The sequence below is a fragment of the Methanomassiliicoccales archaeon genome (assembly GCA_013415695.1).
Classification (GTDB): Archaea; Thermoplasmatota; Thermoplasmata; order Methanomassiliicoccales; family JAAEEP01; genus JAAEEP01.
Window position 1 is genome coordinate 1 of the sequence record JAAEEP010000008.1, and the last position, 57,671, is coordinate 57,671.

46 protein-coding genes (1 of these 46 running past the window's edge) are annotated in these 57,671 nt (G+C 50.3%); 14 read left to right on the top strand and 32 right to left on the bottom strand.

Annotated elements, in window-relative coordinates:
- From GKC03_05140 to GKC03_05160, 5 genes are all read right to left on the bottom strand, one after another.
- Positions 1–3,215, bottom strand: a 3,215-nt coding sequence (locus tag GKC03_05140; GenBank protein ID NYT11923.1) for a hypothetical protein, incomplete at its 3' end; no start/stop codon positions are given.
- 425 nt (positions 3,216–3,640) lie between these two features.
- Positions 3,641–5,518 (bottom strand): hypothetical protein, encoded by a 1,878-nt coding sequence (locus GKC03_05145; GenBank protein ID NYT11924.1) that lies wholly within the window; start codon positions 5,516–5,518, stop codon positions 3,641–3,643.
- Positions 5,519–5,760: 242 nt separating this feature from the next.
- Positions 5,761–6,393, bottom strand: a complete 633-nt coding sequence (locus tag GKC03_05150) for an O-methyltransferase (GenBank protein ID NYT11925.1) — start codon at positions 6,391–6,393, stop codon at positions 5,761–5,763.
- Positions 6,394–6,456: 63 nt separating this feature from the next.
- Positions 6,457–7,185, bottom strand: a complete 729-nt coding sequence (locus GKC03_05155; GenBank protein NYT11926.1) for an SDR family oxidoreductase — start codon at positions 7,183–7,185, stop codon at positions 6,457–6,459.
- Between the two features lie 9 nt (positions 7,186–7,194).
- A complete protein-coding gene (locus tag GKC03_05160) occupies positions 7,195–7,674 on the bottom strand; it encodes a DUF3795 domain-containing protein (protein ID NYT11927.1) in 480 nt (159 codons plus the stop codon).
- A 195-nt stretch (positions 7,675–7,869) separates the two neighbouring features.
- Here GKC03_05160 and GKC03_05165 point away from each other — a divergent pair, with 195 nt between their 5' ends.
- Genes GKC03_05165 through GKC03_05175 form a run of 3 tightly spaced genes read left to right on the top strand, consistent with a single transcriptional unit; the run spans position 7,870 to position 12,046 of the window.
- Positions 7,870–8,334 carry an Lrp/AsnC family transcriptional regulator gene (locus GKC03_05165; protein NYT11928.1) on the top strand — a complete coding sequence of 155 codons (465 nt, stop codon included), beginning with the start codon at positions 7,870–7,872 and terminating at the stop codon, positions 8,332–8,334.
- 55 nt (positions 8,335–8,389) lie between these two features.
- Positions 8,390–10,243: a DUF4445 domain-containing protein gene (locus GKC03_05170; protein NYT11929.1), complete on the top strand. Its 1,854-nt coding sequence runs from the start codon at positions 8,390–8,392 to the stop codon at positions 10,241–10,243.
- Positions 10,244–10,270: 27 nt separating this feature from the next.
- Positions 10,271–12,046, top strand: a complete 1,776-nt coding sequence (locus GKC03_05175) for an aldehyde ferredoxin oxidoreductase family protein (protein ID NYT11930.1) — start codon at positions 10,271–10,273, stop codon at positions 12,044–12,046.
- Between the two features lie 179 nt (positions 12,047–12,225).
- On the opposite strand, the gene GKC03_05180 is transcribed toward GKC03_05175, so the two are convergent.
- The 9 genes from GKC03_05180 to GKC03_05220 form a co-directional block, all read right to left on the bottom strand.
- Positions 12,226–13,566 (bottom strand): aminotransferase class III-fold pyridoxal phosphate-dependent enzyme, encoded by a 1,341-nt coding sequence (locus GKC03_05180; protein ID NYT11931.1) that lies wholly within the window; start codon positions 13,564–13,566, stop codon positions 12,226–12,228.
- A gap of 133 nt (positions 13,567–13,699) precedes the next feature.
- Positions 13,700–15,316, bottom strand: coding sequence for an amidohydrolase (locus GKC03_05185; protein NYT11932.1), 1,617 nt, complete (start codon positions 15,314–15,316; stop codon positions 13,700–13,702).
- Positions 15,317–15,326: 10 nt separating this feature from the next.
- A complete protein-coding gene (locus tag GKC03_05190) occupies positions 15,327–16,376 on the bottom strand; it encodes a hypothetical protein (protein NYT11933.1) in 1,050 nt (349 codons plus the stop codon).
- Positions 16,377–16,393: 17 nt separating this feature from the next.
- Positions 16,394–17,059 (bottom strand): cobalamin-binding protein, encoded by a 666-nt coding sequence (locus tag GKC03_05195; protein NYT11934.1) that lies wholly within the window; start codon positions 17,057–17,059, stop codon positions 16,394–16,396.
- Between the two features lie 89 nt (positions 17,060–17,148).
- Positions 17,149–18,204: a hypothetical protein gene (locus tag GKC03_05200; GenBank protein NYT11935.1), complete on the bottom strand. Its 1,056-nt coding sequence runs from the start codon at positions 18,202–18,204 to the stop codon at positions 17,149–17,151.
- Positions 18,205–18,341: 137 nt separating this feature from the next.
- Positions 18,342–19,031, bottom strand: coding sequence for an acetyl-CoA synthetase (locus GKC03_05205; protein NYT11936.1), 690 nt, complete (start codon positions 19,029–19,031; stop codon positions 18,342–18,344).
- On the bottom strand, positions 19,031–20,446 hold the full coding sequence (locus tag GKC03_05210) for an acyl-CoA synthetase (NDP forming) (GenBank protein NYT11937.1): 1,416 nt from the start codon (positions 20,444–20,446) through the stop codon (positions 19,031–19,033). The genes GKC03_05205 and GKC03_05210 overlap by 1 nt, the downstream gene beginning before the upstream one ends.
- Positions 20,447–20,465: 19 nt before the next feature.
- Positions 20,466–21,308, bottom strand: coding sequence for a hypothetical protein (locus GKC03_05215; GenBank protein NYT11938.1), 843 nt, complete (start codon positions 21,306–21,308; stop codon positions 20,466–20,468).
- Positions 21,301–22,230 (bottom strand): CoA transferase subunit A, encoded by a 930-nt coding sequence (locus GKC03_05220; GenBank protein ID NYT11939.1) that lies wholly within the window; start codon positions 22,228–22,230, stop codon positions 21,301–21,303. Before GKC03_05220 ends, GKC03_05215 begins: the two co-directional genes overlap by 8 nt.
- A 408-nt stretch (positions 22,231–22,638) precedes the next feature.
- Between GKC03_05220 and GKC03_05225 the strand changes: the two genes are divergently transcribed.
- The 4 genes from GKC03_05225 to GKC03_05240 are packed head-to-tail and all read left to right on the top strand — an operon-like array spanning position 22,639 to position 29,545.
- Complete coding sequence (locus GKC03_05225) at positions 22,639–26,175, top strand: FAD-dependent oxidoreductase (protein ID NYT11940.1); 3,537 nt, start codon at positions 22,639–22,641, stop codon at positions 26,173–26,175.
- Positions 26,175–27,314: a 4Fe-4S dicluster domain-containing protein gene (locus GKC03_05230; protein NYT11941.1), complete on the top strand. Its 1,140-nt coding sequence runs from the start codon at positions 26,175–26,177 to the stop codon at positions 27,312–27,314. Before GKC03_05225 ends, GKC03_05230 begins: the two co-directional genes overlap by 1 nt.
- Positions 27,311–27,991, top strand: a complete 681-nt coding sequence (locus GKC03_05235) for a hypothetical protein (protein NYT11942.1) — start codon at positions 27,311–27,313, stop codon at positions 27,989–27,991. The genes GKC03_05230 and GKC03_05235 overlap by 4 nt, the downstream gene beginning before the upstream one ends.
- The gene (locus GKC03_05240) at positions 27,992–29,545 is read left to right on the top strand and encodes an FMN-binding glutamate synthase family protein (protein NYT11943.1); all 1,554 of its coding nucleotides are present in this window, start codon (positions 27,992–27,994) and stop codon (positions 29,543–29,545) included. It begins immediately after the preceding gene.
- Positions 29,546–29,568: 23 nt separating this feature from the next.
- Here the strand turns inward: GKC03_05240 and GKC03_05245 are convergent, their stop codons facing one another.
- From GKC03_05245 to GKC03_05255, 3 genes are all read right to left on the bottom strand, one after another.
- A complete protein-coding gene (locus GKC03_05245) occupies positions 29,569–29,970 on the bottom strand; it encodes a hypothetical protein (protein NYT11944.1) in 402 nt (133 codons plus the stop codon).
- 129 nt (positions 29,971–30,099) lie between these two features.
- Positions 30,100–32,016: a S9 family peptidase gene (locus GKC03_05250; protein NYT11945.1), complete on the bottom strand. Its 1,917-nt coding sequence runs from the start codon at positions 32,014–32,016 to the stop codon at positions 30,100–30,102.
- Between the two features lie 56 nt (positions 32,017–32,072).
- Positions 32,073–32,786 (bottom strand): hypothetical protein, encoded by a 714-nt coding sequence (locus GKC03_05255; GenBank protein ID NYT11946.1) that lies wholly within the window; start codon positions 32,784–32,786, stop codon positions 32,073–32,075.
- Between the two features lie 195 nt (positions 32,787–32,981).
- On the opposite strand from GKC03_05255, the gene GKC03_05260 reads away from it, so the two are divergent.
- Positions 32,982–34,070, top strand: coding sequence for a hypothetical protein (locus GKC03_05260; GenBank protein ID NYT11947.1), 1,089 nt, complete (start codon positions 32,982–32,984; stop codon positions 34,068–34,070).
- Positions 34,071–34,095: 25 nt separating this feature from the next.
- On the opposite strand, the gene GKC03_05265 is transcribed toward GKC03_05260, so the two are convergent.
- From GKC03_05265 to GKC03_05285, 5 genes are all read right to left on the bottom strand, one after another.
- Entirely contained in the window at positions 34,096–35,214 is a 1,119-nt protein-coding gene (locus tag GKC03_05265; protein ID NYT11948.1) for an SPFH/Band 7/PHB domain protein, read from the bottom strand.
- A 39-nt stretch (positions 35,215–35,253) separates the two neighbouring features.
- On the bottom strand, positions 35,254–35,721 hold the full coding sequence (locus tag GKC03_05270) for an NfeD family protein (GenBank protein NYT11949.1): 468 nt from the start codon (positions 35,719–35,721) through the stop codon (positions 35,254–35,256).
- A 110-nt stretch (positions 35,722–35,831) separates the two neighbouring features.
- Positions 35,832–36,563: a SagB/ThcOx family dehydrogenase gene (locus GKC03_05275; GenBank protein NYT11950.1), complete on the bottom strand. Its 732-nt coding sequence runs from the start codon at positions 36,561–36,563 to the stop codon at positions 35,832–35,834.
- A gap of 129 nt (positions 36,564–36,692) precedes the next feature.
- Complete coding sequence (locus tag GKC03_05280; protein ID NYT11951.1) at positions 36,693–37,205, bottom strand: ferritin; 513 nt, start codon at positions 37,203–37,205, stop codon at positions 36,693–36,695.
- A gap of 358 nt (positions 37,206–37,563) precedes the next feature.
- Positions 37,564–38,094: a GrpB family protein gene (locus GKC03_05285; protein NYT11952.1), complete on the bottom strand. Its 531-nt coding sequence runs from the start codon at positions 38,092–38,094 to the stop codon at positions 37,564–37,566.
- Positions 38,095–38,178: 84 nt separating this feature from the next.
- Between GKC03_05285 and GKC03_05290 the strand changes: the two genes are divergently transcribed.
- Positions 38,179–39,144: a radical SAM protein gene (locus tag GKC03_05290; protein ID NYT11953.1), complete on the top strand. Its 966-nt coding sequence runs from the start codon at positions 38,179–38,181 to the stop codon at positions 39,142–39,144.
- Here GKC03_05290 and GKC03_05295 read toward each other — a convergent pair.
- The 8 genes from GKC03_05295 to GKC03_05330 all read right to left on the bottom strand — a co-directional run bounded on the left by GKC03_05295 (position 39,104) and on the right by GKC03_05330 (position 48,059).
- Positions 39,104–40,087 carry a prenyltransferase gene (locus GKC03_05295; GenBank protein ID NYT11954.1) on the bottom strand — a complete coding sequence of 328 codons (984 nt, stop codon included), beginning with the start codon at positions 40,085–40,087 and terminating at the stop codon, positions 39,104–39,106. The two genes, GKC03_05290 and GKC03_05295, sit on opposite strands and share 41 nt — an antisense overlap.
- Before the next feature lie 77 nt (positions 40,088–40,164).
- The gene (locus GKC03_05300; protein ID NYT11955.1) at positions 40,165–41,157 is read right to left on the bottom strand and encodes an NAD-dependent epimerase/dehydratase family protein; all 993 of its coding nucleotides are present in this window, start codon (positions 41,155–41,157) and stop codon (positions 40,165–40,167) included.
- A gap of 5 nt (positions 41,158–41,162) precedes the next feature.
- Positions 41,163–42,614, bottom strand: coding sequence for a hypothetical protein (locus GKC03_05305; GenBank protein NYT11956.1), 1,452 nt, complete (start codon positions 42,612–42,614; stop codon positions 41,163–41,165).
- A 5-nt stretch (positions 42,615–42,619) separates the two neighbouring features.
- Positions 42,620–43,879: a phenylacetate--CoA ligase gene (locus tag GKC03_05310; GenBank protein NYT11957.1), complete on the bottom strand. Its 1,260-nt coding sequence runs from the start codon at positions 43,877–43,879 to the stop codon at positions 42,620–42,622.
- 106 nt (positions 43,880–43,985) lie between these two features.
- Entirely contained in the window at positions 43,986–44,726 is a 741-nt protein-coding gene (locus GKC03_05315) for a hypothetical protein (GenBank protein NYT11958.1), read from the bottom strand.
- Between the two features lie 74 nt (positions 44,727–44,800).
- Positions 44,801–46,147: a deoxyribodipyrimidine photo-lyase gene (locus tag GKC03_05320; protein ID NYT11959.1), complete on the bottom strand. Its 1,347-nt coding sequence runs from the start codon at positions 46,145–46,147 to the stop codon at positions 44,801–44,803.
- A 99-nt stretch (positions 46,148–46,246) separates the two neighbouring features.
- On the bottom strand, positions 46,247–47,191 hold the full coding sequence (locus GKC03_05325) for a mechanosensitive ion channel (GenBank protein ID NYT11960.1): 945 nt from the start codon (positions 47,189–47,191) through the stop codon (positions 46,247–46,249).
- A gap of 61 nt (positions 47,192–47,252) precedes the next feature.
- The gene (locus tag GKC03_05330) at positions 47,253–48,059 is read right to left on the bottom strand and encodes a site-specific DNA-methyltransferase (protein ID NYT11961.1); all 807 of its coding nucleotides are present in this window, start codon (positions 48,057–48,059) and stop codon (positions 47,253–47,255) included.
- Positions 48,060–48,256: 197 nt separating this feature from the next.
- Here GKC03_05330 and GKC03_05335 point away from each other — a divergent pair, with 197 nt between their 5' ends.
- The 5 genes from GKC03_05335 (at position 48,257) to GKC03_05355 (ending at position 55,893) form a co-directional block, all read left to right on the top strand.
- Positions 48,257–50,347, top strand: a complete 2,091-nt coding sequence (locus GKC03_05335; protein NYT11962.1) for a CoA-binding protein — start codon at positions 48,257–48,259, stop codon at positions 50,345–50,347.
- Positions 50,348–50,641: 294 nt separating this feature from the next.
- Entirely contained in the window at positions 50,642–52,258 is a 1,617-nt protein-coding gene (locus tag GKC03_05340; GenBank protein NYT11963.1) for an FMN-binding glutamate synthase family protein, read from the top strand.
- Between the two features lie 6 nt (positions 52,259–52,264).
- Positions 52,265–52,561: a hypothetical protein gene (locus GKC03_05345; protein ID NYT11964.1), complete on the top strand. Its 297-nt coding sequence runs from the start codon at positions 52,265–52,267 to the stop codon at positions 52,559–52,561.
- Positions 52,562–52,961: 400 nt separating this feature from the next.
- A complete protein-coding gene (locus GKC03_05350) occupies positions 52,962–55,031 on the top strand; it encodes a thioredoxin domain-containing protein (protein NYT11965.1) in 2,070 nt (689 codons plus the stop codon).
- Positions 55,032–55,152: 121 nt separating this feature from the next.
- Positions 55,153–55,893 (top strand): hypothetical protein, encoded by a 741-nt coding sequence (locus tag GKC03_05355; protein NYT11966.1) that lies wholly within the window; start codon positions 55,153–55,155, stop codon positions 55,891–55,893.
- A gap of 247 nt (positions 55,894–56,140) precedes the next feature.
- Here the strand turns inward: GKC03_05355 and GKC03_05360 are convergent, their stop codons facing one another.
- Together GKC03_05360 and GKC03_05365 are read right to left on the bottom strand one after the other, a co-directional pair.
- Entirely contained in the window at positions 56,141–56,725 is a 585-nt protein-coding gene (locus tag GKC03_05360; GenBank protein NYT11967.1) for a DUF4443 domain-containing protein, read from the bottom strand.
- Between the two features lie 3 nt (positions 56,726–56,728).
- A protein-coding gene (locus tag GKC03_05365; protein NYT11968.1) for a methionine adenosyltransferase crosses the window boundary here: on the bottom strand, positions 56,729–57,671 show its 3' portion. The gene runs 254 nt beyond the window's last position; 943 of the gene's 1,197 nt are visible here — the last part of the coding sequence; its start codon lies off the right edge, out of view; the stop codon is at positions 56,729–56,731.

The following is a 57,671-nucleotide window of genomic DNA, read 5'->3' on the forward strand; positions in this document are numbered from 1 at the left end:
GGTATCTTGTAGTCCACTTTAATTGACCACTCCTCGCAGGGCATCAGGCACCAGATCCAGGTGTCGAGTCCAAGCATGGGGTCCACAACATGTATGTTGCACAGAGGGCTAAGGGCGATGTTCTTCACCGTTATTGTGTAGGTGATCATATCACCGGGGTTAGCCTCCTCGGGACCAGTCTTGGTGACTTCCATGCAGTTGAGTATACACTCCTTGACTTCGACACAGTGATCGTCGGTAGCGTTGACCTCTAGGCCAACATACCATCCATATGCCGTAGCCTCGTTGCAGATGAAGCCTTCTCCGATGTCAGCGATGGTTGAGAATGTGAATTCCCAGCTCTCACCGGGCATCAACTCGCCCATGTACTCGAAGGTCTCTCCGAAGAACGGATCAACAACTGTCACGTTGGACAGAGGCAGCTCTCCAATGTTGGTGACCTTGAAGGTCCACACTATGGAAGAGCCGTTAGAAACTACTTCAGGACCGCCCTTCTCCAGGGCGATGTTGATTCGAGGTGGTTCCCCTGGTTTCACATCGACCGTGTGATCGTCGGTGACGTTCAGCTTGGCGCCACAGCAGCCATCGGCCTCAATGTAGGCTACATTGGTGATGGGTTCCAATACATCGGCTATGCTAGTCTTTGTAAAGTTCCACCACATGCCGGGCTCGAGTATTCCACCGTTGTCAGTGAACACCTCGGCGACTATGCCAAGGTATGGGTCAATCAGGGTGACATTGGACAGTGGATCGGATCCTATGTTCTGGACTGCGAATGTCCATTCGATTGGATCGCCAATGAGGACATCCACAGGGCCGCCCTTCTCCAAGGAGATAGCGGGTGCGCAGATCTTCACCGTGTGGCTATCAGACACATTGAGTGTTGAGCCGCATGGTCCGTCAGCTGTAACATATGCATCGTTGGTTACCATTCCGGCAGCTTCAGCGGTGGTAGTGTACTCCATTTCGAACGATTCACCAGGCTCAAGAGTGCCTACTGACTCGGACCAACCGAAGGTCTCGTCGACCAGCATTACGTTGGTAAGAGTCTCGGTGCCATCATTTGTGACATTGAAGGTCCAAACGATGTCGTCGCCCACGAACACGCAGTCAGGACCGCCCTTCACGAGGCTGATGCTTGGGTAGTCGCAAATAGTCACGGTGTGACTGCTTGAGACGTTCAGCTCAGCTCCACACGGGGCAGTGGCTGTGACATACGCTTCGTTAGTGATGACTCCCTTGGCTCCAGCTGTGGTTGTCAAGGTCAGCTCAACTGACATGCCGGGCTCGAGAGTGCCGATTGAAGCACCTCCACCGAAGGTCACTTCGACCAGCATGACGTTGGTCAGTGTGACCGGGCCATCATTTGTGACATTGAATGTCCAAACGATGTCGTCGCCCACGAACACGCAGTCGGGTCCGCCCTTCACCAGGCTGATGCTTGGCATTGGGTAGACTATCACGGTGTGGGAGGCATTGGCCTCGGCAGTTGAACCACAGGGTCCTTCGCCTGTCACGTAAGCGGTGTTGACGATTTCACCTGGTTCGATGGCGGTCATGGCTACCTCGAAGTAGATCGTGGCGCCAGGTGCCAGCGTACCAAGATTCTCGTTCACACCAATCGTGGCATCGACCAGAGTGACATTCTCTAGAGCGCTGATTCCAGTGTTCTCAATGGTGAAATTCCATGTGATCAATTCGCCCACGAACACGCAGTCGGGACCGGTCTTCACGAGGCTGATGCTTGGTGGTTCGTAAACCATCACTGAGGCACTTGCGCTCTCATTCAATTGAGCTCCGCAGGGTGCGTCAGCGGTGACGTACGCAGTGTTGATGACCTCTCCAACTGAAACGGCTGATTCCGAGTAGCTGAAGTTGGCCCAAGCACCAGGCGCGAGAGTACCTATGGCCTCGGTAACGCCCAGGTGTGCATCGACCATCTCGACATTGCTGAGGGTTCCATCACCAGTGTTCTGGATATGGATCTCCCATGTGATCGTGTCTCCGACAAGAACACAGTCGGGACCGGTCTTCTCGATGCTTATTCCAGGTGTACCGTATACCATCACCATGTGGTCATCGGTCTCGTTGACCTGAATTCCACAGATGGTGTCACCAGTAACCCATGCAACGTTCGTAAGCTCACCCATGCTCTCCGCTGTGGAGGCAAGTGTTAGATTCCACCAGTCTCCAGGGTTAAGGGTGCCGCCATACAGGATCTCGGCACCAATCAACGGATCGAATAAGGTGACATCGGTCAGGGGTTCCTCACCAGTGTTCTTGATGTTGAAAGACCATGTGATCTCATCACCTACAAACGCGCAGTTTGGACCTCCCTTCTCAATTGAGATAGCGGGATTGCACGGTGTGCAAACGGGGACGGTCGTGGAGTCGTTCTCGCACTGGCAGCCGTCGCACCGGGTCATGTTCGCGAGGTTGATGACGTCGAAGCACTGGTTGGGCTCAGCAGCAACATTCTTGATTGTGATGTCGTACTGAACCGTGCCGTTCTCGGTGAACTCCCATGGACCGCCAGGACCAGCCATTAGCTGGAAGCCGGGTGGCATCATGACGAAATCAGTGATTATCGCCTTGCAGGGAGCTGGGCCAATCATTTCAGGCTCCGCGGGCAGCGAGAAATCAGCTGCGGGGGAGGGTCCGAATGGTGTGCCCATGTAACCAATATGATTGGTTATGGTTACGTTCGCCCGATTCTTGTATGAGGCATCCGCTACAGGAATGAAGTTCTGGCTGTACGAGTAGATGTATGATTCTCCGGCTTGCAGAATTGGCTTTACGGAAACGTCAACATTGAAGGAGGTAAGTACCTGATAAGGTCCACCTCCAGTCTGGTACAGTATGTAGTCGGTTATGGTCAGATTTTCCGTGGGTGCTTCTCCACAGTTCTTGACCGTAATGTATCCTCTGACGCCGTACGACACGACGTCTCCTGGCTTAATCTCCTTAGATACATCGATCTGATAGGAGATATTTCCCTCTTGACCACGTTTGAGTTCCAAGTTCTCAGTCAATGCTGTCTTATCCATGTCGTAACAGATTTCCAGCATCTGTTCACTGAAACCTTGAGCAGTCTTGGAGGCAGTGAGGGATGTTCCTGCCTCTCCGTCAGTTGCTAGGGTGGCCGTTTGGCCAAACTCTTGGGCGCCCACGACAGCGATGCTGATCATGGCAACCGCCACAAGAGTAACAAGCAAGGCCACGAGCCTTGCATTCGCTCTTTTATCTATTGCGTATCCCCCCAGTAATTTGGTGATTGATATTTAGAGGGATAGTAATATATATCTTCCGATGAACGATAACGCAAATATTCATTCTTTTCTAATATGACATTTGTTCCAGACAGAATCTGCATCAAGTAAATGATTTGTATATGTAACTAATTTAGACTCGATGTTCATCTTTCATAAGATAATGTAGCCATTATTATTTATAATAGTATCATATATAATAAAATACAAATAGATTTCTGATTACTTAGCTAGGTTCATATCAAATATAAGTAAGCTGCAAAGTCTTTCAGAAAGGATCAGCCATCAATTCTCAAGAAATCGATGATTTTGACCGTTGACCTGTGCCTGTAGGTCCGGAGAAAAAGGTCCTATTGTACTGAGGTCCGGCATCAAGGGAAGATCCAAGAGATTATTAGATAGGTGAGCAGGAATGCGAACGGGAATGTCCAAACCAAGAATCGATCGATCTTCAGTGATAGCTCTGACCTCTTCTTCTCTTCCAGACGATTTAGGTAGAAGTTATAGGCAACAACTATCGCAGTCCAGATGAAAGTGCTGATGAGTATCTTGTCCATCGTTGTGAGGTAACCCAACTTCGGCAGATCATCACCAATGGTGAAACTGAAAGCTATGAAAAGAAGAAGGTTGCCTGTGGCAACTGCGATCCTTCGACCGTAGTCCCTTATGGACCAAGTGACCCACGTAAGGCCAAGAATTATGATGATGGGGACCAAGATCCGTATGGCGTAGTAGCTTATGTGTCTCTCTGCCACAAATCCAAATGAGAACATCGAGCTGAATTTGTTGAACTCCACTGTGGTGACTTCCGTATTATGGCTGGTGATGAACCACTCCTCTTCTCCCAGCTGGTCACCCACCGAGTTCTTATCATCCCAAGCGACGTAGTGATACACTTCCTCGCTGTACAGACATAGGATGCGAATATAGAATCGCTGGGTGTCGAACGGGAAGTTGCGGAAGTCGAAGTCAGGTGCTTGAAGAGTTGTCCAGAACCGCTCGACATATGATGCGGTGCCGTTGGACTCGACCAGAATGATTAGGTTCTGGGTCCATCGATTTCCCTGCTGGTTGAATATTGTAAATTCTGGCCAAAGCTCACCGTAAGCATTAACGAAATCGTCAACGCTACGGAATATTCTATTAGAGCCCTGATAAAGGTCTGGATTGAAGGCCAGGCGGGGATCGTTCCACTGCATCCATAAATTGGCCACAATGGCATAGTTCTCAGCTGTCTGGTCCACCGAGGTGATCTGATCAAGCTCAATCCCAACTTTTACCGGGATGGAGGCGACTATGACATTCCTTCCGCCCAGGGTTGCGTTGCCGGTCAGCACATCGGGTTGGTTTAAGCCCACCAGGAGGCGGAAATCGATAGAAATGTTGTCGTCTTCTATGACTTCCGAAACCTCGATTCTATAGTTGCAGCAATCACCATCGAACGTGTAGGCAAGGGTGGCATTCGATCTGTCCTGGGATTCATTGGCAGTCCTAAGCGACTTGCCTCCGAAATCGTATAGAGTCACCCAAGGAACATCATGATCACTCGTAGTCTCGATGAAAATGTAGAGTACATCGTCCTTGAAAATCTCAGCCAGTGTGTAACTCTTCGATCCGTTCGTGGAGTCGAGACTTCCTGTAAACTCCTGAACCCCTACACGTCCCGTGGATTCCTCCGGATTCAAGACTGCGATGATGTCCCCTGTTGGTACTCCTGTTCCATTCAGAATTTCGGGAGAATTCAATCCCACCAGGAGCGAATAGAACCCGAAAGTGCCGGTCAATGGGGCTCCAATCGCGACCAGCTTATAATCTCCATCCTCACTGATATTCCATTCGAAAGTGGCTGCGTAGCCCCAACCGCTATCGTCGTCCCATGCCGGAAACAGCTGGTTCGCCGTCTCGGTGATGGCCATGTGGTAGTCTTGGCCGTTCTCTATCGCCTCAGCGATCCTTTCCTTGAATAGTATCAAGATGTCTGTTAAATTGGCGCTCGAATTGGTGAGCACAATGAACGGATCAAGGTCACCTGAAGTTCCATTCATGTAGACGTAAAGAGTGTCATTACTGTCGAGAGAGGGGAGAATGTAGGAATCGAAACCATAAGGCTCTATTCCGCCCTCCAAGAGCTGGATGCTCTTGGTATGATCCTGACCTACTGAAGAGGGGATGATTTGAAGAACCAGGAGTATGGCAAACACAGCTATGATTCCCTTGGTGGTAATTGAAGAGTCAACGGATCGTTTCATTTTCCTCCTTATGTTACCAACATGTCCTTTAGAAGGCACTTGAATCTTTCATGTATGCTGTTCAGTTCCCCAAATTCACTGTTCTATCAACATTGAAGTGATCGAGTCCAATTGTTACAGTCGTTCTCCTAGCCTTGATAGAAGCTTATTATTCTTTGTGCTTAAGTTTCTATTTAACCTGATGGATATTTAACAACTTTGGCAGGACCCGCCTTTGCACTGGCAACATCGGAGACGAGGCTTCATTTCTTTCTCGCGATCATTATTCCGTCCCTTACCGTAAGAAGGACATTCTCCACTCTCGCATCTTTGGCAACGATCCGGTTGAGCTTGTCAGTAGCTCTGGCTGTTTCATCCTCACGGCGAACTACCGCCCCACCTCTGAGTGCATTATCCACGATGATTAACCCGCCGTTTTGCAGACGCTCCATCGCCATTTCATAGTATGCTGGATAGTTCTCCTTATCAGCGTCAATAAACACGAGATCAAATGGTCCTTCTAGCTCGCGAAGAATGTCCAAGGCATTTCCCAATAATGGTCTTATCTTCTTGCCGTATTCTACCATTGAGAAGTATCTTCTGGCGATTGACAAGTGCCCCTCGTTATTGTCAAGGGTCAAGAGGATCCCATCATCGGGCAGGGCAGAAGCCATCATCAGGGCTGAATATCCAGTGAACGTTCCGAGCTCCAGGATCCGTCTAGCTCCACTAATTGCCACGAGCATTCGGAGGAATGTGCCTTCAACTCTTCCCACCTGCATCCCAGGATTTGAAGTATCCCTATAGGTCTCCTCACGAAGCATTTCGAACACGGGTTCGACTTCCTGGGTCACCTCATTCACGTATCTTTCGATGTCTTTGTCTAATAGCGCCATCAACTCACACCCTTATATTGGACAAATAGAAATCTGACCATGATTAAATCTAGTTAATCTCACTCAAGAAACGAGTTGGATGAAACGAGAAGCGATACCTGGAAAAGTACGAATCAGGTTTGCCTGCACCCGGGTCCTAAAATCCGCATATACATCATGTGCGGTGGATTCAATTTTCTTTGCGAGTTTCAATCCTACTTTCTCAGGATCGGCCATTAGGCCTTGGCGCATTCCAGAATCATGGGTAAGAGCTGTTCGGGTCAGCGGCAAATAAAACATGTTCACCACTATCCCAGTTCCTCCCATCTCTTCTCTCAGGGTTGATGTGAACGCGGCAAGAGCTGCTTTGCTTGATACATAGGCTCCCATGTTCTTATGACCAGAGAAAGCAAGGAGAGAACCCATGTTGTGTACGATCCCGCCCTTCCCCTCCAACATATAAGGGAGAACGGCCCTGATCACATTCACCGCTCCCTTGAAATTTACATCGATCTCATCTTCGATGTTCATGTCGCGGCTAATTAGATCCGCATAGTGGACCACGGCAGCACCATTGACCAATATGTCAATGTGACCCCAGGTATCAACGATCATCCGAACGGCTTCCCCGATCTGATTCTCGCTCCTGACATCGCAATTAATGAACAATATATCATCTCCAAATGATCGGATCCATTCAACCTCCTCAATATCAAGGATTGCGACCTTGTACCCAGAGGCAAGAAGGGATCGGGCCATGGCTCCGCAGATCCCGCCACTTCCTCCAGTGATCGCTACGATCTTGTTTTCCATACTCACTCCTTAAACTGTTTTCTTCTCTATCACATACCAATCGTGCTTGCCCTCAATGAACTCCCCAATCCTCATCCTCTTCAATCTCCGAAGGTTGATGATATGTGCCTCTCCATGATTTCTCCAGAGGAAATCAAGCTTCTCGCAGCTCTCGAAATGACCGCATTCCCAGCAACCTCGAATGTCCTTCATCTGACAGCACTTGCGAATCTTGCATTGAGGAGAACCTCCACCTTCTCGGCAACCTTTCTTGCACCGGAGCTTGACCATGTCTTCTAGGACTTCGTAACAAGTTTCGTAGTCCGAAAAAACTCTCAAGAAGCCGCTTTCGGCGAGGACCTTGGCGGTCAGATCGAATCTCGACTGCCTAAACTCCTTCCTGAGGTCCCTTGCCAGATCCGTTATTACGTCGCTGTGGAAGAAGCAACCCCCGCAATGAAGGTCACCGTAAGCCACCGATGCACCTTCACTGCTAAAAGATTCATTCATCATTAAAACTCATTAGGTGGGAACGCTTATCCTACTATCGGTACAGAGAAGCACCTCGATGAACGAATGCTCCGATCGTCAATCACATCCAGACGGAGTTTGGAAGAAAATCCGTTTCGATGTTCGCCGTTCCGACATTCGTCGTTGGGAAAAGCTAATAGGCTTGGAATAACAATCGATGATTCAGGTGGTCTCATGACATCAAGAGAGAAACTAGACAAGAAGGACAAGGAACTTCTTCTAATATTATCAAACAACCCTGATTGGACCTATGAACAGATCGCCAAACAGCTTGGGATGACCAGTAGATCAGTTGGATATCGCATAGAGAGGCTAAGGGAGATGAGGGTGCTCCAGAAGGCCAACCTCATCTACTACGACCGGTTGGGAGATCTCATCTATGCCGCAATGGTCAAATTCTCCACCGGAACATCACATGATGACCAGGAAAAGGCATTGGGCTTCTTGAAGAACCACGAAGCCACCATCCAGGTCTTCACTGCGATAGGGGCCTTCAGCGCTATTATTCTATTTCATGCTGAGAGTCCAAAGGACGCGGAAAGGGTGGCGAGAGAGCTCGCCATTAAAAGGGATTGCTTCTGCGTTTATGAGATAGCGCAGATTACCGATATATATAGCATATACCGCCACTACTGGTGATTCCATAGAACGAGTGAAGGTCAGATTTCAACCCTCTGGAAGAACTGCTGATATCTTGAAAGGAGAAGAGGACCTGCTGGAAATTTCCAGAAGGGCAGGGATCGAACTCGATTCGGTTTGCGGGGGAAAGGGGACCTGCGGTCGCTGCCGCGTAATAATAAAGGGACTGGACAGTCCATTGACCGATGATGAGGAAAAACACCTTTCCAAGGCTGACATCTCAATGGGCATGAGACTTGCCTGCCGGGTGATTCCCCAGGAGGACCTCATCGTAGAGGTACCTACAGAATTCATCAGGGAAAGATCGGTAATCCTTGAGGAGTCCATTGCAGAGAGCAAGGTAGACCCTTGCGTGAGATCGGTCGTCCTGAGTGTGGCAAAGGCATCTCTGGAAAATCAGGTGGGAGATCTAGAAAGGATCATAGCCTCGTTTCCAGAACATGAGGAGAAGCCCTCTATTATTTCCATCGAATTATTGCGATCAATTCCCTCATTATTGAAAGCTGGAGAACCGATGAATGCTGTGACAAGAGGCAAAGAGATCCTGGACTTGAAACGCGAGGGTGACCGCGTCCTGGGTGTTGCGGTCGACATCGGTACCACCACGGTGGTCGCGTACTTGGTAGACCTTCCTACGGGTGAGGTGCTGGCCGTGAAATCTGCCATGAACCCCCAGATAGCCCATGGTGACGATGTCGTCTCAAGGATAACCTTCACCATGGCAAATGATAACGGCCTTCATGAGCTTCAACGGGAGATTATAGGTTGCCTCAACCAGCTCATAGAGAGCTGCACAGTCGAGGCTGGAGCCATACTTAGGGATATCCACGAAGTTGTGGTCGTCGGTAATACGGCGATGCACCACCTTTTCTTTGGTCTCAACCCCTCAAGCCTTGCCCTCTCGCCATACATTCCGGTCGTTGCTGGTTCCATTGAGGAGAGGGGCGTGAGCCTCGGAATCAATATGGGAAGGGGATACGTCTATTCATTGCCCAACATAGCGGGTTTCGTGGGCGCAGACCATGTCGGGGCCCTATTGGCCAGCCGCATATGGGAGAGGGAGCGTCCTACACTCGTCATAGACATAGGGACCAATGGGGAAATTTCCTTGGGCAACAAGGACGGCATAATCAGCGCCTCATGCGCAGCCGGACCCGCCTTCGAAGGCGCAAGCCTGAAATGCGGCATCAGAGGAGTTCCAGGAGCTATCGACCATCTCACCATCGATGATGATGTGCATTACTCGACCATTGGCGGATTATCCCCGAAGGGCATCTGTGGCTCCGGTGCGGTGGATGCGGTATGGGAGATGTTCAAGGCCGGGGTGATCGACCAATCTGGCAGGATAATCGAGGAGCTTGACATTCCTAGAATAAGGGTTATCGATGGGCAATCGGAATTCGTCATCGCCACTGGAGAAGAGTCGGCAATGGGTGAGCCGATCGTCATCACCCAGGACGATATTGTAAGCATCCAGTATGCCAAATCGGCCCTCTATGTGGGGGCGACGCTTCTAATGGACGAGTTGGATGTGTCTACTCAAGATATCGATAAGGTCTTCCTTGCAGGTGCCTTCGGCAATTACGTATCCATAGGGAGCACACGTAACATTGGGGTCATTCCAGAAATCCCGTTGGAAAGGATCGAGAGCATTGGTAACGCTGCAGGAGCGGGAGCGAAAATCGCCCTTCTAGACAAGGCTTGCCGGGAGAGGGCAAAGGAACTCTCTAAGTGGGTGAGATACCTTGAACTCGCAGCTCATCCAGAGTTCGAGGAGAGGTTCTACGAGGCCATGTTTATTCCTCACTTCGAACCTTCCCTTTTCCCTGAGGTAGAGGCTCTGATCAGCCAAACTCGGACGCTGTCGAATCCTGCTCTTGGCCGGAATTCAGGAAGGAAAATTAATTAGACATACAAGAACAAATGTCGGGCGGCAGTGGTTACTATGAAGGGATACACTGGGAAGTTCCTTAGATTAAATCTAACTGATCAGACTCAAGATGAAATACCCCTCAAGAAGAAGATAGCAAGAGAATACATCGGAGGTAAGGGTTTTGGAGCTCACCTTCTTCTAACTGAACTTAAAAATGGTGTGGACCCATTGTCTCCTGATAGCATCCTGGCTTTCATGACAGGACCGCTCACTGGGACGATGGCTCCCACCTCCAATAGGTATGGCGTGTTCTTCAAGTCACCCCTGACAGGCATCTGGGGAGAGTCCTATTCCGGAGGACATCTAGCCCCCCAGATGAAAAGAGCGGGCTACGATGGCATCATCATTTCAGGAAGGGCGAACTCACCCACCTTCATCTCAATTATCGATCGCAAGGTTCAATTCCACGATGCCAGCCATCTTTGGGGCATGAATACACGCGAGACCGAGGATGCCGTCATGGAGCAGCTTGGACAGCCGGATGCTAAAGTAATGACCATCGGTCCAGCCGGTGAGAACATGGTGAACTTTGCCTGCATATCCAACGATTACTTCAGACAGCTGGGGCGAGCTGGTGGAGGGGCCGTAATGGGATCCAAGAACCTGAAGGCGATCGCCATCAAAGGCACTAAGAAGGTGGGTCTTGCGGACGAAGAATCATTCGCGGCCAAGGTCAAAGAGATACTAGCCAAGATACCAAAGGATGGTCCTCTTACCGTGCAAGGAACGCCTGTGATGGTCAATGCCCAGAATGCCTTAGGGACCTTTCCTACCCACTATTGGCAAAAAGGCTTTTTCGATGCACACGAAACCATCAACGCTCAGACCATGCTTAAACTCATAGTTGACAAGAACAAGGCCTGTTGGAACTGCCCGGTGAGCTGCGGAAAGCTCTCCTCCGTCAAGGAAGGCGAGTTCAAGGGCACCGTGGTGGAAGGTCCAGAGTACGAGACCATCTTCGCCTTCGGAGGTCTTTGCGAGATAGCCGACATACGAGCCGTGACCAAAGCCAATGAGATCTGCGACCTGCTTGGACTGGATACGATCACCGCCGGGAATGTCGTGGGTTTTACCATGAGGGCTAATGAGCTTGATAGATTGGAACTAGGATTTCCCATAGACTTTGGTTCGGCTGAGGATACTTTCAAACTGCTTAGGATGATCTCTTACCGTGAGGGTATTGGAGACATCCTTGCCGATGGAGTGATGCGGGCTTCTGAGTTCCTGGACCTAGAGGACATAGCAGTTCACGTCAAGGGTCTTGAACCTCCGGGATATGATCCTCGTGGCTATAACGGAATGGCCCTTTCATATGGTGTCGGAGTGAGGGGGGCAGATCATCTTCGTTCATCTGTTTTCCTACCAGAAGGAAGAGGAGTCGTGGATAGATTCGCTGTCGAAGGCAAGGGGCGTTTCGTCAAGAGATCGGAGGACTTCCTTGCGATATTCGATTCGATGATATTATGCAATTTCGTTAGTGGGGCGTACAGCTGGGAGGACCTCACAGATCTTTACAAGTACGCCACTGGATTTGATGTGAACACTGACGAGCTGAAGCGGTGCGCTGAGAGGATCGTTAACATGGCTCGGACATTCAGCACGAGGGAGGGGATCTCAAGGAAGGATGATTACCTTCCAAACATCTTCTATGAAGTTCCATTCACCGAGGGTTCATCAAAGGCTCATGTCGTGGTGAAAGAAGATTACGACAGGATGCTAGACGAGTATTACAAGGCCAGAAACTGGTCCGAGGAAGGAATACCTCCCGAGGATTTGTGACCTTGCAAAGAACATATTGAAGATTCAAATCCAAAGAAAAGGGGGCTTGAAGGTGCAAGTCCCATTCCTCACATTGTTTTCTTTTATCAACAGCTGAGCAATTCCAAATGCTGAAGCTGAATGATCAAGTCAGTATATTAAAAAAAGGGGGGAGGGGGGGGTCAGCCCTGTTCCCTCAATCATTTGGATTTTTCCTTGAGCTGATCCTCAAGAAGGGCCATTGCCACATCTATCTGATCGCTAGTTACATTCAGCGCAGGTATGATGCGGATGCTACTGGGACCACAGAACAGGATGAGCAGCCCCTTCTTCATAGCGTCCATGCAGATGGCGTTACGGGTCTCTGGATCCGGTTCATTCGAGTTCTTGTCCTTAACGATCTCGATGGCAGTCATGAGGCCGATTCCTCTGACATCTCCTACGATCTCGTAGTTGTCCTTCAACTCGTTGAGCTGTTTGAGCAGATAGTCGCCCTGGGTCTTGGCGTTCTCCAGCATCTTCTCTTCTTTCATGGCCTTGATAGTGGCCAGGGAAGCTGCTGAGGTGACAAGGTTTCCAGCATAGGTCGTGGCTTGGGCTCCTGGCTGCTGAATATCATACTTCTCGTTGAGTATCACGGCACTCATAGGCATTCCTGAGGCGATGCCCTTGGCAGCCACAATGACATCAGGTACGATGTCAAAGTTCTCGATCGCGAACCATTTTCCAGTACGTCCAAAGCCTGCCTGGACCTCATCGGAGACCCATAGAATACCGTACTTCTCACAGATGTCCTTTAGTGTCCTGTGCCATCCTGGCGGAGGAACGATATAACCGCCCTCTCCCTGAATGGGCTCCACGAAGATCGAAGCTACTTCCTCGGGTGGAATGAACTTCTGCAGATACATCTCGTCGATTATCTTTGCGCAGTAACAGTCACAGTCTGGATACTCCATCTTGTATGGGCATCTGAAGCAGTATGCAAACGGTACATGCAGAACCCCCGGCATTTCAGGGAAGAACCCCTTGCGGTACGCGTTCCTGCTGGCTGTAAGGCTCATTGCGCCGATCGACTTGCCGTGGAATGCACCTATGAATGCTATCTCCCTTGGTCTCTGGGTGGCCCATCTGGCAACCTTGATGGCGCAGTCGATTGCCCCGGCTCCGCTGCAGTTAAAATAGGTCTTCTTAGTGAAATCGCCTGGTGCGATCTTGTCGATCTCCTCAGCCAGTTCACCCTCCAGGTTCTGCGAGAGCAGAATTCCCGGGAAGTGAATCAGTTTGGCCACTTGTTCTTGAACAGCCTTCACCACGGCGGGATGACAGTGCCCGGTATTGGTAACAGCTATTCCAGATTGGAAATCAAGATAAACGTTGTCGTCCACATCCTGGATATACACGCCCTGACCCTTCTTGGCCACAACCGGCATCACCTTGTTGGTGGTTGCCATGTACTTCTTATCCCTTTCGAGGATCTTCTTGGCATTAGGACCAGGGGGTTCAACTTTGATGTCTATTCCCTTGAGTTCATCATTTGTCACGGAACTCCCCCTTTCAATCACTTTTACTATGATACTGGTTCTAAATCCTTCCCTTCAGAAAGACCGAATTCGACTGTCATTTCTGAAAAAAATTTTAGAAAAAGGAGGGTTTGTCCCTCCTTTTAAAGGTTGTTCACTTCTCGTAGACTATCTCGCCGCCAACCATTGTCCACAGGGCACTGATGTCCTTGATGGCATCCGGTTCCACTGCGAAGGGGTCATCCGAGATCATTACCAGGTCGGCAAATTTGCCCACCTCGATGCTCCCCTTGACATCCTCCTCACCAGTGGCATACGCTCCCTCGATGGTAACCATCTTGAACGCGGTCTCCACAGAGAGCTTCTGGTCAGGTCTCCATCCATCGGGCGGATTCCCATCCGGATCCTTCCTGGTCACGGCAGCATAGACGTTCATGAGCGGGTTCATGGTCTCGATGGGCGCGTCGGTACCAGAGGCCATGTGGATTCCCGCGTCATCCAGCCGCTTCCAGGCGTGAGAGTACTGCACCCTCTCGGGCCCTACAAGCCTTGGTGCCCAGTACTGGCCCTTCATGCCGAAAACGGGCTGTATGGACGCGACTATGGCAAGATCCTTGTACTTCTTTATGAGGTCTTCTCCAAGGATCAAGCAGTGGCTGATCTTGTACCTGGGGTCGACTGGATGAAGCTCTTCATCGACCTTCTTGAAAACATCGAGGACGACCTCGTTGGCCCCGTCGCCCAAAGCGTGAATGTCTACCCGGATACCGTTCTTGTAGGCCTTGTATACGATCTCCTTCAAGAACTCCGGGGTGTGCCTCATGATACCTTTGGTGCTTGGATCATCAGCGTATGGTTCTCTCAGGGCTCCAGTCCTGCTACTAAGTGAGCCGTCCAGGATGAGCTTGATGCCGTTGAAACGGACCTTATTGTTGCCGAAACCGCTCTCGATACCGAGGTTCACCAGCTCGTCGAGAAGTTCGAATGCGATCTGGAAGTTCACCCTCGGAGGTAGCTTTCCCTCACGATCCAGTTGCTGGTATGCCTTGACCTGAGCGTCACCAACGAGAACATCCATTATGGAGGTTAGGCCCCAGGTTACGGCATCATCAACGGCCAGTTTCAGTGCATCCTTGCTCTGCTCAAAGGTGAAGAGACCAGCGCCTGTCTCCAGGAAGCCTGGCGCGATGAGATTGATGGAATTCTCCAGAAGAACACCGGTCGGCTCCCCCTTCTCATTCTTAACGATCTCTCCACCCGGCGGAGCTGGTGTGTTTTTCGTTATTCCCTTCTCCTTCATAAGAGCCGTGTTAATGAGATAGATGTGCGCGTTGTAATGTATTAGGAAACATGGGTTGTCAGGAGCTACCTCATCAACCTCCCACCTTGTCGGGAAGCGCTTCTCCTCCATGTTCTCCTGGTTCCAGCCGAAGCCGAGGATCATCTTTCCCTTGGGAGTCTCCTTGACCTTCTCCTTCACCCTCTCCAGGAATTCGGGGATGCTTTTCACGTCCATGAGTTTCACGCCGCCTGCGAAGTGTCCGTAGAGTAAGGGGTGCATGTGAGAGTCACAGAATCCTGGGACTACCGGCTTACCCCCTGCATCGATGATCTTCGTATGTTTGCAGGTCGACTTCTTTATCTCGTCATTAGTGCCCACAGCGGCGATCTTGTCACCGATGATCCCCACCGCCTCAGCACGACTCATCCTGCTGTCGACGGTGATGACATTGGCGTTGATCACTGCCACGTCCAATCCTAATTCACACATTTTACTCACCTCAACCTTTCCAAACGCCGTACTTATGGGCCGCCTTCACGGACACACTTATCCGATCGAAGGAATTCTGAGGAGAAATCTCGCATCCAGGAGCAAGGATGAATCCTGTCCCATCAGCAAATCCATTCTCAATGGCGTCCTTGGTTTGGATTTCTATCTCCTCTTCAGTTCCGTAGAGGAGTTCATTGGTCTGATCAAGACCTCCGACTAGGCACACCCTGGTCCCATAAGCCTCCTTAGATTCTGCGATGTTCAGGTTGCTACCTCTGTCCCACCAGTTGATCCCATTGGCATTTGGGTAGTCAGCCAGCAGCTCGAACATTGGCTCGACACCACATACATGGAGTATGTTCTTTCCATCCTGCTTCTTGAGGGCCTTCAGAACCTTGTGGTCATAATGGGCTCCAAATTCTCGATATTGATCGATGGTTGTGATCTCCGCGCTAGCTCGAGTCGGTGCGAACAGTGCGCCATCGGCGCCCGCGGCTATGATCTCGTCAATGTATGCTATCGTTGTCTCTGTAATGGTCTTGAGTCCTTTGTGAAGCAGATCTGGATAGAGCAGGATGTCGATCATAACCTCTTCCATGGCCCTCACATGAGTTGCGGAGGTCAAAGGACAGGGGACATAGGGCATAATGGAGATTCCTGGAAGTTCTTTCCGGATGTACTTGACGGCGTCTATGGTGACATGCATCCTTCCATCCTTAAGGGGGTCAATGACCTCCATTGTCTCCCACTGCTCTGGCTCTAGTATTGAGAACTCACCGAGCATTGGCGTAAGTCCTTCCTTGTACAGCATCTTGACTCCCCATCCCTCAGCCATCTGACCCACATCTGAAGTTGGGTGGAGAAGATCTATTCCAGTGGCCTTCTGGAAGGCCACCTGGCCTTTGCCCATCTTCTCGCCATCTGCTGAGTATTCCTGGGTGCTGTAACCCCCGGCCTTTGCACCTATTGTCCAGCCCATTGCCGAGACTGGGACACGATCCATAGACTCATGGTTAAGTGCGGCATGTACCCTCTCAAGAGAGCTCATTTCGTTTGACATGGGATAGATTCCCCTGATTATGCGGCCCTATCTTCCTTCGAGGCCAGGTAGGAAGTCTCTCCTTTCTTGAGGGTCTGGGCGGTCTTGACGGCCAAGATGGCGTCACTTGCATAGCCCTCTGCACCGATCTTCTTGGCGAAGGTGGTGGTTATTGGAGCCCCTCCAACCATGTACTTCACGTCGGGCCTGAGGCCCGCTGCTTCCATCTTCTCGCGGATCAGCTGCAGTTCTGGCATGGTTGCGGTGAGGAGGGTACCTGCACCCACTATGTCCGCTCCGATCTCCTTCGCGGCCTCGATGAACTTGTCGAGGGGGACGTCCTTTCCGAGGTCCTTGACCTGGAAACCATATACCTGCAGCATTCCCACTACGAGATTCTTTCCAATATCGTGAATGTCGTTCTGAACTACGCCCATTACTACCTTTCCGGATTCGGCCACTGTGTCCTTCACATATGGTTCGAGAATCTTCTTGAACGAATGGGTGGCCAATATCAGTTGAGGAAGGGCAATAACCCTTTCCCTGTACTGGTGACCCACGAAGTTCATGGCCTCGATAAGGACTATCCCGATCTCGGTGCTCTTCACTCCTGCATCATAGAGATCCGTTCCCAACTGAACAGCCTCCTTGGCCTTACCGTTGACTACTGTATCGTAGATACTCTTCTTCTGAGATTCATCCATTCGGTTTACCTCCTTGAATCATGATTATGAGTAGCCCATACTCCCCGTAATAAAAGGAAAAGATTTGAGAATGGAACTGTGTCCAATTCTCAGTATTTGCCGTATTTCTTTGCGGCCTTGAAGTATGCCTTCATGTTGTCCCATGGAGTCAATGGCGAAACTTCACAGCCGGGTGCGAGTATCAGACCGCTTCCTTCCATGGCGATCTCGCATGCGTCCTTGACCTCGGCCTCGATTGCCGCTGGCGATTCCATTAGGGTGTTGGTGTGGTCAATACCGGCCATCAGGCATAGATGATCACCCCATCCCTCTTTTGCCTCCTTCAGGTTGGGTGTGGCTCCGCGGTCCCACCAGGAAATTCCCTTGACATTGCTGTATTTCTTCGCCCACTCGCTGATGAGGTCGAACATTGGCTCGACCCCGCAGATGTGGGGGAAGTGGATAGCGCCTGGTGTTTTCCTGTAGACATACTCATCCGACGGAGCTCCGAACTCCTTGTACTGATCCACTGTGGTGATCTCCTTCGAAGCCCTTGTTGTCAGATAACCCGTGTAGAATGCACCACTGTCAATGCAGGCATTGATAAAGTCTGCTATGGTCTGCTCGATCGTCGCGAGACCTTTCTTGAGCGCCTCTGGTTCGGTCATCATGTGAACCAGTGTGTCCTCCATCGAGGCGACGTGAGTTGTCGTCGTCATTGGACTCGGAAGGGAGACACCGACTGGGACCTTGTCGCCGTACTTGTCCGTCACGATGCGGCAAGCATCCAGGTATAGATGCATCCGTCCATCCTTCTTTGGGTCAAGTACTTCGAGCTTCTCCCAATCTTCAGGTTCTTTCACCGGGAACTCTCCGAGGGCCATGTGTATGTTGGGCTCATCCGGCATCTTCATCTTGACACCCCAGCCCTGCACAATTAGTCCCATGTCAGAGAGGCAGTATATCGTATCACCACCGCACTCCTCATAGAATGCGATATGCGCCTTAGCCATATTCTCGCCACTCATCCCAAAATCGGGAACCGTCATGCCTGGCACGAAGTTGACCTCAAAGATCCCTCCGAAAAGGCTTGCCGGTACGTAATCCGGTGTTTCGAGATTGGCGGCTGCTTCAAATCTTTGCATTGGAGTCATTTCTTCAGACACCAAAAAACCCCCTTGGTACGTTAGACTTTGTCACTCATTCATTCATATACTTTTTCTTCATAAATCAAGGTGAACTGCGGTTTCAACGAAGCCAGGGAATATAGAAACGGAAACAATAAAAAATGGGGAAGGAGGGGTCAACCGAGGATTATTCGCGCGTCGGCGACCCTGACCTCAGTCGAGTTACCGAAGATGGGGTTAAGATCCATCTCCATAATGTCCTGAAGGTCAGTGAGGAGGGTAGAGATGGAGATTAGGACCCGCTTCAGGTCCTCGATATTGACTCCCTCCATTCCCCTGAATCCACGTATAAGCTTGCTTCCCTTGAGTTCCAACAGCATCTCCTCGATATCGATCTCCTCAAGGGGTACGATGCGGTAGGAGACGTCCTTGAACACCTCAACAAAGATACCTCCCAGACCGAGCATTAGAATTGGACCGAACTGAGGATCCTTAGTGGAGCCTACAATGATCTCCAGGCCTTTCAGCATCTTGGAGACCAGGATGCCCGATATCTCAACGCCTTCGTGACCCAAGGCATTCTCCATGAGCTTGGAGTAGGCTTCATTGACCTCTTTGGAGGAGGATAGGTTTATCATCACAGCTCCGAACTCCGTCTTATGAACGATCTGGGGGGAGACCACCTTCAAGACCACTGGATAGCCGATTCGATCGGCCGCCTCAATGGCCTCTTGAACTGAATCACAGAGTGCCCATGGTGCCACCGGGATACCATAATCCTCCAGGATCGCGTAGGCTTCGGGTTCGGTAACGAAAGACCTTCCCTCGTCCTTTGCCTTGGCTATGATCTCAGCGGCCCTTGACATCAATCTTCACCTCCTGGTCTTACGCCCCTGGACCTCAGGAACCGAGTGTATTGAGCGATTGAACCAATGGCACGAGCCGTCCTCTCGGGCCAATCGAAGCAGGGAATCCTCTTCTCCTGAAGAATGTCCATGTTTCCAAGGGCGTTCTTGGTGGCAACCCAGCAGACATAGGTGGGTTTTCTCATGCCCTCCGACAGGCAGTCGTTCACGGTGTCGGTAACGGCCTGACATACCTCTGGCATTAAGGCAGCCCTCTGCAGAAGAATGGGGACTATGATGTCCACATCCTCGGACTCATAGAGTATCCTGATGCATTTTGAATATAATTCCACGAACTTCGGCCATACCGGCGTCATGTCGATGGGATTCCTAGCACTTGCATATTGTGGAATTAGCGAGGCGATCTCTTCCCTGATATCGGGGGACAGCTCCGGTACTATCAATCCATTCTCCTCGCAGAGATCGACCAGTTCCACACCGGTCCCTCCCGAATTGGTTATTATCCCCACCCGGTTGCCCTTCGGAAGGGGCTGCCAGTCCAGTCCTTTGGCGATATTAACCATATCCATGCCGTTGCGGGCAAAGATTATGCCACTCTGCTTGAAGGCAGCCTCGTATGCGGTGAAGGAACCGGCCATTGCGGCGGTGTGGGAGGCTGCCGCTCTTGCCGCTCCAGCGGTTCGACCAGTCTTGGTGGCCACTATCGGTTTCTTGAGGCTCACTTTCTTGGCGACCTCAAGGAACTCTTTACCACGATCTACGGACTCGAGGAATAGACAGATCACATTGGTCTCCTCGTCGTCACCGAAGTAGTCCAGGACCTCGAAGTCATCTATTCCAGCCTTGTTGCCATGGGCCATGATCTTGGCGAACTTCATATGGTGGTCCATAGCAAAAGTGAATATGGCCATCCCGTAAGCACCTGATTGTGTGAGGAATGATATATCCCCCCCCTTGGGCGGCGTACCGATACCCATGGAGGCGTTCAGCCCAATGTTACAGTTGTAGATCCCAAAGCAGTTTGGACCCACCACTTTAATGCCCGTCTTTCGGGCAGACTCCATCATCTTGTCCTGAAGAGCCTTTCCTTCAGGCCCCGCCTCACTGAACCCGGCGGTTATCACCACTGCGGATTTCGCCCCTACTTCAGAAAGATCCTCCATGACCGATGGCACGACAGGGGCAGGTACAACGATTACCGCCAGGTCTATGGGACCTGGGATGGATTTGATGTCAGGAAATGCTTTCACACCCTCTACCTCTTCATCCTTGGGATTGACCATGAAGATTGTGCCCTGGTAACCGTCGACCAGGTTCTTGGCGAATACATTTCCCATCTTACCCTTCTTGCCCGAAGCGCCCACTAGGGCTACAGACTTTGGATTGAAGATGGCGTCTATTCTCTCGTGCTCCAATCCACTCACCCCTCTCATATCAGAGTTCGAACTTGCGCTCAAGCTCATTCTTGGGATGCTCCCTCTTCCTCACATTAAGAGGATCGATCCTCCGGATTATCTCCACATCCTCAATGGTGGGCAAATCCATGACCCTGACATCCTTATGGATAATGGGCTCGAACTCTGTGCTCTCTATTACGTCATCCACCGTCGTATCTGGATATAGATAACGGAGTCTCATGATCTTGCTCTCTGGATCGAAGTCGAACACACATAACTCGGTAACCACCCAGTCAGGTCCATTACCAACAAGATCCAGATCCTCCCTTCTACCCTGTGGGGTGACATGCCCCACATTAGTGACGAAGTCGCATTTGTCAACAAGAGTGTAGAACTTCTTGTCCTTGCGCTTCTGTACCCTGTGGCGGGTCGTCCATATTGTGTAGTTGATGCAATCTCCAGAGAGGTTGCATCCACCCGCACCTCCAGGAAGCTTGACCTTGATGTTGTCTGGAGACCCGATAAGGCTCACATTCTGATTGCCATACTTATCGATCTGTGCACCGGAGAAGAAAGAACGATCGAGTTCACCCCTTTGGGCCAGGTCGAAAAGTTTATCAACGCTTATGATCGCAGTCCTGTCTTGTATCATGGTCCAGTCGTTAGTGGTTGTGGGCATGAAAGGAGGGTTCGGATCAATGGCGCTAGATACCCCCCCGAAATAGACCATGTTCTTGGCGTGAGTCAGCTTCGAGAAGTACATCGCTACCATGGGTATAGGCGATGATACGCCATGGAACACCATGGTGTGATCCTCTATGCCCTTCGCGATGTTGTACACGAAGAGTTCATCCAACCCGGCTTCGAAAACATCACTCATAGGTAAACAACTCCATCCAACGCTCCTTGCTCTCCTTCCAGGAGGCAAGTCTGGCGAATCTCTCCTCTCCTATCAATTTCACATATTCTTCGTGGCTCTTGACCCCGTAGACATACTTGTCCAGATACTTCTCCTTAAACGCCTCCGGGCCTTCCCTGGATGCCTTCATGTAATTGGAGATGTACTCCCTGTCGTAGGCGTAGTGAGGATAGCAGCTAGTGGGATGTGCTCCGTATGGAAGCTCGACCACTGCCGTGGTCTCGTAGTAAGGTACGTTGGGGCCTATCTTCTTCATCTCCTCCTCCGACACCACCTTTTCTGCAGTCACAATGACCTTGTTCGCAGCACGAAGGAATAACACATCCGCTACATATGGAGGAAGGACCTTCAGATTGCCACGAGGATCAGCCACGTCAACATGTATGATTGCCACTTCGGGAGTCAATGCAGGCGCCAAAACGATCTTCTTCCCGGTGAAAGGATCATCGATTACCTTATACTCGGGATGCATGAACAGCTCGTCGCTTCCCTTGATACTCCGCAATGGAATGAATGGTATTCCAAATGAGCCAGCTCTCAATTGATTGATCAGTGTATTGCAGCAGCTTTCCCGAACCTTCACTTTTCCTGATTCACAGGCCCTTCTGTAGTTAAGTGCTAGGCCAAAGTCCTGCTCGAAACTCACATGAGTCTCTTCGACAGCACCCGCGATTCCGCCTCCGCAGCAGAGATCGACATCGAATCCGTGGGCTGTTCCCACCAAGTGAAGATCGCGTTTGCCCTGTCTGATCATCTCCATGATCAGCCCGATGGGTTCTCTGAGGCATAGGCCACCTCCAATGGCGACCATGTCCCCATCGTTCACCATCGCTGCAGCCTCCTTCAATGTAGTCAGTTTATCTGTCTGAGTGAAAACTCCCATATATTATCAACTCCGGAGCCGCGATATAATATTCCAGTGAAAAGAACCGATTAAATAGGTTTGCTTCATGTATTACAGATGCGGAGGGTAATTTAGCAAATGATATCCTGAAGTGATATATCTGGCCATCCTCTTCATTGTATATCAACGCCGTTTAATGACCCATTTGGGGAGATTTTTCACCTCTACAACGATTCTCAAATAATTCTCAAATAATATCGAACTCCCACAATCTACTTCTCACTTCCCGAACCTTATTTCCCTTTATATAAAATGTATTTAAAACCTTCATCTCTGTGACCCCTTTTTAATGCGAAATATGAAATTCATTTTTAAATGAACCGGTATTATTCATATTCATAGTAAGGGATATAGTCAATTCGAAACCCTATTATATTCGGATTTCGTATGAAGGCTTTGAGGATGGAATGCGATCCACATCGAAGGGGTAATGCGCTCATGACGAACGGAGAGAATAGAATCCTGATAATAGGTGGCGGCATCTCTGGCATCTCCGCCGCTTTGGACCTGGCGAACCAGGGACACGAAGTGATATTGGTGGAGCGAGATTCCACAATCGGAGGACACATGGCCAGATTGGATAAGACTTTTCCAACCCTGGACTGTGCGATATGCATCCTTTCTCCGAAGATGGTCGAGGTATCCAGAAACCCCCGTATCAAATTGCTCACTTGCTCAGAGGTGATAGATGTCAAAGAGATTGACGGGAGGTTCACGGTGACTGTAGAGAGAAAGCCGAGGTACGTCGATGAGTCCAAGTGTACTGGATGTGGCATCTGCATGGAATCGTGCCCATCAACAAAGATACCCAATGAATTCAATGAGGAGATGGACTTTCGAGCAGCCATATGGATTCCATTTCCTCAGGCGGTCCCCAGGATCGCAACTATCGACCCAGAGCATTGTTTGAAACTAAGAGAGGGCAAATGTGGAGTCTGTCAGAAGAAGTGTCCTGTTGGGGCAATTGATTATAACATGCGAGGTGAGAAAGAGGAAATTCAAGTCTCCTCAATCTTGATTGCCACTGGATTCGAACCGCTAGAACCAGTGGATCTTCAGCGTTATGGATACTGGGACAATGACAACGTTATCACTGCCATTCAACTCGAGAGGATGCTGAACGCCTCTGGACCGACAAAGGGGCATGTGTTGAGGCCATCGGATGGGGTTCCGCCCAAGAAGATTGCTTTCGTTCTATGTGCTGGTTCAAGGGACGTGAAATGCAAGGAATACTGCTCCAAGATATGCTGCATGTACTCAGCAAAGGATGCAATGCTTGTTCTTGAGCATGAACCAGAATCCGAGGTAACCATTTTCTATAATGATTTGAGAGCGATAGGAAACGGGGGCGAGGAATTCCTTGATAGAGCTGCACGCACCCCTGGAGTACGTTATTTGCGAGGGCTCCCAGCGCAGGTTCAGGGAGATGATTTTGGGAACCTGAGCGTGAGGTATCATGACATCGAACGGGCGTTGGCCGTGGATGGGAGTTACGACATGGTGGTACTCTTCACTCCAATACTACCAAGGAGTGGAATGAGAAAACTGGCCGAGATTCTTGATATCGAGTTGGATGAGCAGGGATTCGTCTATACTGGTCCGGAGAACAATGTGCAATCATCCAGGGAGGGGATATTCGTATGCGGTTGTGCCAAAGGGCCAGAGGACATTCCTACCTCCGTAACAGAGGGGATAGCCGCAGCCGCCTGCGCCGCTGGTAGAAGCGAGGTGGAATTCAATGATAAACCGGCGGAGATCGTCGAGATTCCAGTCTCGGTCGATGATCATCCAAGGATTGGAGTCTATATATGCAGTTGTGGAAGTAATATTGGAGGAGTTGTGGACGTGGAGGAGGTGGCATCCTATGCTTCCTCTCTCGACGGTGTGGTCTATTCAGAACGCTTCATGTATACCTGCTCGGAGGATACGCAGAAGGAGATACAGGATAATATTGTGGAGAAGGGACTGAACCGCATACTGATCGCTGCATGCTCTCCTAGGAGTCATTTGAACCTCTTCAGGGAGACGGCCCATGCTGCAGGACTCAATCCCAACCTTGTGGGCCTCGTGAGTTTGAGAGAAATGGACAGCTGGGTTCACATGGGTGAGCCGGAAAAGGCAACAGAGAAGGCGAAGACCATCGTTCGAATGGGTGTTGCCAATATGCGTCATGCCCGACCCATGATGGAGATCGAGCAGAAAGTTACGCCCGTTGCTCTGGTCATGGGGGGAGGTGTGGCCGGAATGTCCAGCGCCCTTGCGATCGCCCAGTCTGGATTCCAGGTGACCATATTAGAAAAGGACCGTGACCTGGGTGGTTCAACATTGAGAAGAATGACCAGGGGAAATCAGGATCTTGATCCTCGGAAACTGGTCGAATCGCTGAAAGAGAGAGTTAACTCGGATCAGAGAATCAAGGTCCTCACTTCTACAATTCCCATTGGAGTGAAAGGCTCGATAGGCAACTTCGTAGTGGAAATTAGGAGCACCCTGGACAAGAACACACCGAACCTCGAACGAAGATTGGAACGAGCAGGCGTAATAATTGTTGCTACTGGCGCAAAGGACCTTGAGATGAAAGGTTACTTGGAATACGGCAAGGATGAAAGGATCGTCTCCCAGGCGGAGTTCGAGAAATTGATATCTGAGCGAAGGACAGAATTGAAGACGGTCATCCAGGTACTCTGTGTTGGCGCCAGAGAGAAAGGTAGGGAGTACTGTGCTCTCAACTGCTGTGAGACTGCGATGAAGGACTTGATAGAGCTAAAGGCCATCAATCAAGATGTTGAGGTTTACGTCCTCTATCGCGACATCCGTACCTCTGGCTTGTTGGAGAAGCTATACAAACAGGCTTCCGAGGCAGGAATACGGTTCATAAGGTATGATCCTGAATTCCCCCCCAGAGTAGATAGGAACGATTCACTGGAGATCACAGTCAGGGATCAGAGTCTTGACATCACACTGAGAATCGAATCCGACATTCTTGTGCTGTCCCAACCACTGATTCCAAACCTTGATAACAAGCAGCTCTCCGAGATCATGAAGATCCCCCTTTCTCAGAACGGCTTCTTCCTTGAAGCCCATCCCAAGCTGAGGCCGGTGGACTCCTTCACCGAAGGAATATTCCTGGCAGGAACCGCTCAGGGACCAAAGGGAATAAAGGAGTCGATGTCCCAGGGCCTGGCTGCTGCCAGCAGAGCGCTCGTACCTCTATTGCAGGGTAGAGTGATACAGGAGCCAACGGTGGCCATGGTAGAACAGGACCTCTGTACGGGATGTGCGAGATGTGTTGAAGCCTGTCCATTTGGCGCTATGGGAATGAAGGTCGCGAATTACCAAGTGACTGCGGAGGTTGACACCATGCTTTGCAAGGGATGTGGCAAGTGTGTGGTTGCCTGTCCTTCCAGAGCGGTGTCCCTTTTCGGATTCACCTGCGATCAGATGCTTTCGCAGATCGACGAGGTTCTTGCCGAAAGAGAGGGTGATGAGCCAAGGGCCGTCGCGTTCCTGTGCAACTGGTGCGCGTATGCGGGTGCGGACAATGCGGGTGTGAGCCGCTTCCAATACCCCACGAATGTTTTCCCTATCCGAGTCATGTGCTCGGGAAGAGTCGATCCGCTCCACGTGCTTTATGCGCTGCTCAGTGGAGCTGATGGTGTGTTCATTGGAGGATGTCATCTCGGTGACTGTCATTATGTCTCAGGAAATGAGTTGATGAAGGCCAGGATCGAGCGCCTGATCTCGATGGTTGAGGATTTCGGACTGGAGCCAGAGAGAATACGGGTGGAATGGGTATCAGCCTCAGAAGGCAAGAAGTTTGCCGAGGTCATCACCGATTTCGTGGAGGATCTCAAGCGTTTGGGACCCAGTCCTCTGCGACCACTCGATGAAGAAGAGGTCAAAGAGGAGAAGGGGGTGGTGTGATGTCCCAGCAGCTTGAGCGTTACGTTTGGGAGCTGGAGAAGTGCTCGGGATGCGGTGCCTGCGTTGCTTGCTGCTCCAAGGGGGTCCTGCATTTCGAGAAGGACCATGAGCACCCTATCCACAGGGAGATCGACAGAAACCTGGGTTTGACCAACAGGAGGATAGATACCTGCACCCGTTGTGAAGCCTATTGCGAGAAGGTCTGTCCACGTCTGAACAGGATTGACGGAGGAGACATCATCTCGGTCGTCTCCGCACGGACAAGCCTCACATCCGAGAGAAGCAAGTTCGGCGACCTGCTCAGCGATGTCATAAACCAGATGTTGATAAGTGCTCTGGAGGGTGATTTCATTGATGGGGCGATTATCCACGATGTCGATCGGTGGCCATGGGCTACCTTTTCCCGAATCGTGACCACATCAGAAGAGATCTATGCAAGCGCTGGTCACCAGTTGATCTGGTCACCCACACTTGTGAGTCTGGACGAGGCCATACACGAGCGAGGGTTAAGGCGAGTCGCCATAGTGGGGGCCCCCTGTGTGATGTCAGCGGCGAGACTCATAATGGCATCCGAAGACAGAGCCTTGAAGGCATATAAGGATTCGATCAGATTTCTCATAGGTAGATTTTGTGAGGGAATGGTCAACGGGGCAATAGTGCAGAAGATGATGGAAGGTGAGATGGGAGTAGCCCCTCGAAGCATGGCAAGGATGGACCGTTCCAAGGACGATCGCTCCCTTACCATAACGAAATATGATGGGAATGTCAAGGAGATATCCCTTGCCAACGTCCAGAAGTTCCTCAGAAAGGGATGCGCCCGCTGTACAGATTACCTGGCAGTTAGTTCGGACACATCCATTGGCTACGCGGGATCAAGACATGGATACTGCACCATAGTCACATGGAATCAGGAGGGGGAAACCCTTCTTCGCATGAGTGAGGTAACTGGCCACATTGAGATTACCAGAAATGTAGATACCGCTTTGCTGATGGACTTAAAACGGTCTAAAGAGAAGAGACGAAGAGCGCAAGAACATGATGATGTACTTCTAGCGATGCTTCAGGCTCTTGACGATCAAACGAGTGCCACGGATGCAATTAGACGCTACCGGAACCTGAACAAGGAGGTGTCTCAATGAGCAGATCTCTGGATGCCGCGAACATGGATATGGCGACTCTCAACAAAGAACTTAGAAATTTGGCTCAAGGAGAAGAGGTTTCCATTCGAAACGCCTCCAATATCGACGGACTAGGCGCCGGGTTAAGAAAGGGGCATGTACGAATCGAAGGGAACGCGGGCGATTACTGCGCAATGGTCAACTCGGGGGCGAATTTCGAGATCGAAGGTGATTGCGGGAGATTCCTTGGCGACGGAATGACCTCTGGAAGCCTGATCGTGAACGGGAATGCTGGTGAAGGAGCGGGAGAGTACTGCTATGGAGGAAGCATCAGTATCAAGGGGAATGCAGGTAAATTCATGGGTACCATGAACAAGGGCGCCTCGATCTTGGTAACGGGAGATGTGGGGGACGATACAGCCACCTACATGCTTGCTGGGGAGATCATCATTCTGGGTGACGCCGGGAAGCATCTGGGAAATTTCCTGATCGGTGGGACAATATACATCCTGGGTAATGTCGAAAGCTTTGGCAACAACACCAAGCTGGATAAGCTCAGATCCGATGATGTCGATCATCTGGGAAGGGTGATAAAGCAGGTGGGAATAAGGGAAGCCCCACGCCAATTCAGCAAGATTGTACCCGAATCATCCAAACCATTCTACAAGAAAGACAGGGATGAGAAAGAGGTGAGATGAATGGCAAGCGTTGGCAACTACTGGATTAGCGTGGACAAGGATCGATGCAGAAGTTGGCAGCAACCCTGGAAATGTGGGGCTTGCATAGACAGCTGCGAACATGGAGTCTTTCAAAGAGACGAAGAGGGAAGAGTCTACGTTGCGAACGAATTGGCTTGCGTCGGATGCCGCATATGTACAGAGATGGCCTGTCCTAATAACTGCATATATGTCCGTTCAGCAGTGCCCGAGAATATTTCAAAGGGAATCTGGACGACTGCCACAGTCGAGGAGATTCACCAAAAGGCAATCACCGGTGAGTATAGGCTCAGAGGATTCGGGACGATGAACGAGATGCCACACTTCGATGGAATAGTGGTCATCCCCTCCCAGCTTGCTTCAGAGCCCCCCCGTGACAAGTACAGAGAGAAATTCGATATGAGCCTGACTATTGGTGAGGATACCTGTGAGAGGCCGTTGAGGCTCAGCATGCCCTTCGTAATCGCGGCAATGTCCTACGGAGCCATATCCAAAGAGGGGAAGATGGCTTTCTCAGCCGCAGCAGCTCGATTGGGAATCGTGACCAATACAGGCGAGGGCGGAATGTTCCCAGGGGAATCGGCTTACGCTCACGGTTTCGAAGGATCCACCGGTCAGAAGAAAGGCGTCAAGCGATGGAATCCGGGTGGATATCTGACTGTCCAGTGGTCTACTGGCAGATGGGGAGTATCACTTGATTACCTCTTAGAGGCAGATGCCGTTGAGATAAAGGCTGGGCAGGGAGCCAAACCAGGTATGGGCGGGCACCTCCTAGGGAGCAAGGTCACCACGGACATAGCCGCTGTAAGAGGGATACCAGTAGGAACTGATGCCCTTTCCCCCTGCAGACATTACGATATGCAGTTGAAGGGAGATCTTCAGACTCATGTGGAGATCCTCAGGGATGTCACGGAATATCAGAAACCTATATTGATTAAGTTGGGACCAAGCAGACCTTACGAGGACACTCGGATCGCCGTCGAAGCTGGAGTGGATGCCATTTCCATTGACGGCATGGCAGGCGGAACTGGTGCCTCCCCTGAGGTAGTGACCCAAACTGCTGGGATTCCAACCATAGCCTGCATAAGGCAAGCGGCTAGAGCCCTCGATGAGATGGGGGTCAAGGGAAAAGTCAAGCTAATAGCAATGGGTGGAATACGCAATGGAGCAGATGCCTACAAGGCAATAGCCATGGGGGCTGACGCCGTGGGAATGGGCGCTGCACTGGAAATAGCCATGGGATGCAGGGTGTGCATGTCGTGTCACCGAGGTGCATGCCACTACGGAATCGCAACCCAAAAGGAAGAGTTCCGCAGTTGCTTGAATGTTGATGTGGCTTCCAGAAGGCTTGAGAATTTCATAAGGGCATGCGCCGAGGAACTAAAGATACTGGCCATGCTTTCCGGGCACGATAGCATCCGAACATTATCCATCGATGACCTGAGAGCCGTGGACCTGAATACGGCAGCCCTTGCCGGTGTGAAGCTCGCGGGATTGGACGATTACTTTCCCAGTGAATGGAAAGAGATCTCCTGAAGGTGAACCGATCGCGACATCATTCAATAAGGGCTGTCTTCATCCCTAAGAATGGGAATATCCGAGAGATCCATGTCTACCTCCATGCAGCCAAGATAATGTCCATCATCATCTCTCAATGCAATGTACTGGGTCATGAATCTTCTTAATTTCCCATTTTTCTCGATGTCCTTGACCACACGGGTCGAGTCGCATTTTCCTTCTTTCATTTCACTGAGAAGATTCTCCAGGATACCCATGCTCTTTACGGAATGGCATTCCCGAATATCGGTACCCATGACCTCATCCTTGATCTTGAAGAGTTTCCGATCCTTGATGGTCCAAGCGATCACTTTGTCATCCCGATCGATGATGGTGATGTCGAGAGGCAGGCTTTCCAGCAAGCAATCGATCATCAGAGGGGAAAGCGGACTCTGAGTCCTCATAGGGAATGAATTCCATCCGCTGGATAAATAATGTATGGACCATCGTGCCATCAATCGATCATCCCGTCTCATCGAGGGTCACTCTGGACCACCATCAGCTTACAAGCCGATTGTTGGTAGAACGTTCTATCACATGTTCTGAATAACAAGAGGCTCCAGATCCTCGGTCAGCTCCAAATCGAAGACCCGTGAGTAGAAGTACAGTTCGGCTTCCAAGGACCTTATGATATTCTCCGCCCGTCTGAAACCATGCTGCTCCCCCTCGAATGCAAGATATGCTACGGGAATACCGTTCCCTCGAAGAGCGTCGACCATCATCTCGGCCTGGTCTGGTGGAACAACCCTATCGTCAAGCCCCTGGAAGAATATAACCGGAACATTAATACGGTCCGCATGATGGAGAGGGGATCTCTCCAGGTAGAGATCTTTCCTCTCTGGATAGGGACCTATGAGCCCATCCAAATACCTGGATTCGAACTTGTGAGTCTCCTTGGCGAGCAGCGAAGGATCACTCACACCGAAGTACGAAGCTCCTACCTTGAATGCATCAGTGAAAGCCAGCGCTGACAAGGTGGTGTAACCTCCGGCACTTCCCCCCCTTATCGCCATACGTGATCGGTCGACCTTACCCTCACTGGCCATGACTCTTGCACCGTTGGCACAGTCCTCAACATCCACTATGCCCCAATTTCCCTTTAACAGCTCTCTGTACTCTCTGCCGTAACCAGTGCTTCCCCCATAGTTGACGTCCATGACCGCGAAGCCCCTGCTGGTCCAATATTGTATCCAAAGATTCAGACTGGTTCTGGCAGTCCCAGTTGGACCGCCATGGCTTATCACGATCAACGGAGGAAGCTCCTGATCAGGAGCTTCGAAGTCCTGGTTCAATGGGGGGTAGAACAGGGCATGGGCATTCCTGCCATCAGAGGGGTAATTGAAAGCTTCGGGCCTCGAGAGGTAACCCGGATCGATTGAATAAACACTGGATCGCCTCAGCACATCCATTACTCCAGTGGAAAGGTCTAGTCGAATGATGGATGTTGTGACGGAGGGAGAGCCCGCGATCATAACCGCCTGATCACCAAGCACCTTGAGAGAATGTATGTCAGTGAAGGGAAAGGTCCTTTCCTCCAAGTCTCCAAAACCGGTCTCGACCTCGGCCAATTTCCAAGTTCCTTCCTTGGTGTAAGCACATAGTATCCTTTCCTCCGAGATGAATCCATATGTTGATATTCCAAATGTCCAGTGAGGCAATCCAAACTCCGCGTCCAAACCAAGGATCTGCTCGTTCTCGTCGTCACCATGTTTCCAGATGTTCCACCAACCTGTATCATCAGAGACATAATGCAACTTGCCACCTGGCGACCACTGGGGCATTATTACGGATATCCCAGGACCTCCAGCGATCTTTCGAGGGGATTCCAGGCAGCCATCAGGACGGATATCAGCAATCCAGAGTTCGGTAGAATCCCAGGGCATATTGGGGTGATTCCAGCTGAACCAGGCAAGCTTGTCTCCTGAAGGATTGATCCTTGGTGATGAATAGAAATCATGGCCTGACGCTAGTAGGTGGACCTTTCCAGTCATCATATCTATGGATGCTAAAGAGTTCAAAGCTTCTCTATCTCCCATTTTATGATCCTCTATCACACATAGCAATCGATTCCGCCTTCCATCGAAAACGAAATCGGCGAATCTGAGTGGAGCCTCGGGAGTCAGCGATTCTGGATCGGTTCCCTTCTTCACCTTGTAGACCCTCTGGTCCAAGAAGTTGGTGAAGTAGGTGATGCCATCCACGGAGATGAAAGAACCCCCTCCATATTCATGGACCTGGCTTCTAGAGTTGAACGGCCCGGGAATAATGTCCTCCGTTGAACCATCTGTGGCCTTCACGATGACATTTCGGCCACCTTCCCAGGGTCTTCCCTCATTCCAGTATATATCACGCCCGTCGATGCATGTCCCCTCGAATCTTACCGTTCCCATTGCAATCTGCTGGGGAGTGATCGGGGATCTCCATGAACCATAGTGTGCTGTCTCTACCATGCTATCTGTTCCATAATGGACCTCATGACTGTAGTCGTTTTCGTGAGGATCCGACATCAAAGAAAATCGACAGAGTTCTGAAGATGTTCCAATCCTGATGTGATGTAATCCATTCCCTCATAGGCTTTATCTTGGTCGAGATGGTCGAGTCCTTCCAGCCCCAGTAGGCAACCGTTTATCAGATCGTCCATCGCCAATCGGTATTCATCAAGTGCGGGTTCGAGATCAGGAGTTATATTGAACAAGTATGATTCTTGTAGGAAATCATTGCATAGATTCTCCAGTTTCTGGGTCAACAATCGTATCCTTCCCAGATCCATGGCGTTCCCAGCTTCCTCAAAATCGTAACCCATGCCCATGATGAGATCATAACAATCCATATCATAAGCTCTGAACCCTGGGTCGTCGTGGTCAATGGGTGTAAGATTTCCCCAAACCGCTTCTGATAGTCCTCCATGAAGATTCGACAGGAACCATCCTTTGGCTGCACGTACTCGATAGCAATAATCTTCTCCTGCAAGGACATCGGAGTCGTTGTAGTGGAGCCGGCTAGTCTCGGTTATCAGGCTATCATCTCTGAAGACCTGATAGTATTCGGCCCCCTCGACAGGCTCCCAAGATAGACCTATGTAGACGGTTGTTTCCTTGAGCTCTAGTCCTGACACATCCCCCAGATCTTCCCCGCCCCCAGTAATAAGACTGAGACATCCGCCAAACCCTAGGGCGATGGCAATGAGCAATATCAATAGCATTGGAACCAGACGTCTCATAGGGAACACTCTACCGATCCAAGGATATTCTACTTGTATCCCTCAATAACCTATCGGTAGAGGAATCCTTTGGCAGGGTTGAGCTGTCTCCACTAATCCTTTATTATAATAGTTGTTTACATATTAGTGAAAGTTGGACTCGGAGTGATCTGATTGAGGAAGGATTGTCTTGATCTTGAATGTTCCCTTGAGGAGTTGAAGGGACTAGTTGAGAAGGAGATCGACGAGGGCAACGACAACATCAAGGAGTTCAAATCCCAGAGGAAACCGGGATGGATGATCGTAGTATTCATCATGGCATTATTCTTCATCAACCTGCCTCTTTTCACTTATGTCGAGAAGTATCCAGCTGTTTGGATAATATCCAGCTTTGCGTTCTACATGATCGCATGGTTCCTGGTAATGTTGCCTACGACGGCTAAGGAGCCGGGAGCGGAAAAGAAGAAGAAAGACAAGAAGAAGGACGATAAGAAGGGGGCACTGAAGGAGAATAAGAAGACCCTATTCAATGTGCTGTGGAACATCTTCTTCACAAACTGTCAGCCTCTAGCTCCAGGGTTCTTCATTGTCCAGATCGTCAATATTCTGCTCGTCATCTACGGGCAGTACTTCACTGACCTGTTCGACCAGCAGGTGGCAGGATTGGTCATCTTCCAGGCTCTGATGATCATGGCATTCTATGGAGGGGTTCTGTTCTTCAAGCCGTGGACGACGAGTTTCCTCAAGCGCATGATCATACTGTCAAAGGACTCAAAAGAAACATGGCGGGGGGGGAAGGTTGGAGTCATTAGGGTGGTACTTTTTTTCGCCGCCATAGCGGTGGGTGTGGCATTCGTCATGATAGTGGCCATATTGTTCCCCGGGCTTACATTGGACAATGTTAAAGAATCTCTTGGAACGGACTGGCAGATGAATTTTCTGCTTTTCGCGATCACTCTGGGAACTCAGTTCGCAATCATCCGGTTCCTGCAGGGGATATCAAGCGTCGAGCTCGTTATTGGTGTTGTGGAACACAAGGTTGATGTGTTGGAGAATCAGGTCCTTCCCAATATCAAATGGATGATGGAAGGTGCAGACCCCGAGACCTTTGATCAACTGGGAGAAGATACGACAGATGATCCTGACCGGTTGAAACAGAATTACCTCATCACCAAGGTTTGGATCTACGGAAAGCACGACTTCTTCGGAGCATTACCGGTCTATCTGGTGGTCCCCAATACGAAGTTGATAATGGACAAGGATTTCATGGTAGCGGTGAGAGGGAGAGCAGTCCCAATAGCATGACGGTGAGAAAATGATTAATGGGGGGTTAGTCCCCCTGTTTGACCTTTTTGATCCTGGATGAGCCAGCCGTTTTTCCAATATCGGCGATATGCTCGCTCTCGATCATCTCCTTCTTGAGCAGCTCCTCCAGGCTCGCGAACTCCTTCTTGAGTTCCTCGGGTGTGGGGATGGGGCCCAAGATATCCTCAGCCTTACCGACGACCCTCTCTATCTCTCCGATATCGGCAATCTCCCGAGCAGGGGTCTCCCTAGAGACTCCAAGGTACTCGGAGACTCCCTCAACCATCTTGGTCAGTTCGAAGGGTAGGAAGAATTTGGTCGATTGCCCATCTCCAAGTGATTTCACGGTGTCCAGTGAGAGTACTGTTAGGGCTTTGGAATCCAATGTGCTAGCTCCTACCGCGAGCACCCTGAGCTTTTGAGCCTCCCCCTGGGCTTGAAGGATGATCGAAAGACGCTCACCCTCGGCCTCGAGGATCTTGGCCTGCCTCACACCCTCAGCCTCAAGAATGCGGGACCGCTTCTCACCCTCAGCGTTCAGGATGGCGGCCCTCTTCTTCCCGTCCGCCTCCAATATGGCAGCCCTCCTGAGCCTCTCGGCAGAGGTCTGTGACTCCATGGCGGCCTTGACCTTCGGAGCTGGGTCGACTTCCCTTATCTCCACTGCCTCAACCTTGACTCCCCACTTGTCCGTGGCTTCGTCCAGAATGTCTCTGAGCTGTAGATTGATCTTCTCCCTGTTGGACAGTATCTCATCCAGCTCCATGTCACCGATCAGGGACCTCAGCGTTGTCTGGGCGAGGTAGATCGTTGCGGTACGGTAGTTGGTCACCTGGAAGAATGCCTTGTTGGGATCTACTACCTTGATATAGATTATTGCGTCAACGTAAACAGGCGAGTTGTCCTTGGTAATGACTTCCTGCCTTGGAACGTCAAGGACCTGGGTCCTGAGATCGATCTTCACTACTTCGTTGACTAGAGGTGTGACGTAGTTGAAACCTTGATCCAGTATCTTGATGTACCGTCCCAGCCTCATATATATGCCCTGCTGGTAAGGCCTTATGATCTTGACACCGTTGATCACGATTACCAGGACTGCTGCTATCGCGAACAGTAGTAGGGCGATTATCTCATATGCAACCATTCATTGCCCTCCTTATCGTGGAGGATCACACGAAGGGGTTCAATCCCCTAATTCCTCGACCTTGACATGGACGCCCTCGCTGCTCTTGACCACCACTCTCTTCCCTACTTGGATGACGGTCTCTGCAGTGGCACTCCATGTATCATTCTCTATCATCACCTTTCCCTTCAGGCTATCCGGCTCAATCTCCCTTGTTACCAAACCCTGCTTCCCCAGCAAGGAGGAGGCGACGGTTGTTTCAGGAGGAGCCGTTGGCGCCAACCTCTGGTATCCCTTGATGGTGAGAAGGGTGAGGGGGATCAGTATTATCGCTACTACTACGGGGGCCCACCAGCTTGTCAGCAGGTCTGGCTCGATCAGCCCTATGGCTCCCAGTATCAGAAGGACGGTTCCCGGGACGATTAGGAATGTTCCTGGAGAAGCGGCTTCCGCTATCAAGAGGATGACACCGATGACTATGAATGCCAAGGCCAATATCTGAGTGAGATCCATTGTAATTACTAACATAGACCTTCGCCTATTTGGAATTATTTGAGGATGACAATAATTCTTGGATGGAGTTATTAAAATGGTTAAGAAAACGTACAAATAGGAAAACAATAGCATTGAAAGGAACATTACTTGGGTAATGGTCCTACCGAGCTCATATATAGCACGCTTTCCTCAACTCCATCAACTTCTATGATTGAGTTGACCTCGTCATCGTAGAGCGCTCCGATCTGGCAACTTCCCATTCCCAGACCAGTACATGCCAGCGCGAGGTTTTCAGCAATGTGACCACTGTCCAGATACATGTACCTGTACCCTCTCTGCTTGTACTTCCACTTTGACCTCTCAAAGAACGCTGTCCATATCAAGACCACTGCGGCATCCAAGCACATCCTCTGATCAAGTGCGGCCAAGGCGATATCCTTGCCAAAGTTGCCCAACTGAAGCACCTCCAGTGCGTGACGCCTTACATTATAGTGGTACACACCCTGCTCCAATCCATCCACACGGTTCACGATAATATAGGTTTCAATGGGGTACAAGGCGCCAGCTGAGGGAGCCGTCCTGAATTCGTTTCCCTCCTCGGTTTTTTCTATACCATTAGATGCCCAAAGCAGAAAGGAAAGCTCCTCCCTCGATATGGGACGTTTTGAGTAATTCCTCACGCTTCTCCTACTCTTTATCGCGTCGCTGAGAGAAATTGTGCAAATGTCATCCGGATGATACAGTTCGATCTTATGGGCATTGGGGTATTCCTTGTACGGGCTGGGTTGTGTCCTCCTATCCAAGTACCCTCCAGGAAGACTGTCTCTGAAATACTTGGTAGCTTGCTGGAACCGATCGCCATCACCATCGGGCATAGTGGTACACCTCAGGAGTAGTATTGTTCTCACCATCCTATATGTTTCCATTCTACCTTTTAGTGAGATTGAAAGTACTATCAACGAAAAAATTGCAAAAGGGTTCCTTTTTTAGGAATCCCTTGGAGATCACTCCTTCTTCGCCGGGACGATCTTGTGTGGTCTGCTGGCCAGATCCCTGTCCAGCATGAACAATCCCGGACCATCATCACAGACCATAGCTGCCTTGGCCACTAGGTCCCTGGCGTTTGCCTCCTCCTCCACCTGCTCCTTGACGAACCATAGGAGAAACTCATGGGCTGCATGGTCTTTGACCTCGATCGATAGGTCAACCAACTTGTTGATCAATCCGGTGACCTTCTTCTCGTGAGCCTGCTGGTGCTCGAAGGCGGCAAGTGGGGAATCCCACTTCAGCTGTGAACCCTCGATGGATGTCAGTATTACCCTTCCCCCTTGGTCTACGATGAAGTCGTAGAACTTCATTCCATGTTGCAGCTCCTCCTGGGCCTGGACCATCATCCAGTTGGCAAACCCAGGTAAGTTGATGGAGTGGAAGTAGGCATTCATTGCCAAGTACAGGTATGACGAGTACAACTCAGCGTTGAGCTGCTCGTTGAAAGCCCTCTCAATCCTATCATTCATATCAGTTCAACCTCCTATATTGAGTGTCAAAACTCCGGGTACCGGGGTCGATCTCAATCCATCAATTTCTATGGAAACTCTTGTTATTTATACATCAGCAGGGAACAGCTTCATTCATTTCTTGTACCCTGGTCTCATAGGAATCTTGATTTCGCCTACCCGCCCAGTGAGTGAGGGACACGGCATGAATATGAGCAGTTGCTAGGCTTCGAGGGACTAGGTGGAGACCGAGTACTAGGACTGGTGGTTCTGCCACAAGAAGACGGGGAATCTTCAGAGCTGGATGGGGGCTTTCCCTTTTTTTCAGTTCGAGAGAATTACTTATCAATGATTGCAGCACGATTGAACGCCTTTACTGTCACCGCCCATCTTGGGAGCGCCTTGCCTTCTCCACGATTGATTTGATAAATTTGTCTTTTCCAGCCCAATACCCTTCACGATCTTCCCTGAACCGCTTCGCCAGTTCTCTCTTTAGGTCCACGTACTCCTCGAAGGCATCCCTGTTAGCGATGAGATAATCCCGGAATAAGATATGCTCCCAGTATTGTTTGGTGTCATGTAAGATGAAATGAAGATGATGGGTCCTTGGCATTCCCTTCATGAAGTAGATCCGTTCAGGCTCATCCTCCTGCTCCTGATAGATGTACCCAAGTGGTCCGACCCTCTCAATGTAGACGTATGGGCTGCTCTGCTCCTTCACGCAAATCATTATGTCGATCACCGGCTTTGCGGACATCCCAGGAATTGAGGTGCTTCCCACGTGCTGGATCGCAATTATCAGTCCGCTCAAGGCCCTCTCAAGCAACTTCCTCTCTTCGTTGAAGAGGTCCCTCCATCTGGGGTCGTATTCCACGACTTCCACCACATCCCTTGGATCATCTAGACTCATAGGACCAATACACCCATTGCTCAAGTCATTGAGAATATTGGTAGCTACAGAAATAAAGAATCGTTGGATAATCCAGAATGTAATATGGTTCCATTTATATATGGAATCGCGATTGGGAATGCTATGGCCCTTTTCACCCTGGGTCAGATGGCCTATTACGCTGGCTGGTTCCTGAAAAGCAAGGTGGGGGTAAGAAGACCACTGGTTCTCACGATGGTGGTCACATACCACTGCAACCTTGACTGTGAACACTGTCTCATTCATGACAATCTGGAGAACATACCTGAACCTCACTCCATTTCCTACGAGGACGCGTTGGATGAGATGCGTTCTTTCTACGATCAGGGATCGCGTATCCTTTTCTTCGAGGGAGGCGAGCCCACCATCTGGAAAGACGGCGATAAGAGGCTTTCAGATCTGATCAAGGCTGGAAAGCAAATGGGATACTATGTGACCGGGTACACGACGAATGGGACGAACGTGATATTCGACGACAGCGATGTGATCTCGGTCAGTCTCGATGGACCCAGGGAGATACACGACAAGATCAGAGCCCCAGGGGTCTTCGATGATCTCATGAAGAACCTGGAGGGCATTGAACATCCCAACATCTTTGCCAATATGGTGGTGAACAGGACCAACATCGATTATGTGGAAGAGACTGTGGGTTTGGTGGCGAATAGTGGGAAAATTCAGGGAATCATGTTGAACTTCCTCACGCCGCCGCCAAAGGAGATAGCGCTCTCGCTTGATGAGAAGAAGAAGGTAGTCGAGCTTGCCCTTGGTTTAAAGAAAAAGGGCTTGCCAATACTTAACACCACCAAGGCTCTGGAGGAGATGCTCATAGAGGACTATGAAACATTATGTCCTCACTGGATGTCAGCATTCGTGACGCCCGACGGAACCAAGTTCTACGGTTGCCCTTTCGTTGGAAGCGAATCCTGTAAGGAATGCGGATTCGATGCGGTCAGGGAGTACAGGCTCATCACAAAGGGGAGTTATTCAGCCATCACGCAAATGTCAAAACGGTTCGCGCTATCAAGGCAATGACCACAAGAATCTCCGTGCCAACCGCAACCTTCAATATTTCTGGCACTGGCCTGACAAGCCTAAGCTCGTCATCCCGGTTCCTAAGGTATCTTACCGTTCTCACAGCGGCAGGCAGTGTCAGGAAAACCACGATGTAAGTAAGGTCGAAGACCAGAAGCATTCCGACTAGCAGGTAGAGAAGAATCAGAAGTAACTCGATGATTCTCACCACCTTATCTAGCCCGAATATCACGCAAAGATTCCGCTCTCCTGATTCTTTATGTGCTTCGTAACCGGTCATCTCGTCAACGATGCGGACCAGACCCACAGCAAGACCTATACAGACCGATATCAAGACAGCTTCCCAGCTGAAATCCTGTACGATGACAAAATAGGAGAAGAACGACATGAACGCGAAGGAGACCGCTACATCGATCTCCCCTAATCCCCTGGCCCCTAGGTTGATGGGTGGTGCGGTGTAGAAGTAGCTGAGGAAGAATCCTATGGCGCCAAGAGCGATGACCATCCACCCACCGTACATGACTATGGGTACTGCAAAGAGGACTGCCATGGTGGCTATCACCAACATGATGATCTTGCCCTGCCTCTCCGTGATAAGACCATTATCAAAGGCGTTTCCACTCCAGTAGAACTTCTCGGTGAGCACCTCTCTGGCTTGCTCGTATTCGTCCCTGTCATCAAATCGGAGCTTGTCCACTCCGCTCTTATGATCAAAGTAGTCGTTGGAGAAGTTCACGAACAGTGCCAGGAAGAACACGTCAATGGGTATGAGAGCGGCGATCAACCACTCCTGCCTAATAGTAAGGGCAAGTGCCACACCGGTGACCGAGGCCAGGACGAAGGTGATGGTGTAGCTAATACGAAGAATGTCCATCATCTTCCTTCCCAGGGACAGTTCGTTCCCGTCTGTCTCTCCCTTTACCATCGCTGGGACTTCCTGCATCTCGCTCGCCCTCCTCCACTGGCCGTTTGATATATAACTATTTCTAGATTATCATTTCAACCAATGAAGCATTGGCTTCAGAGGTAGCCATTCTCCCTGTACCAGTCAACCGTCTCCCTGAGACCGGTCTCCAGGTCGTAGATAGGAGAGAACCCTAATTCCCCTCTTGCCCTCTCTATTCTGTAGGAGCGGTCGGCGGTGACCGAGTCAACGGTGGAGGTGCGCCACATGAAGTTCTCCTTTCCTATCAGAGCATTGAAGCCTTGTATCGGTGCCATCATGACCTTTGCGAGAGAACGAGGTATATGCATCCTGGGTGGCCTCTTTCCAAGAATCGAGGCCAGAATGGAGTAAACCTGATCATAGGTGTAGGCCCTACCCTCGGATATGATATAGGTGCGGTTTCTCGATTCCTCGTATCTATCCAAAGCCCGCAAGAAACCCTGAACCACATCCTTGACATGAACGAACTGGACGAGGTTGTTCCCTGTGCCAACGATGAAATTAGAGGCGATGGAGTTGGCAAAGGAAGTGATGAAGTAGAATGAAACATCATCAACATTCCTCGGTCCGTATATACCCGACGGCCTCAGGATGGTGTGGTCCAATCCATTGGTCTGGAAGCTTCTCACCAAGGACTCCGCCTTCGCCTTTGACCTCCCGTATTCATAGGTAGGATTCAGCGGGGATTCCTCATCGGCGGGCGGATCATCAACTGGACCAATGGCCTCGGTGCTGCTGCAGTAGAGCACGCGTTTGACTCCGTTCTTGAGACAAGCGTTGAGCAGTTCCCGGGTGCCCTGCACGTTGATCTTCTCGTAGAGATCATCCTTGCCCATGAAAGTGTAGTAGGCGGCCAGGTGCATGACGACATCGATACCTCGGGTCGCATCTAGCATTGTTGAGGCGTCGACCAGATCAAGCATCCGCTTCTCCACGCCCAGCTCGTCAAGAAGGACCGTACTGCTAGTTCCTCGAATCGATGCCACCACATCGTATCCTCTGTCGACCATCTCCTCCACGAGATGACCTCCCAGGAAACCGGTGGCTCCAGTGACGAGTAGTTTCAATTGATTCACTCCGGTTCCAGGGGAACGTCCCTGCGATAAAGGGCGTATGTGAATAGGGAGGCCATGCTCTCACCGTCGTAGGGTTCGGCCGCGCCCCTCATGAACATGTCCTCCAATGGGACTATTCTATACACTCCGCTGAAGGTAAGTCGATCGAGCATCTTCTCCCGATTCCCTTCGGACAAGCGGAGGCCCACCGTCTGCACTTTATCCACACCAGTGTATGCAGGGTTCGTTGAGACATCGTCAACCAGCTCCGCCGCTTCCTTGACATCGCCGACGGTGATGATCTCGATGAAGCGCTTTCTGGAGTAGATGTTAAGTGAAGGATAGAATGCCACTGCATCCCTGAGAGCGCTCCTCCCCTTGGAAAGAACGACAGTCCACATGTTGGAAACTTTATTGGAGGCACGAACTGCGGATCCCTTGAACTGAAGGTATCTTCTCGCGCTCTGGAGGAGGAAAGCGGCGTCTTGTTCCATCCTCATCCCGAAATCAGCCCCTAGGTCATCAAGCTCCTTGGCCACCATGGAAACGAATTCTCTTGCTTTCTCATGATCGCCAATGAAGACTGCCGATGTGGGTGAGGAACAGAGCTGCTGGTCATATAGAACAATATTGAGAGCCAGTCCCGCTGCGGTGTCGCGGTTTACAGACCCTTCATCAACGATGGCGATCCCGGTGAGTGGGCCGTTTACGAAATAAGCAGGATGATGGGGGTTGGAACAGAGCTTCAGTCCAACCTCTCCACGGGCTGGTTCTCCTCCCCAGAAGTTCACCACGCCGAGATTGCCCTCGGACAGCAGATAATCGAGAGACGGACTGTCATGGGAGAAGTGACTTATCACCAAGGATCTCGCAATAGCCCTTCCCGCCTCCGTGTCAACCTTGCCGAGAAGACTCATTACCTCAACAATGGCCTCATAGTTCGCCAGGGAGGGTTTTAGCAGGGTGAGGTTTCCAGTCATGAGGGAGACAACCGTAGGTATGAGGGGAGGGATGATGGAGTTTCCAGATGAGATTATCAATACGGGGCCAGCCGGGACCTGACGTATGAACTCACCACCACCCATATCGACGAAGGAATCCAATGCATGGATGCCCTGAGGAAGAGATAGATCAAGGTTCCTTCTGATGTTCTCCGCGCTAAGGACCTCTCCGATGAAGGAGAATTCCACCTCCATGAGATCACGATCATATCCAGTGCTACTGGCCAGTGAAGTTGCTAGCCCTCCAAGATCTCCTGAATCAAGCCGGGACTGCCACAGCTTTCCCATCTCTCCGATGACCTTCAACCTCTCTTCTATCGTGAACCGGGAGAGACTTCTTTGTGTCTCCTTCTCTTTGGATAGTATGGCCTTCAGACTTTTGACATCAATTTCCCGCACCGTGCGGGACCCCAAGGAGCGCTCCTCCGTGGTGAAATCCGTTCCGGGACAATAGGGTTCGGTGGTCATGGCATTCACTCCTTGGTCATCATCTCCTCAAGGGTGCCTCCGCAGGCTCGCTGCAGATCCCAGCCATCCTTGATGGTGAGGCGCCTGCCAAAGACGAACTCCCTTCCATAATAGCGCTCGGATGGCTGCGCAATCATCAGATCACCAGGGTAGAAAGCCTCCAGCCAGGTTGTGACAAAGGGATTGAATACACATAGAAGTCCCTCCTTTCCCTCCTCCTCGATTAGCTCGAAAGTGGCAGGATCCAAGAGGAACGTCTCCGACAGTGGGTGGGGGATCTTGTCCATTGTCCCCAGATTATCTATCATTGCAGTCAGCGTTTCTGTCATACCCAGCACGTCCATGAAAGGTGTTGGAACCTCTACATCTGACCTACTGGCCTTGAAGTATTTCCTAGATAGTTGAGCTATTTCGTTATAGGGAGGCAGGTCGGCGAAACCCTTTGAACCGCCTCCTGTGACCACCACTCCTCCTTTTCCTAGGTCCACGGGAGGAGCCCTTGTGGCCGTCTTGTAGATTATCTTTTTTGTAATACTCATCGTCTCGAACATCTGTGACATTAGATACACACCCGCAGGGGCGGTGAAGAAAAGCTTGGGTTCTCCTTTGCTCTTAAGGAACTTGACAACGTTCTGACGATCAGGGATAAGCTTCTGCCAGGGCGTATCTCCCTCCCCCGAATCCTCCATTTTCATTCCATACAGGAGCTCGATATCCTTGGATTCCAACGCAAGCTCCACGAAAGCAACGAAACTCAGTCTTTTCCTTAGCTCGGGCGCGGCCATGAACAGAGCCGTCCCATTCCCAGGCTCCAGGTATTGACCATAGACATACTCGAAGAGATCTGCATTGGCCTTCACCATTATGGCGAGATCGATGGGGCTTCTATAGACCTTCACTGGAGACTTTCCCGTGGTCCCCGAGGACATGAAGTACTCCCCTCCCTCATCTGCGTCATCAATCACGAAGGGGCTGTGTCCCTCACCCCTTAGCATGTCAGCGGGAATCACCAACCTCGCAAGGTCCTCAAGTTCAGCACTCTTGGGATCGACATCCGCTCTCTCGAAAAGTTCTGCGTATCCCTCCGATCTGCGAGCGAAGAATGAGAACGACTCCCTCATCAGGGACCTCCTCAGTGCCCTGAGCGAATCGGGAGATTTTTCGAAGAGCGAGCTACCATTGATCAAATCCCAGACCTTCTCCACGAAAGGATCATTGAGAAGAGGGCTTGTCTCCGCCATCTTTCTGATGTCTCCTATACCCAACTAAGACCCCCTGAACCTAACCCGAACTCAGATGGAACGGAATAGACCAGTAAAGATGCTTTGTCTAAAAAGGATTGTCATACCCTGACCCGGACCTGGAAATATCTCATTCCAGACCGAACCACCTGGCTTCATCTTTTCTTCTGCCACGGAATGCACTGGATGCAACGGCCAATACAACAGCGATCGAGGTTATGCACAGAAACATAAGTTGGTTCGTCTCGAGGTAATTGTATATTCCAAACAGGGCAAGAGTGCACATTATGATCAGAAGAACCATGTTTATGCTTCTTGACCTTCTTGCTTTCTTGGCTAGACCCTTAGGGACTTCTCCCGTTCCAATGACGGCCACTGCCAAAGCGGCGGAGTCATAGCACGCATGCCTCATTGCCCTTCCCGCCTGCTTCGTGGGCTTGATACCTCGTACCAACTTATTCACGTACCTTGGAGACGAGACCGCGTCCCTTATGCCAGACCGTATGGATTGTGGATCCACCTCCCAGTCTCCGATCTGTCTCTCCTTCCGATCGTGCTGTCTTCTAGTCGAGAACCCTACTGTCCGATCCTGAAGATAATGTAGTGCACGCCCAAGATTGAACATGCCAATGCTCTCCTCTCCCTCTACCATACATTTCCTCGCTCTCCAGACATAGTCCATGATAAGGGATGTGGTTGGGGAATGATGGGGCACCCTCCTCCAATGATAATCACTCCTGTCTTTTTTCATGAGGTCGGGGTACATGTCAGGATCTATCGATCCTTCGACCAGAACGTCCTCAAGTATTCTTGGTAATCCCAACTCCCTCGAGATAGCCCTGGCTATGGAGGTGTGATTTTTCCATTTCAAACTCGTCCCATCCAGACACCACAAGGAGCCGTTTTCTACTATAAGCTTGACCATGGGGGATATCCGAAAGTGGATCAACGCTTGCCTAAGTGATTCTCGATGTAGGAATCGACATCGAACTTGCGCCGGGCTCCATTGAAGCTCATGTACCGCACCTTTCCAAAGATTGACCTCTCCGCCCAGGCACGGTCATGTACCCCACCTATGCTCCAGGCTATTCCAGTATATCCGTTTGGATCCCTACCATCCAACTCATACTTGTCGTTGAGGTAGATCGCCGCATCAATTGCTACCTCAGGGGACTCGGTCCACTCCAGGATCTTCTTGGCCCAGTACATTCTCATATAACCGTGCATCTTCCCTCGTACCACCATCTCTAATTGGGCAGCATTCCAGAGGTCGTCATGAGTCCTTCCATCTTCCAGCTCCTTCCTCGAGTATAGGTAATCTCGTCTATCCTCCCGGTGGATATCAAGCGTCTGACGGGCCCAAGAAGGGAACCCCTCGAATGAATCGTATCCGTGGTTGTAAAAACAGAAGTTGTCCGACAGCTCCCTTCGTACCACGAGTTCCTCTAGGAATGCATTCTTTGCCATCTGCGATGCTGAGCTCTTGCTGACTTCCATGGCAACCCTCTGAGCCGATAGTTGTCCAAAATGAAGATAGGCGGAAAGACCGGACTGCCCTTCGAGGTTAGGATCATTCCTTGCCTCATCGTATGATTCTAACCGATGCTCAATGAAATCTCCAAGTGCCTCCAGTGAAGCGATCTGGCCCGATTTCAACCAGGTCACTGCGGGTACCTCTCGATCGATGTCCAATTTTCTATAAGCTCGTTCCCAATCGTTGTTGGGTTCCTCCGCGAGAGCGTAGGGACGCCTCTTGATCGAGCCCAGATCATCCAGGAAACTCGGAAGTGCCCTTTGTATCTTAGGCCGTATCGTATGAGCTCCATACTCCTGTTTTCCCGAGCATACCCAGCATGGTATGATGTTGTGGGCATCAACTTCCGCCACCGGAATGTCTAGATCGCCCACAATCTGCTTCTTCCAATTCCTTTTTATTCTTAGAGGATCGAAATCCATGACCAGGTACGATATACCATTTTCTTCGACGAACCCTGGTATGGTGATCTTCGGGTCACCCTCAAGAAGAATAAAGGGAATTCCCAGCTTGGAGAGTGAAGACTCCACCTCGCGAAGACCCTCAAGCATGAATCTGTAATGCCTTTCATCAGCACCGAGGAAGTCAGGTACAAGATTGAAAATCACGAAAAGAGAGGAGGCCTTTGAGATGGCGATCTCTTGGGCGTGTAATAATGCCCAGTTATCCACGGAACGTTGGTCCCTGCTCATCCAATATACAACTGGTCCCTTACTATCCCGACCAGTACCAAGGTACCAAATCCTCTCCTCTTTCATAGCTCCTCCAGACTTTCTGGCGCCCAATCGAGATGCCCTTATCGGATGAAATATTCATCTAAAGGAAACAATATACCCTAGGTCTGAAATTGATTCATATCATAGAGATTCTTCATCCTTTCGATATCTCAACACGGGAAAATCAGAGATATCAATGCTCTCCGAAGCTACCCTAATCCCGCCAACTCGCTCGATAAGCTCGATTATCTCCCTGTTGATCTTGTCTCGGACCAACCTCCTCTCCCGCACTGGAACCACGTAACGGAGATGGAGGGCGATCCAGTTGTCCGTTGGAACTATGTAAATGTTGGGCTCGATGTCCTGGGCTGGGAGATAGTACTTCTCGCCGATGCGATCTATATCCCCCTGGGCACCCTCCTGAAATGAATTTGTCTGATCGTGGAGTATCTTCAGGAAAGAATCCTTGGCAATCCTCCAATCGCTATCATATGTCACGGGTATCATTATCTCATCCCAGAGATAGCGATGATCGCGAGTGAAGTTGTATGTGGAACTAGTAATCACCATGCCATTGGGAATTGACACCAGACGACCTGTGGCCTGGTCCCCGTTGACCCATTGTCTGATCTCTAACAGAGTCGTATACATGATCCCGATGTCTATCACATCTCCTATCAGGTTCTGGATCTCCACCCTGTCGCCTACGCGGTAGACGCCAGAGGTGAGTATGATCAAACCACCCGCAAAGTTCTTGAAGACATCCTGAAGCGATATTGCCACTCCTGCGCCAATGATGCCGTAAGAAACAACAAGGGCGGTGCTGTCCTCGACCCATATGATCGCCAGTACCAGAAGTGCGGATGCGATTGAAAGTATTGTGATAGTCTTTCTGAGGGAGTACTTGGCCTTGGCGTCCTTGATGCGTCCTGATATGCCCTCACCAATTATGATGTTGAGGACCAGATAGATTACAGTGAGAGCAAGGAGCGTGAGAAACACGTTCCAAAGATGAGGATCAGGATAGTTGTCGTGTATAAGATAGACGACTCCGGTTGATGCAATCAGGAGTATGAGGTAGGTGATCTTGCGGATCACGATAATATATCATTAGGAACCATATATTAAAACATCGTGTCGGCCAGTCTTAATCTCTTCTTCTCATGATGATGACATACTCATGATCGTTCTTGGGATAGTAGGACTTGGGGTAGCCAAATACCAGTCTCCCTCCGGTGCTATAGTTAAGGATATAGATATTCACATTCACGATCTCGAAACCCAGTTCCCGCCCTATCTGGATGTAATCAGAGTGAATTGGACATTTCTCGTTCTTCTTGAATAGATCCTGAGTGTTGACAACGCAGTATCCGCCTGGTTTGAGTATTTTGAGCATCTCTTGAAAGGATTCCCTCATTGCCGTGAGAAAATCCTGGTAGTTGTGCAAGTTACCTAACTGATATGGGCCGTCATGCATGTAGTCAACGACGTCGAAGTATGGAGGAGATGTCACCACAAGGTCAATGGATCCTTCGGGAATGCATGTCATTATCTGACGGGAATCGCCGTTGATGACTTGATGTCGGGTTCCGTTCTCCACATCGGGATCCTTTAATCTATCCGTAGTCAGCTGAGTTGAGTAGGGGTTGACATCGATTCCTACCGAGTTCCTTCCCAATCGGCTAGCGACCACGTTTGTGGTACCAGAACCACAGAACGGGTCGAGTACCGTCTCTCCCAGGTGAGAGAAGAGCTTAATGTACTTTTCCGGAAGCTCCGGAATGAAACGTGCCGGGTGAGAAGACTTCCATATCTGCCTCTTCTGGATATTCAGAACGGTAGAGCCGAGCTCGTAGGTCTCTTTCCTATCGAGACAGTTCAGTCTCCCCTTTTTACAGTCGCAGGTCCGCTGTGTGGGGAGCCAATTGAAATCCTCACCTGTGAGCACTGGCATGACAGATCCACCCCCTCATGGGGAACCTTGCATAATAGACCTTTCCCCTCTTTGCTCAAAGCTAAAATCGATTCAACAATATCAAATAATCAGATATAAGTACGATTAATGCAGAAATAGACAATCAAAGTATTGTATTGACCTCCTTTGGCTAGATAACCTTCTTATACGGTGATTTTGTACAAGCTTCCGATAGCATGAAGGAGATCTTCGAGCCGGATTCCATCGCCATCATAGGGGCGGCCAGGGAAGAAGGGAAGCTGGGGAACATAGTCCTCAGGAACATAATATCATCAGGATTCAAGGGTAAGATCTACCCCATCAACCCCAAGGCCGACGAGATCCTCGGCTTGAGGTGTTACAAGAGCGTGAAGGACATCGAAGATGATATCGAACTTGCTATTTTTCTTGTCAAGGGCCCTCTGGTCCCACCGCTCCTGGAAGAGGCGGCGGAGAAGGGTGTGAAGGCGGCAATAATAATCTCCGCTGGATTCAAGGAGATTGGAAAGGAAGGAGCCGAGCTCGAGCGCCAGGTCGTAGAGATCGTAAAGGAACACGGGATCAGAGTGCTGGGCCCTAACTGCCTTGGTTCGATTAACACCTTCCACGACATGAATGCGACATTCACATCGAACTACCCTGAGAAAGGACCTCTCGCGATCATCTCACAATCTGGAGCAATTTGTACCACCATCCTCGACTGGAACCAGGAGACAAAGGTTGGATTCTCACGCTTCGTTAGCGTGGGAAATAAAGCGGATATCGATGAGGCAGATCTGATTGAGTACATCGGTCATGATGACGAGACAAAGGTCATCGGTATGTACATAGAGGGAGCAGAAAGAGGCAAGGCCTTCGTGGAGATGGCCAAGGAAGCTACAAAAAGGAAGGCCATCGTTACCTTGAAGGCGGGCCGCTCCTCCTCAGGGGCAAGGGCTGCCTCTTCCCACACTGGTTCCATCTCCGGAAGTGACGCCATATGGGACGCGGCCATGGAACAGGCAGGGGTGCTGCGGGCCAAGGACATGGACGAACTCTTCGACTATTGCCTCGCATTCTCAAAGCTCCCAATGCCAGAAGGTGAGGGTCTGGTCATCGTGACGAACGCTGGTGGACTAGGGGTCATGTCAGCCGATGCCTGCAACGATCACGGCGTGTTTATGGCCGAACTGAATGAGAATACTGTCAACAAACTTCGTCAAGGTCTACCAAGAGAGGCGACACCGTACAATCCAGTGGATATCGTTGGTGATTCTGATACTGAGAGGGTGCGATTCGCCGTAGAAACCATCTTGCAGGATGAGAACTGCAAATGCTTGGCAGCGGTGTTCGGACCGAACGATATCATTGACCTCGTGGCAATCGCCGAGGTGCTAGCAGATTGCAGAAAGAAATGGGACACACCCATTGTGGCCTCCTTCATTGGAGGTAAACAGGTTGCCCCGGGAGCAGCTAGGGTGATGGAACTCGGAATTCCCAACTACGATATCCCTGACCGGGCCATGAGGGCCATCGCCGCCCTCATGAAGTGCTGGAAACGGAGAACCGACGGAACGAACGAAGGGGCTATCGTTGTCAAAGGGGACAGAAATAAGGTGAAGGATGTTCTGGCCGCTGTCAGAGCCAACAACCGCCTCACCCTGAGGGAGGATGAGGGCAAGGTTATCCTTAATGCCTACGGGATCTCGATGCCGAGAGAAGGTCTGGCTACGAACGCAGAGCAAGCCCTGAAACTCGCTGATAACATTGGATACCCGGTGGTCATGAAGGTCGCCTCACCAGACATACTGCACAAGAGTGACGTAGGTGGTGTGGCAATCGGTCTGGAAACCCCGGAGGAAGTGAAGGACTCGTTCCATTCAATTCTTGAGAGGAGCAGGGCAAGGGTGCCAGATGCGAGGATTGATGGAGTATCGGTACAGCAGATGATATCTGGCCGAGAGGTAATAGTCGGAATGAACCGAGATCATCAATTCGGCCCAGTAATCACGTTCGGCCTTGGGGGAATCTTCGTTGAGATCCTCAAGGATGTCAGAAATAAAATCGCCCCTCTATCAAGAGCAGATGTGGATGACATGATCTCATCCATCAAAGGATACCCCATCCTAATGGGAGCGAGGGGGAGGGGGATCGCTGATATAGAGTCCCTCAAGGATATGATCTTCAGACTGGCTCAGATAGCAATAGACTTCCCCGAGATCGCAGAATTGGAGGTTAATCCAGTTATTGTAGGTGATAAAGGTGAAGGTTGCTGCGCCGTCGATGCACTTGTCACTCTGGAAAAGTGATAGTCATCATGAGTTGCATAATAATTAATGTCGTTATGTCGTAATTCCCGTTCAATATCGTCCCCGCGGAAAGGAAGGTTTATCAAATCATAGTTCCCAAGTATTTCTAGCTGAGAGGCAGCACTGAAGTAATGTTGGGAAATGCTGATCCGGGAAAATACGACAAAATCCTGTGAAACGGCCTATTTCCGGGCAATTCGTATAGTGTATACGATATTCGTCAACCACACTGAATTAGCTTAAAATATCAAAAAACACGTTCCCCGTCCCCAACCGTAAAAGGTGTGGTGTTAGATGAGAGTTGTTGAACATTCGAAGTCTACTACTGGAACCAAAACAAGGGTCCAGGACGTGACTCCAATTAGCGGAATGTGTCCATTGTGTATAGAAGAGTGCGGTACGATTTGTGAAATAGGAAAGGCCGCGTTCAGAGGTAGGGAAACTCTATATCCCTCTCCAGAATACTTCGGTGAAAGCACTGCTGCTTCAAACAAGGACTATTTCATCGATTTCTCCCACTTCCAGATACTCGCAGAGCTTATCGGTGCCTGGGGTGTTGAGGAAGATCCTGACGTCGCCTTCTTTGAGAATGCTGACTGCAGCACAACCGTGGCTACAAGCTCTAAGAAGCCCATCAAACTGAAGATACCTGTGGTTATCGCAGGCCTTGGCTCCACGGCGGTTGCCAAGAGGAACTGGGATAGTCTAGCAAAGGGCGCTGCCCTGGCAGGAATCATAGAGACCGTGGGAGAGAATGTCTGCGGAATGGATCATGAGTCTGTCTACTCTAACGGTAAGATCCAGAGATCTCCAGACATGGAGTTCAGGGTTAATTCCTTCAGGGAATTGTGGGATGGAGAGCACGGTAACATCGTGGTCCAGACCAATGTCGAGGATATCAGGGGAGGTGTGGACGAGTATGCTCTATCCAAGCTTGAGGTCGACATAATCGAGCGCAAGTTTGGTCAGGGTGCCAAGGCAATCGGTGGCGAGGTTCGGTTACACACTTTGGAGCGTGCACTTGAGCTCAAGAAGCGCGGGTATCTTGTGATTCCAGACCCAGAGGATCCAGAAGTTCAGGAATCCTTTAAGGCGGGAGCATTCAAGAGCTTCGAACGCCACTCAAGAGTTGGATTCCCCAACGCTAAGGACTTCATAGAGGATGTTGAGAACCTCAGAAACATGGGAGCGAAATACGTATTCCTGAAACAGGGTGCATACAAGCCTGAGGTCGTAGCCTGGACAATGAAGGTGGCCTCTGAGGCTAAGATCGATATGCTTACCTTCGACGGCGCAGGAGGAGGAACAGGAATGAGCCCTGTCCCCATGATGAACGAGATGTCAACCCCTACGATCCACCTCGAATCCCAGGTCCTATTGGCCGCTTCCATTTTGAAGAAGCAGGGACGATTCATCCCCGACTTGGCAATGGCCGGCGGATTTGTCAACGAGACCCAGATCTTCAAGGCGATGGCGATGTCGAATCTGGGTGGAGGTCCACTCATCAAGACATCGGCCATGGCAAGGGCTCCACTGACCGCGGTTATGAAGTCAAAGTACTTCGCCAGACTGGCCGAGAAGGGCAAACTTCCCAAGTCGTTCTCCGACCAGTATACCAGCGATCCTGAGAACTTCTTCATTGCCACCAGGCATCTCGAGAACGAGTTCCCCGATCTCAAGCCCGGGAGGGACATTCCATGGGGCGCGGTCGGTCTATACACCTATTTGATAGATCGGATCGGCGAGGGTCTCAAACAGCTCCAGGCTGGCTCCAGGAAGTTCAAGTTGGACCTGTTGGAGAGAAGCGACATCCTGTCTCTCAGCGAATATGCCGCTAAGGTTACCGGGATCCCGACCTTCGACCAGAGGGCTTCGGAGGTAATCCCAGGAATCTTGGCGTACTGGGAGTGAGGAACAATGGTTTGGAAGAGTCTGCTTAAGCTATACGGACCACCAATGGAAGAGGCCTTTATTAGGCTGACCAAGCTGGCTGAAGAACTGCCGGAACTCACGGAAGGACGGCTAACCAATAAGATCATCCCCAGAGCAGGATTCATCATCGGACCCTATGATGTGGAGTTCGAGTGGGCGGAAAAGCCAGACGAGAAGATGATCCGCCTCCTCATCTTCAACATCGATGAGGTCCTGAGCGAGATCGGCTGCAGGTACAGAATCACAACTGTAGAAGATGGATTCCTACCAGCAAGCAAGTGATAACAAAGAACGGCGATACATCAACAAGCCCTAGCTTAAGCTGTAGACTCAAACCACAACAAGAAAGACCATAATTCGAGACTTCGGGTGTCCTATTTCAATTTTTATGCGAATAATCATCGTTCTCTCCGTTAATTGCTATTGAAAAGACTGGCATTAACATCATTAATTGTGGGAAACCTTTAATATCGGTCAGTTCCATCAAAGCCAATACCGCGGTGACGCGGTTAGAATCGGTTGCAAGGCCGATATAGGGGGATTCAAGTAATAGGGGGGGTTGAGCCTCCGACCTCTTTCGGGCGCTCACCTCATTTTTTTATTATCAATTTCAAACTGTATCCCAAGCTTATGAAAAGATATGTAATGTCCGACTGCCCATTGTAAAGAAGGATGCGTTCAGTTGAAGAGTGAAGCAAACCGACTCAAGAAAGAAAAGAGCCCTTACCTACTCCAGCACGCTTTCAACCCGGTGGATTGGTATCCTTGGGGGGAGGAAGCATTCCGCAAAGCCTGGAATGAAGACAAACCGGTATTCCTCTCAATAGGCTATTCCACTTGTCATTGGTGCCATGTCATGGAAAGGGAATCTTTCGAGGATCAGGAGGTCGCCAGGATCTTGAATGAGAGCTATGTGAGCATCAAGGTGGATCGGGAGGAAAGACCTGATGTCGACTCCACCTACATGGATGTGTGCCAGATGATGACGGGTTCTGGCGGTTGGCCCCTGACGATCATCATGAGGCCGGATAGGAAACCTTTCTTCGCTGCAACTTACCTCCCTAGGGAAGGGCACTTTGGAATGCGAGGACTCAGACCGTTGCTGATTGAGATTGCCAATGCATGGAAGACTCAGAGGAGAAAGGTGGACGAGGTGGCGGAACGGGCGACCTCTGCAATCGCTGATCAGCTGGCAATAAGGGATAAGGGGGAGGAAATAGACAGAAGGATCTTCGATTCGCTTTATTTGCAGCTCCGTGATAGCTTTGATGAGAAATTCGGTGGATTCGGACCTCCACCAAAGTTTCCCTTGCCCCATAAAATTCTGGCTCTTTTAAGGTACTGGCGACGCACGGGGGAGAAACAGGCGTTGGAGATGGTTGAATTCACACTTCAAGCCATGTACCTTGGTGGGATAAAGGACCATGTAGGAGGAGGTTTCCATCGATACTCGACCGATGGCTACTGGCTTGTCCCTCATTTCGAGAAGATGCTCTATGATCAAGCACTGCTTCTTATGGCCTATTCAGAGGCATATCAGGCAACAAAGAGACTGGATTTCAGAAAGACCGTGGAGGACATCGTCGCCTACATTGGAAGGGACATGACCTCTCCAGAAGGAGCATTTTATTCGGCGGAGGATGCGGATAGTGAAGGAGTTGAAGGTAAGTTCTACCTCTGGACCAAGGCCGAGATCGTGGAAACGTTAGGCGACGAAGCCGATCTTATCATTGATGAATTCAACGTTGAAGAGGAGGGGAACTTCAGAGAGTCGGACGGCAGTAGGAGCGGCATGAACATACTCCACTTGAGCCGGAGCTTCGATGATATCTCCAAGGAACTTGGTTTGGACGTAATCGAACTAATCGATAAGATGCAAGTTTCCCTTGCAAGGATGCGGAAGGTTCGGGAAAATAGGGAAAGACCTTTGAGAGATGACAAGGTCCTCACGGATTGGAATGGCCTCATGATGGTCGCTCTCGCCAAGGCCAGTCGAGCCATTGATTCTTGCGAACTATCGAAAGCAGGTGAGAAGGCTGCTCGATTCATTCTGGAGAAGATGTCGAGGACCGGTCTAAGGCACAGGTACCGGCAGGGAGAGTTGTCCAAGGAAGTCTTCATTCAGGATTACTCCTTCTTCATATGGGGCCTCATAGAACTCTATCAAACAACTTTCGAAATCTCTTGGCTCGAAAGAGCAGTCGCTCTAACGAAGGAGATGCTCGATCGTTTCTGGGATGATGATCTTGGATTCTTCCTCCTATCCCCAAAGGAAGGGGAGGATATGATATTTCAAAAGATGGAATCGTACGATGGTGCGATTCCGTCTGGCAATTCCGTCGCTTTCCTGGACCTCGTTATGATATTCAGGATAACTGGGGACACTGGAATTGAAGCGGCGGCCAAGAAGCTAGCCCAAACCTACTCAGGAAGGGTCGTTGATAACCCTATGGCTTTCACCCTTTTCCTAACTGGATTGGACATGGTACTCGAGCCATCCAGTGAGGTGGTCATTGTGGGTGATCCCATGTCAGATGATGTTGGGGAGATGATCTCTGCGATTAGAAATGCGTACCTTCCAGAAGCAATAGTGATGATCAAGAGTGACGATTCGCTTTCAAAAATAGCGCCCTTCACTGAGCACATGATGACCAAAGAGGGAGAGGCCCAGGCCTATGTGTGTTCGGGGAGATCGTGCAGAGCCCCAACCAGCTCAGCTGATGAGATGTTGAGATCCATGATTGGGAAATGACAATATCTTAGGGCTACGCCTTCATCTCTAAGTGCGAAATTAATTTATTTAACGCATTGAAATATCTCATTCGGATCCGGCCTTCGAACAAGGAATGTTCCGCTGATCAGGGAGAGGAATAATGTCCAAGTGGTTCTATATCAAGCTGGCAGCACTGTTCGGTGTACTATCAGCATTGACCTACTTTTCCCATTACCTGATCTTTCATGATGTCCATCACATTTTCATCTACCTGATAGGTGACCTTGGATTTATGTTCCTGGAAGTATTGCTGATAACTCTGGTCTTCCATGAGCTGCTAAGCAGACGCGAGAAGAAACAGATACTAGAGAAGCTGAATATGGTTATTGGTGTATTCTTTAGCGAAGTTGGAACAGAACTCCTGAAATTCTTCTCCGACATGGACCCACAGGAGGACAGGATCAGTAGGGAGCTTTTCATTACCAAAGACTGGACCAATGAGGGATTCACTACCGTAATAGCCAATGTAAAAAGTACCAAGTTCGAGATTGACCCCCTCAGAGGAGATCTTCCAGGACTTCAGAAATTCATGAGACAGAAGCGTGAATTCCTTATCCGGTTGCTTGAGAACCCAAACCTTCTGGAACATGAATTGTTCACGGACTTACTATGGGCAGTCTTCCACCTTGGAGAAGAGCTTTCTGCCAGGAAGAGTATCGAGGAATTGGGAACCCCAGATATAGGGCACATCAGGGGTGACATTAGTCGTGCATACGGTCGACTTATTGAAGAATGGCTTGAATACATGATGCACCTCAAGAACAACTACCCGTATCTCTTCTCACTGGCTATGAGGACCAATCCCTTCGACCCATCTGCCCATCCAGAGATAACCGAGTGATCTTGGTCAAGAAATGGTTGACTTGTGGTACACCGACATTAAGCTTGATCCATATTGATCGGCGAGAAGAAGGTGACCCGCCTGAGGGAAGCAGAGGTCTGAGTGAGTTTCTGAGGAGGGTGTAACATTCCCTTCTGCCTCGACCTCAGTTGATGGGTCTATGTTGGATGATACATCCAATATATAGGTATATGATATTTATTGATTTCCAGCATCGATTTTGAATTTTTCAGACTAAATCATCGAATTACATTATATCTAGCGCTGCAGCCACTGCCCCGTTCTCAGCATCATCGAAATTCTTGGCTGTCCCGATTATGATCACATCTCCTTCCTTGAGATTAAAGAGCTCTCGCAGGACTCTGGCGTCTGCTGGCTGTTCCAGGTCAAGGTTGTAGTCGGGTGGAATGATGAGGGTTCCCTTCTTGATCACGATGGTGGTCGCGCCATCCGCCCCTGCCTTGATTGCGGAATCCCTCTGCTGTATTCCACTGGCGATCATATTGGCGGAACTTCTCACCTGAACGGCGACGTTGCTATCGCTGAGGGACATATCAGTCGAGGGAAGCCTTTCCACCTTCATGGGAATGCCCTCTAAGAAATAGCTACCACTTTTTGTTATCTGAATGCCCGTCTGCCTAACCTCGATAAACCCCTTGTCCCTGAGGAACTCCAGGATTGTGCGAATGCTTCCTTCCCCGATCCCAATGCTGTCAGCGAGGGATTTCCTGCCACGGCGCTTGCAGTCTGAAAGTTGTGAGAGGGCCCTATATACATGATGATCACCGAAGCGATGTATAGGGCCGTACTCCTTGAGATCGATGAGTTTCATTAGTCAGAAAACCGCAATCTCACCATTTACAATTTTCTTCGTCACTTCCTCGATATTGTCCAACCAGAACGCGGCAATAGATTCAGACTCCTTGTACCATTTGGCACAATTGGCCCCCTCTTCCATGATCAGCTGGATGCTTGCGGTATAGGGTTGATTGATAGGCTTTCCAATCTGGGACAGAATGCGCACCCTCACTTCTTCGATATCTCCACATGCCTCCTCAGCGATCTGATTGGATATCACATTGGCCAGGATGTTGTAGAGTTTACCTACGTGGGTGACCGGATTCTTTCCCGCTGCCGCTTCCATGCTCATCGGCCTGAAGGGAGTTATCAACCCGTTGACCCTGTTGCCACGACCCACTGAGCCATCGTCTCCATTCTCCATAGATAGCCCAGTAACAGTGTTGTAGAAGATGCCGTTTTCATAATCATCAGCGGTGTTGATGTAGACAACAACCTCGTTGTCGGTGATTCCGCTGGCAAAATCAAATGCCTTGTCCTTGACCTCCTCTATGATGGAGACATAGGCGTCCTTGTCGTCGATGTACTTGTCGACCATGGCGCATGCGATGGTCAGGGTGATCGTATCGTTGAACCTCGAGGCCATTACCTTCACATCTTCCCCCGTTCCCTTCACTTTCTTCTTGAGGGAGTTGTTCATGAACCTCTCTGTCTCTAGGACCACCGTCTCGGTCTGGCTAAAGGGAGCGAATCCCACACCGAATGAGGTATCGTTTGCTAAAAGCTTAGCCGAGGAGTAGACTCCTGTAAGGTCTACGCTTCCCCTGCTGATCTTGGTGTCAAGGGTGACATCGGATTCGAAATCAAGATTGGGGAAGTATTGTTTTAGATAGTCGCCGGCGGCATCGCGGGCCACTTTTCGATAGGGGAGCCGCTCTCCATTCACCTCAGTGGTCGCCCTTCCGACAAGCAGGATGTAT

Coding starts and splice junctions, on each gene's coding strand:
- GKC03_05145 (NYT11924.1), bottom strand. CDS start 5,518: ATGAAACGATCCGTTGACTCTTCAATTACCACCAAGGGAATCATAGCT.
- GKC03_05150 (NYT11925.1), bottom strand. CDS start 6,393: ATGGCGCTATTAGACAAAGACATCGAAAGATACGTGAATGAGGTGACC.
- GKC03_05155 (NYT11926.1), bottom strand. CDS start 7,185: ATGGAAAACAAGATCGTAGCGATCACTGGAGGAAGTGGCGGGATCTGC.
- GKC03_05160 (NYT11927.1), bottom strand. CDS start 7,674: ATGAATGAATCTTTTAGCAGTGAAGGTGCATCGGTGGCTTACGGTGAC.
- GKC03_05165 (NYT11928.1), top strand. CDS start 7,870: ATGACATCAAGAGAGAAACTAGACAAGAAGGACAAGGAACTTCTTCTA.
- GKC03_05185 (NYT11932.1), bottom strand. CDS start 15,316: ATGTGTGAATTAGGATTGGACGTGGCAGTGATCAACGCCAATGTCATC.
- GKC03_05190 (NYT11933.1), bottom strand. CDS start 16,376: ATGTCAAACGAAATGAGCTCTCTTGAGAGGGTACATGCCGCACTTAAC.
- GKC03_05195 (NYT11934.1), bottom strand. CDS start 17,059: ATGGATGAATCTCAGAAGAAGAGTATCTACGATACAGTAGTCAACGGT.
- GKC03_05205 (NYT11936.1), bottom strand. CDS start 19,031: ATGTCAAGGGCCGCTGAGATCATAGCCAAGGCAAAGGACGAGGGAAGG.
- GKC03_05215 (NYT11938.1), bottom strand. CDS start 21,308: ATGAGTGATGTTTTCGAAGCCGGGTTGGATGAACTCTTCGTGTACAAC.
- GKC03_05220 (NYT11939.1), bottom strand. CDS start 22,230: ATGGGAGTTTTCACTCAGACAGATAAACTGACTACATTGAAGGAGGCT.
- GKC03_05225 (NYT11940.1), top strand. CDS start 22,639: ATGAAGGCTTTGAGGATGGAATGCGATCCACATCGAAGGGGTAATGCG.
- GKC03_05230 (NYT11941.1), top strand. CDS start 26,175: ATGTCCCAGCAGCTTGAGCGTTACGTTTGGGAGCTGGAGAAGTGCTCG.
- GKC03_05235 (NYT11942.1), top strand. CDS start 27,311: ATGAGCAGATCTCTGGATGCCGCGAACATGGATATGGCGACTCTCAAC.
- GKC03_05240 (NYT11943.1), top strand. CDS start 27,992: ATGGCAAGCGTTGGCAACTACTGGATTAGCGTGGACAAGGATCGATGC.
- GKC03_05245 (NYT11944.1), bottom strand. CDS start 29,970: ATGAGGACTCAGAGTCCGCTTTCCCCTCTGATGATCGATTGCTTGCTG.
- GKC03_05250 (NYT11945.1), bottom strand. CDS start 32,016: ATGGTAGAGACAGCACACTATGGTTCATGGAGATCCCCGATCACTCCC.
- GKC03_05255 (NYT11946.1), bottom strand. CDS start 32,786: ATGAGACGTCTGGTTCCAATGCTATTGATATTGCTCATTGCCATCGCC.
- GKC03_05265 (NYT11948.1), bottom strand. CDS start 35,214: ATGGTTGCATATGAGATAATCGCCCTACTACTGTTCGCGATAGCAGCA.
- GKC03_05270 (NYT11949.1), bottom strand. CDS start 35,721: ATGTTAGTAATTACAATGGATCTCACTCAGATATTGGCCTTGGCATTC.
- GKC03_05275 (NYT11950.1), bottom strand. CDS start 36,563: ATGCCCGATGGTGATGGCGATCGGTTCCAGCAAGCTACCAAGTATTTC.
- GKC03_05280 (NYT11951.1), bottom strand. CDS start 37,205: ATGAATGATAGGATTGAGAGGGCTTTCAACGAGCAGCTCAACGCTGAG.
- GKC03_05285 (NYT11952.1), bottom strand. CDS start 38,094: ATGAGTCTAGATGATCCAAGGGATGTGGTGGAAGTCGTGGAATACGAC.
- GKC03_05290 (NYT11953.1), top strand. CDS start 38,179: ATGGTTCCATTTATATATGGAATCGCGATTGGGAATGCTATGGCCCTT.
- GKC03_05295 (NYT11954.1), bottom strand. CDS start 40,087: ATGCAGGAAGTCCCAGCGATGGTAAAGGGAGAGACAGACGGGAACGAA.
- GKC03_05305 (NYT11956.1), bottom strand. CDS start 42,614: ATGACCACCGAACCCTATTGTCCCGGAACGGATTTCACCACGGAGGAG.
- GKC03_05320 (NYT11959.1), bottom strand. CDS start 46,147: ATGAAAGAGGAGAGGATTTGGTACCTTGGTACTGGTCGGGATAGTAAG.
- GKC03_05330 (NYT11961.1), bottom strand. CDS start 48,059: ATGCCAGTGCTCACAGGTGAGGATTTCAATTGGCTCCCCACACAGCGG.
- GKC03_05335 (NYT11962.1), top strand. CDS start 48,257: ATGAAGGAGATCTTCGAGCCGGATTCCATCGCCATCATAGGGGCGGCC.
- GKC03_05340 (NYT11963.1), top strand. CDS start 50,642: ATGAGAGTTGTTGAACATTCGAAGTCTACTACTGGAACCAAAACAAGG.
- GKC03_05345 (NYT11964.1), top strand. CDS start 52,265: ATGGTTTGGAAGAGTCTGCTTAAGCTATACGGACCACCAATGGAAGAG.
- GKC03_05355 (NYT11966.1), top strand. CDS start 55,153: ATGTCCAAGTGGTTCTATATCAAGCTGGCAGCACTGTTCGGTGTACTA.
- GKC03_05360 (NYT11967.1), bottom strand. CDS start 56,725: ATGAAACTCATCGATCTCAAGGAGTACGGCCCTATACATCGCTTCGGT.